This is a genomic window from Streptomyces sp. NPDC002564 (assembly GCF_042889645.1).
Lineage (GTDB): Bacteria > Actinomycetota > Actinomycetes > Streptomycetales > Streptomycetaceae > Streptomyces.
The window spans coordinates 139,001-195,291 of the sequence record NZ_JBIARE010000008.1 but is presented as its reverse complement, the minus strand read 5'-3'; the positions used below and the strand labels follow the sequence as shown (position 1 = coordinate 195,291).

Here is a 56,291-nt window from a genome sequence, read left to right as displayed (position 1 = left end):
CATTCGCCGTCGCCATGACAGGAGTTGCCCGAAGTGATTGTACGGACCGCATACGAATGAGTACGCTCCGTACCCCATGGGACCCTCTCCGTCCGGCAACCTCCCCCTGGAGCTCAACGCCTTCATCGGGCGCGACACCGAACTGGCCGAGCTCGCCACCGCGTTGGAGGCCGGCCGGCTGGTCACGGTGACCGGGGTCGGCGGGGTCGGCAAGTCCCGGCTGGCCGTCCGGGCGGCGGCGCGCAGCAGGGCGCGGGACGGCGCCTGGCTGGTGGACCTCTCGGTGGTACGGGACCCGGAACTCCTCGAACACGCCGTCGTCGAGGCCCTGGAGCTGACCGACCACACGAAGCGGCCCCCGCGTCAGGTGCTGCTGGCCCACCTCGCCGAGCGCGAACTGCTCCTCGTACTGGACGGGTTCGAGCACCTCGTCGCCGCCTGCGCCTCGCTGGTGCGCGACCTCCTGGTGCACTCCCCCGGGCTGCGGGTGCTCGCCGTGGGGCGCAGGCCGCTGGAGACCACGGGCGAGCGGCGGCTGCCGCTGGCGCCGATGTCCGGCCCGGACGCGGCCACCCTCTTCGTCGACCGGGCGTCGGCGGGCCTGCCCGGCTTCGCCCTGGACGACGGCAACCGCGCGGACGTGATGGAGCTGTGCCACCGGCTGGACGGCATCCCGCTCGCCGTGGAGCTGGCCGCGGGACGGCTGCGGGCGCTGTCCCCCGCGCAGTTGCTCGCCCGGCTCGACGACCGGTTCCGGCTGCTCACCGGCGCCCGGCGCGACCTGCAGCCGCGGCACCAGACGCTGCGCACGGCGATCGGCTGGAGCCACGAGCTGTGCGCGCCGCGCGAGCGGCTGCTGTGGTCGCGCCTCTCGGTGTTCGCCGGGCAGTTCGACCTGGAGGCCGCCGAGTACATCTGCGCCGGGGACGGACTGCCCGCCGACGACGTGCTCGACGTCCTGGACGAACTCCTCGCCCAGTCCGTGCTGACCCGCGAGGAGGGGCCGGCCGGGGTGCGCTACCGCATGCTGGACACGGTCCGGGCGTACGGCGCCGACTGGCTGGAGGCGGCGGGCGAGGGCGCGACGCTGCGCCGCAGGCACCGCGACTGGTACATGGGCCTGGCCACCTGGTGCGAGCTGGACTGGTTCTCGCCCCGCCAGCCGGAGATCGCCGCCCTGGTCGACGCCGAACTGCCCAATCTGCGCGCGGCCCTGGAGTTCTGTCTGACCGAGCGGGACGAGGCCCACCTCGGGCAGTACCTGGCCGGCACCCTCTGGTTCTACTGGGCGGGCTGCGGGCGTCTCGCGGAGGGCAGGCACTGGCTCGACCGGGCCCTGGACCTCGACGGCGGGCACGACGACTCGCGGCTCAAGGCGCTGTGGGTGCTCGGCTATGTCGCGGTGCTGCAGGGCGACACGGTCGCTGCCCTCGCCGCGCTGCACGAGTGCCGGGACGGCGCGGAGCGCACCGGCAGCGCGGTGGCCGCGGCCTACGCGGAGCACCGCATCGGCTGTCTCGCCCTGGTCACGGACGACCTGCCGCGCGCGGAGACGATCCTGCGCTCGGCCCTGGCGCGCTACCGGGAGATCGGCGAGCTCAACAGCAACGTCCTGATGGGGCAGGCCGAGCTCGCCATGGCGCTGGCCTTCCGCGGCGATCTCGCCCTCGCGGTGGAGCTCTGCGAGGACGTGCGCCGGGTCTGTGAGGACCACGGCGAGCGCTGGGCCCTCGCCTATGCGCTCTACGTCCTCGGCTACGCGGCCTGGACCCGGGGCGAGGCGGACGCGGCGCGGGAACTGCTCACCGAGTCGCTGGCGCTCGACCACCGCTTCCACGATCTGCTGGGCACGGTCCTGTCCATCGAGCTGCTCGCGCTGTTCACGGCGACGGAGGGCGATCCCGAGGAGGCGGCGGTGCTGCAGGGCGCCGCATCCGGCATCTGGGGCTCGGTGGGGCTGCCGCTGTTCGGCTCGGTCCACTTCGGCGGACCGCACGCGGTCTGCGAGGAGCAGGCCCGGCGGGCGCTCGGCGACGAGCGGTACGAGGCGTGCGTGCGCACGGGCGCGGGGCTCGGGCTGGACGCGGCGGTGTCCCGGGCGCTGCGCACCGACCCCGGGAACGAGCGAACCCGCCGCCTGCCCCGCCCACAGGGGCGGGGAGGCGACGGGCTGAAGCAGGGAGAGCTGCGTCCGGGTCAGCGGGCGTAGTACTCGACGACGAGCTGCTCGTCGCAGATCACGGGGATCTCCTTGCGGTTCGGGTCGCGGTCCAGGCGGAAGGCCAGGGCCTTCAGGTTCACCTGGAGGTAGCGCGGGGTCTCGCCGTCGGGGGCGAAGCCGCCCTCACGCGCGACCTGGAACAGCGGCTTCTCGCGGCTGCGCTCGCGGACCATCACGACGTCGTCGGGACGGACGCGGAACGACGGCTTGTCGACCTTGCCGCCGTTGACCTCGATGTGGCCGTGCACGACCATCTGGCGGGCCTGGTAGATCGTGCGGGCGATGCCCGAACGCAGGACCAGGGCGTCGAGACGACGCTCCAGCTCGATGACCAGGGCCTCACCGGTCTTGAGCTGCGTCTTGGACGCACGCTCGTAGGCACGGACGAGCTGGCGCTCGGACAGGTCGTACTGCGCGCGCAGACGCTGCTTCTCGAGCAGACGGACCTTGTAGTCCGAGTTCTGCTTGCGCCCACGGCCGTGCTCGCCCGGCGGGTAGGGGCGGGCCTCGAAGTACTTGACGGCCTTCGGGGTCAGCGCGATGCCGAGGGCACGCGACTTCTTGACCTTGGGGCGGGACTGGTTCGGCATGAACCAACCTCTCTGTTCTCTGTGAAATCGGCTTCACCAGGGTTATGGGAGGTCGCATCCGCAGCCTGGGAAACCTCATGGGCCATGGGCTCGTGAGGCAGCCGCTCCCTGGTCTGGGCACAATGTGCAGCACGCGAGTGGCCCACCGACCGATTCCCGGGACTCCGGGGTGGTGGTGGGCTGCCCGCGACACCTTCGACGGTGCGCGACGCTCCTGGAGATCCCTGGCCCGGGGGCCGGGGCTCCGGCTGGATGTCCCGTTCTGGTGGTGCCGGTACGAGACCGGACACGGGACGCAGCACTCCGTGCAAGTGTACCGGGTGCGGCGAGGTGCCTCGGCCGCGGCCCCGGCCGGGCCCCCGGCGGCGGTCGACGGCGGTCGGCGGCGGCCTCAGCGGCAGGTCGCGAGCAGGTCCTGGAGGGCCAGCTTCTCGGGGGCGGTGACGGTCAGCCCGTACTTGGCCTTGATCCCGGTCCAGCGACGCCCGTACTCGCACCAGTATTCCTTGCGGGGCGGCTTCCACTTGTCGGGGGTCAGGCTGCTCTTGGCGTAGTTGGTGTCCTTGTCCGCGGCGAGCAGGACGTCCAGGTCGTTGGCGTAGGTCAGGCGCCGCTGCGGGGTCCAGGCCCAGGCACCGGCCCGCCAGGCGGCGCCGAGCGCGACGACGTGGTCGGTCTGGATCTGCGAGGCGCGGCGGTAGGAGTAGGGCAGCTCCTTGCCGGTGTACGGGTCGAGCAGGGTGCCGGACAGTACGACGCAGGGGTTGCGGTCGCCCTCGCGCAGGTTCCTCAGGTCGCGGCGCAGCACGTCGTCGCGGGTGTCGCAGCCGTTGCGCCCACCGGGGGCGTCGACGTCGTCGGACCAGCCGATGCCGAACTCGGAGCGTTGGTACGTCTGCCAGTTCTTGCCCCGGGCGACGGTGAGGCGGGCCAGCTGTTCGCGGGCGCGTGCCGCGTCCGGCGGGAAGCCGGTGCTCGCGAGCGGGACCTTCGAGGGAGCGGGCGGCCTGGGGGGCGTCGCGGATGTCGGGGGCGGGCTCGCCGGGGCGGTGGCGTCGGACGGCCGCGGTTCGGTGGACGTCTCCGGGGGCGCCGAGCGGCGGCTGTCGCCGCGCTCCAGCTGCGGCGGGGTGCAGGCGCCGGCCAGCGCGGTCAGCGCGAGGAGCGCTCCCGTCGCTGCTCCGGCCGCCGCTGTGCGCATGCCGCCGAGCGTAGGCGGGCGGGGCGGGGCCCGCCTGTCGGCGGCCGGGCGGCCCCGGGGCGCTCAGCTCTCGGGCTGCTCGCCCTTGAGGCGGGCGCGGACCCGCTCGACCACGTCGGCGTACCGCGCCTCGGCGCCGTAGCGCGTGGGCTGGTAGTACTGCTTGCCCTCGACCGTGTCCGGCGCGTACTGCTGGGCGGCGATGCCGCCGGGGACGTCGTGCGGGTAGACGTATCCCTGGGCGTGGCCGAGCTTGGCGGCGCCCTTGTAGTGGCCGTCGCGCAGGTGGGGCGGGACGGGTCCGGCGAGGCCCGCGCGGACGTCGGCCTGGGCCTGCTGGATGGCGATCGTCGCGGCGTTCGACTTCGGGGCCAGGGCGAGGGCGATCGTGGCGTGGCTGAGGGTGAGGGCGGCCTCCGGGAAGCCGATCATGGCGACGGCCTGGGCCGCGGCGACCGCGGTGGGCAGGGCGGTGGGGTCGGCGAGGCCGATGTCCTCGCTCGCGGAGATCATCAGGCGCCGGGCGATGAAGCGGGGGTCCTCGCCCGCCTCGATCATGCGGGCCAGATAGTGCAGGGCCGCGTCCACGTCCGAGCCGCGGATGGACTTGATGAGGGCGCTGGCCACGTCGTAGTGCTGGTCGCCCGCGCGGTCGTACTTCACGGCGGCCCGGTCGACCGACTCCTCCAGGGTCTGGAGGGTGATCTCCTTCTCGCCCTTGGCGAGGGCCGAGCCCGCGCCCGCCTCCAGGGCGGTCAGCGCGCGCCGGGCGTCGCCGCCCGCGATGCGCAGCAGGTGCGCCTCGGTCTCCTCGGGCAGCTCGACCGCGCCGCCCAGACCCCGCTCGTCGGTGAGCGCCCGGCGCAGCAGGCCGCGCAGGTCGTCGTCGGTGAGCGGCTCCAGGGTGAGCAGCAGGGAGCGGGACAGGAGCGGGGAGATGATCGAGAAGTAGGGGTTCTCGGTGGTCGCCGCGATCAGCGTGACCCAGCGGTTCTCCACGGCGGGCAGCAGGGAGTCCTGCTGGGCCTTGCTGAAGCGGTGGATCTCGTCGAGGAAGAGGACGGTCTCCTTGCCGTGGCCGCCCATCGCCCGGCGGGCGCCGTCGATCACCGCGCGCACTTCCTTGACGCCGGCGGTGATCGCGGAGAGCTCGACGAAGCGCTTGTTCGTGGCCTTGGAGACGACGTACGCCAGGGTGGTCTTGCCGATGCCCGGCGGGCCCCACAGGAACACCGAGGACGGTCCGGCGGGGCCGCCCCCGCCCTCGCCGACCAGGCGGCGCAGGGGGGATCCCGGCTTCAGCAGATGCTGCTGGCCGACGACTTCGTCGAGGGTGCGCGGGCGCATCCGGACGGCCAGGGGGCTGCTGGACGGATCCTTCTCCTGGCGGTCTTCGGCTGCGGCGGTGAACAGATCGGGCTCCACGTCAAGAACCCTATGTCACCCCACTGACAATCCGTTCCGGGCCTGGTCAGGCCCAGAGGTCGGCGCCCCAGCGGGTGAGGATCAGCATCGCGACGACGCCGAGGTGCATCACCGGCAGCGCCCAGGTGAAGTCCGCCAGGAAGCTCCTGGCCCAGGCGGGCGCGGGCAGGAAACCGGCGCGGATGTTGAAGGACGTCACGTACCAGAACATGATGATGGTGGCGGCCCAGGCAAGGCAGCACCAGAGGCAGAGCGCGTTGATGTGGTACAGCGACTGGATCATCAGCCAGGTGCAGAATCCGACGCCGAAGAGCGTGCCCGCGTTGAAGGTGAGCCAGTACCAGCGGGGGAAGCGCGCCCGGGCGAGCAGGCTCATGCCGACGCAGATCACGATGGCGTAGGTGACCAGGCCCAGCATGGGGTTCGGGAAGCCGAACGCCTCGGCCTGCTCGCTCTTCATGATGCTGCCGCAGGCGACGACGGGGTTGATGCTGCAGCCCGGCTGGAAGTTCGGGTCCTTCAGGAGCTCGAACTTGTCGAGGGTGATCACCCAGGCGGCGAGGAGACCGGCCGCACCCGTGATCACCAGAAGCAGGGCGAGCGCGCGGCTGCCGCCGACGGCACCGGAAGCACCCGCGGGCTCCTGGCCGTCCAGGGTGCCGTCCTTCGCTGACATCGTTTTGCTCATCACGCCGTTCCGTCGCTTGTGGTGGCCGGGGCACGCATATTGTGCCGCACCCACGCGGGTGTCCACCGTTCGATGGACATAAGGAGGTACGCGCGGGGGCCGCCGTGTGTTCGCCCCACCTTGACGGCATGCGGCCGACCGGCACAGCCGTCCGAACGGGCAGGACGGGTACGGGAGCTGGACGGACGGGAGCGGGGCACCCGGGTGCCCCGCTCCGCACCGGACCGAAAGCAGCGACGGACCGAAAGCAACGCCCGGCCGAAAGCCGCGCCCGGCGCTACTTCCCGAGCTTGTCCTTCAGCACCGTCACGACCTCGGCGACCGCGACCGCCTCCTGCTCGCCGGACTCCATGTCCTTGAGCTGGACGACGCCTTCGGCGAGGTCGCGCTCGCCGGCCACGAGGGTGAAGCGCGCGCCGCTGCGGTTGGCGTTCTTCATGGCGCCCTTGAGGCCCTTCCCGCCGAACGAGAAGTCCGCCGCGACCCCGGCCTTGCGCAGCTCGGTCACCGCGGCGAACAGCACGCGCCGCGCCTCCTCGCCGAGCGGCACCGCGAACACGCTGGTGGACGCGGGCAGTTCGAGGTCGACGCCCTCCGCCTCCAGGGCGAGCACCGTGCGGTCCACGCCGAGCGCCCAGCCGACCGAGGGCAGCGCGGGGCCGCCGATCATCTCGGACAGGCCGTCGTAGCGGCCGCCGCCGCCCACCGCGGACTGCGAGCCGAGGCCGTCGTGGACGAACTCGAAGGTCGTGCGGGTGTAGTAGTCCAGGCCGCGGACGAGCTTCTCGTCGTCCTCGAAGGCGACGCCCGCCGCCGTGATCAGGTCGCGGACCTCCTCGTGGTACGCCTTGCAGGCGTCGCACAGGTAGTCGCGCAGCGAGGGCGCGCCCACCAGCTGCGCCTGGACGTCGGCCCGCTTGTCGTCCAGGACCCGCAGCGGGTTGATGTCGATGCGCCGGCGCGTCTCCTCGTCCAGGTCCAGGCCGCGCAGGAAGTCCTGCAGCGCGGCGCGGTAGACCGGGCGGCACTCCTTGTCACCCAGGGAGTTGAGCAGGATGCGGAAGTTCCGCAGGCCCAGGGTGCGGTAGGCCTGGTCGGCCAGGATGATCAGCTCGGCGTCGATCGCCGGGTCCTCGCCGCCGATCGCCTCGGCGCCGACCTGCGAGAAGTGCCGGTAGCGGCCCTTCTGGGGGCGCTCGTAGCGGTAGTAGGAGCCCGAGTACCAGAGCTTGACGGGGAGGTTGCCCGCCTTGTGGAGGTTGCCCTCCAGGGCGGCGCGCAGCACGGAGGCGGTGCCTTCGGGGCGCAGCGCGAGCTCGTCGCCGCCCTTCGTGGTGAAGGCGTACATCTCCTTGGTGACGATGTCGGTGGACTCACCGACACCGCGCGCGAACAGCTCGACGTTCTCGAAGCCGGGCGTCTCGATGTAGCCGTAGCCGGAGTTGCGCAGCGGCGCGGCGATCGCCTCGCGCACCGCGAGGAACGTCGCGGAGTCGGGCGGCAGCAGGTCGTACGTGCCCTTGGGGGCCTTGAAGGTGCTCACGGAAATCTCTCGTCACATTCCTCGTCGCGGGGCGGACGTCTCGTCCGCGCCCAGGCCGGCGGCCACCTGTCGCAGGTAGGGATTGGTGGCGCGTTCCTGGCCGATGGATGTCTGGGGGCCGTGGCCGGACAGCACCACGGTCGAGTCGTCGAGCGGCAGGCACACCCGGGCCAGCGAGTCGAGGATCTCGGGGTGGCTGCCGCCGGGCAGGTCGGTGCGTCCGATGGAGCCGGCGAAGAGCAGGTCGCCCGAGAAGAACACCGAGGGGATCTCCTCGGTCTCGGGCAGCCGGAACGTCACCGACCCCTTCGTATGGCCCGGCGCGTGCGCGACGGAGAAGTCGAGGCCCGCCAGCTTCAGGTCGGCGCCGTCGGACAGCTCCCGCAGGTCGTCGGGCTCCCCCACGGTCAGCTCGCCCATCAGCGGCATCCCGATGGAGCGGCCGAGCGCCTTCTCGGGGTCGCTCATCATGTACCGGTCCCCGGGGTGGATCCACGCGGGTACGTCGTGCGCTCCGCACACCGGGACGACCGAGGCGACATGGTCGATGTGGCCGTGCGTGAGGATGACCGCGACGGGCTTGAGCCGATGCTTGGCGAGTGCGTCCTCGACTCCCTGGGCGGCCTGGTGGCCCGGGTCGATGATCACGCACTCCTCGCCTGCGGCGGGGGCGACCAGATAGCAGTTGGTGCCCCAGGCCCCGGCGGGAAACCCGGCAATGAGCACGATCGTCCTTCGTTCGTCGTCCGGCGGGAGGGACCGCGGCCCCCGGCGGGGAGAACGCGGCAGATCAGAGCCTACCGGCGCTGCCGATTCCACAGGTAACCCATATACGGTACGGGGCACACTCAGGCGGGTCCCACACAGGTCCCAGGACAAGGGGAGAGAACCCGGTGGTCAGCAACGAGCAGCGGCGGCGGCAGCTCGCCCGGGAGAAGTTCGCGCGCCAGCAGGAGCGGCGGGAGACCGCGCGGCGCAGGGCGAGGATGCGCAACGCGGTGATCGCGGGGGCGCTCGCGGTGGTCGTGGCGGGCGGCGCGGTGTCGTACGCGGCGGGCGCCTTCGACGGCGACGACACGGACGACGCCGCGAACGCGCAGCCGTCGGCCACACCGAAGGAACAGAAGGATCCGTGCAAGAAGGCGGCGCCCGGCAAGGTGAAGCCGCTGAGCTTCGAGAAGGAGCCGGCCCTCACCGTCGACACGTCGGCCGACTACACGATGAACCTGAGCACGACGTGCGGCGACATCGGCCTCGACCTGGACGCGGCGAAGGCTCCGCACACGGTCAACTCCTTCGACTTCCTGGTCGGCAAGGGGTACCTCGACCACACGAAGTGCCACCGCCTCACCACCGGCGGCATCTACGTCCTGCAGTGCGGCGACCCCAAGGGCACCGGCAAGGGCGGCCCCGGTTACTCGATCCCGGACGAGAACCTGAAGGACAAGCGCCTGAAGGGCAAGGTGTATCCGGCGGGCACGGTGGCCATGGCCAACCAGTACAACGCCCAGACGAAGAAGGGCCGCGACACCGGCGGCAGCCAGTTCTTCCTCGTGTACCAGGACAGTCAGCTGCCGCCCGACTACACACCGTTCGGGACCATTTCCGATTCGGGGATGAAGGTCCTGAAGAAGATCGCCGCGGCCGGTGAGAGCAGCGGGCAGGGCGACGGCGCCCCGAACGCGACGGTCGTCGTGGACAAGGCGACGGTCACGAAATCCTGAGTGCCGGCGGGCAAACTTCGGTCGCGCGGGATGCGGACAGCCGCCCCGCCGGTCGCCTATGTTGGCGGGGACGAAACTGTGGACGATGCCGGGGGCCCCGAGGCCCTGCGCAGGCATCATGTGGAGGAGGCGCTGTGAGCAGCGACCCGTGGGGCCGCGTCGACGAGACGGGGACCGTGTATGTGCGCAACGCCGACGGCAGTGAGCGCGAAGTCGGTTCGTGGAAGGCCGGGTCTCCTGACGAGGCCCTCGCCTACTTCGAGCGCAAGTACGACGGTCTGGTCGTCGAGATCGGACTTCTCGAGCGCCGGGTGAAGACGACCGACCTGTCCGCCAAGGACGCCATGACGGCCATCGACCACCTGCGCGCGCAGGTGGTCGAGGCGCATGCCGTCGGCGATCTGGACGCCCTGGGCAAGCGGCTCGACAAGCTCGTGGAGAGCGTCGAGGCGCGCCGCGAGGAGCGCAAGGTCCAGAAGGCCAAGCAGTCCGACGAGGCGCGGCACGCCAAGGAGGCGCTGGTCACCGAGGCCGAGGAGCTGGCCCAGAGCGAGCAGTGGCGGGCGGCCGGGGAGCGGCTGCGGGCGCTGGTGGACACCTGGAAGGGTCTGCCGCGGCTGGACCGCAAGTCGGACGACGAGCTGTGGCACCGCTTCTCGCACGCCCGCTCGGCGTTCTCCAAGCGCCGCAAGGCGCACTTCGCCTCGCTGGACGCGCAACGCGAGGACGCCCGCAAGGCCAAGGAGAAGCTGGTCGGCGAGGCGGAGGCGCTGTCGGGCTCGACGGACTGGGGTCCCACGGCCGCGCGGTACCGCGAGCTGATGGCCGACTGGAAGGCGGCGGGCCGCGCCCAGCGCGAGCACGAGGACGACCTGTGGAACCGCTTCCGCGGCGCCCAGGACGTGTTCTTCGCCGCGCGCAGCTCGGTCTTCGCGGAGCGTGACGCCGAGCAGGGCGAGAACCTGAAGCTGAAGGAGGAGCTGGCCGCCGAGGCGGAGAAGCTCGTCCCGGTGACGGATCTGAAGACGGCCCGCGCCGCGTTCCGCGGCATCAACGAACGCTGGGAGGCCATCGGTCACGTCCCGCGGGACGCCCGTCCGAAGGTCGAGGGCCGGATGCACGCGGTGGAGCGCGCGCTGCAGGAGTCCGAGGAGGCCGAGTGGCGCCGGACGAACCCGGAGGCACGCGCGCGTGCCGCGGGTCTCACCGGTCAGCTGCAGGCCGCCGTGGACAAGCTGCAGGGCCAGATCGAGGCCGCGCGCGCCGCGGGCAACACCTCGAAGGCGGACAAGCTCCAGCGTGAGCTGGACGGCCGCCAGGCGCTGCTCGACCAGGCCCTGAAGGGTCTGCACGAGTTCGGCGGCTGACACCCGCGGAGGTGAGCCGGGCCCGGGAGCCCGCGCGGTACACGGTCTAGGTCGTGCCGCGCGGGCTTCCGTGTTCCGCGATGTCCAGGGCGTGCTTGAGGACCTCGCAGGCCTGGATGTGGTTGCCGGACTCCTGGAGGAGGTCGGCGAGCCTGCGGCAGACCAGGACGGCCTCGGGCCCGTACAGCTTGTGCGTCTGCTGGAACGCCAGCTCCAGGACCTCGATGGCCTCGCGGACCTGGTCGGCCTCGGCGAGCAGTTCGGACAGCTCCAGCTGGACGGCGAGCAGTTCGCCCCGGCCGTCGCTGACCTGCTCCTGCAGGGCGAGGCGTAGTACGGGCAGGGCGTCGCGGGTGTTGCCCTCGGCGCGCAGCAGCCGGGCGACGTTGAGCCCGGTGGCGACCACGGCGGCGCGCACGTCGCTGGCGAGGACCGGGCCCGCGGGGGCGCGCCGGGCGGCCCTGGCCTTGTTGCGGGCGAAGGGCAGGCGCCCGACCGCGTTCTCCTGGGAGCGCTGGGGCAGCGGCCGGTTCTTGGCGCGCAGCCGCTCCTCCAGGACGCGGTAGAGGGTCTCCAGGTCGATGAGTTCGGGCCCGTCGGGGACGCCGCCCCGCAGCACGGTCAGCAGCTCCCCGGTGAACGCGGTGTAGCGCTCGCCGTCCGGCGCGAGGGCCACCCGGTCGCGGGGCGAGGCGGTGAGGACGTAGGCCCCGTCGACGGCGGCCTGGGCGGCGAGCACGTCGCCGCCGGCCAGGGTGCGGGCGGCACGGCCGCTGAAGCAGCAGTCGAGGACGACGATCTTGCGGCGGGCGCGGGAGCCGCGCAGGGCGGTGCGCAGGTGCTGGTAGGCGACGGCGGTGTAGCCCATGGTGTCGCGGGAGTCGCCGAGGGCGAGGTACAGGTCGGTGGACTCGGCGTCCCGCATGCCGTGTCCGGCGTAGTAGACGACCAGGGTGTCCGTGGCCTCGTCGGCCGCCCGGTGGACGGGGTCGAGCATCGCGGGCACGTTCTGCGGGTCGGTGACCACGGTGCAGTGCTGGACGGGCAGTCCCCACACGGTGGCGTCGCACAGCTCCGCCGCCAGGTCGACCACGTTGGCCTCGACGGCCGGGAGTTGGGGCAGGTGGCGGTAGGACGCGGTGCCGATGAGGACGGCGCGGGAGCGGGCCGGGTCAGGAAGCGCTGCCGTCGCCATCGCGGGCGCCTTCCCCGTCGGGTTCCAGGACGGCCAGGACGCGCCGCAGGGCCGCCTCGTCGCGGGCCGCCTCGGCGGAGAGCTCCACGCGGACGTCGCCGCGGCTGAGGACGACGGCCGGGGCCCGGCGGCGGGAGAGCTGCCACTGGAGCACGGAGACGACGAGGGCGGCGGTGGACAGGGAGCTGCCGAGGGCGAGTTCGAGCACGTCGAAGCCGGTGCCCATGTGGTCGGCGGGGGCGGGCGTGGTCGCCGTGATCCTGGTCCCGAGCCGTCCGGCCAGGGTTTCGTCGGCGCGCAGCCAGCCGTCCAGGGAGCGCAGCGCGTCCTCTTGGTCGGCCTGGTCGGCGCCTTCGCGCCGTACCTCCACCGCGAGATCGGTCACCTGCTGTTTCCTCTCCTGACGTCGGTATGGCGGTTCACCCGGGCGAGCAGTTCCACGGCCTGGTCGCCCGCGCCCAGCCGCGCCAGGCAGACGGCCTGCCAGTACTGGCTGGTGAGCGTGGTCGGATGGTCGGGGCCGAGCGAGGAGAGGCAGACCGGAACCACCGCGGCCAGCATCTGCGCGGCCTCCTGCAGTTCGCCGCGGAGCACGAGGTTGACCGCCTCGCGCTGGCGGGACAGGGCGTTCTGCGGGGTCATGCTGCTGAGCACGATGCGGCGGGTGGCGTCGCTGAGGGTGGGCGGGTGCAGCGGGCCCGGGTGCTCGGCCCTGGGGTGCGGCACGGCCTCGTCCCAGTCGTACTCCGGTTCGTCGTCGGCGTCGGCGGGCTCGGTCAGCGAGCGCACCGCCTCGTCGCGGAGCTGGCCGGCCAGGAGGGCGGCGAGGGCCTCCCTGCCGTCCACCGCCTGCCGCTCCAGGAGCGCCTCCGTCCCCTCCGTGCGCGCCGGGCGCAGGGCGGGGTCCTGCGCGCAGAGCCGGTCGACCAGGTCGAGCAGTTCGGCGGGCGGCGACAGGAGGCGGCCGCTGAGGCGGGGGATGCCCGCGCCGAGCGCGCGCTCCACGATGGCGCCGTAGTCCACCGTGGCGTCGCCGAACGGCAGCTCGCCGGTGATCATGAGGTACATGCAGGCGCCGAGGCCGTACAGGTCGGCGGCGGGTGACGGGGCGGCGCCCCGGATCGCCTCGGGCGCCATGAACTGGGGGGTGCCGACGAGTTCCCCGGTCCGGGTGATCGCCCGCTCCCCCGCGAGCCGGGCGAGGCCGAAGTCGTGCAGGACGGCGTGGCCGTCGCGGTTGACGCCGATGTTCGAGGGCTTCACGTCGCGGTGCAGGACGCCCGACTCGTGGGCGGCGGCCAGTCCGCGCACGACGTCGAGGGCGACCTGGGCGACGGCGGCCGTCGGCAGCGGGCCGGTGCGCGTCACGAGGTCGGCGAGGCTCAGGCCGTCCAGGACCTGCATCACGAGGTACGGGGTGCCGTCGGCGACGCCCGCGTCGTACAGCGTGACCACGGCCGGGTGCTCGATGCGGGCCAGCGCCCGCGCCTCGCGCAGGAACCGGTCGCGGGCCTCGTCGTCCTCGTCGAGACCGGCGACGGCGGTGAGCATCTTGACGGCCACCCGGCGCGCGAGGCGGGTGTCCTCGGCCTCGTGGACCACGCCCATGCCGCCGTGGCCCAGCGGTCCGAGGAGGCGGTAGCGTCCGGCGACGACCGGTCCCCCGCCCGGCCGCCCGGCTAAGTCGGTCCTGCCGTCCATCGCCTTCTCCCCCTGTCCGTCGTGGCCGGCGCTCGCGGTGCCCTCAGGGCCTGCGCGCCGACGTCACCCGGTACACGTCGTAGACGCCCTCGACTCCCCTGACCGCCTTGAGCACGTGTCCCAGGTGCTTGGGGTCGCCCATCTCGAAGGTGAAGCGGGAGGTGGCGACGCGGTCGCGGGAGGTCTGGACGGCCGCCGACAGGATGTTCACGTGCTGGTCCGACAGGATGCGCGTGACGTCCGACAGGAGACGGGAGCGGTCCAGGGCCTCGACCTGGATGGCGACCAGGAACACCGAGGACTGGGTGGGCGCCCACTCGACCTCGAGGATCCGCTCGGGTTCGCGGGAGAGCGAGTCCACGTTCACGCAGTCGCTGCGGTGAACCGATACGCCACTGCCGCGGGTGACGAACCCGATGATCGGGTCGCCGGGGACGGGCGTGCAGCAGCGGGCGAGCTTCACCCAGACGTCGTCGACGCCCTTGACCACGACGCCCGGGTCGGCGTTGGACCGGCGCTTGGAGCGGCCGCGCGAGGGCGGTGCGCTCTCGGCGATGTCCTCGTTGGCGGCCTCCTCGCCGCCGAGCGCCTGGACGAGCTTCTGCACCACGGACTGCGCGGTGACGTGGCCCTCGCCGATCGCCGCGTAGAGCGAGGAGATGTCGGGGTAGCGCATCTCGTGCGCGAGGGTGACCAGGGAGTCGCCGGTGAGGATCCGCTGGATCGGCAGGTTCTGCTTGCGCATGGCGCGCGCGATGGCGTCCTTGCCCTGCTCGATGGCCTCGTCGCGGCGCTCCTTGGAGAACCACGCGCGGATCTTGTTGCGCGCCCGGGGCGACTTGACGAAGCCGAGCCAGTCGCGGGAGGGCCCCGCGCCCGCCGCCTTGGAGGTGAAGACCTCCACCAGGTCGCCGTTGTCCAGGGTCGACTCGAGCGGTACGAGCCGTCCGTTGACCCGGGCCCCTATGGTCCGGTGGCCGACCTCGGTGTGCACCGCGTACGAGAAGTCGACGGGGGTGGCGCCCGCGGGGAGCGCTATGACGTCGCCCTTGGGCGTGAAGACGAAGACCTCGTTGCGCGACAGGTCGAAGCGCAGCGACTCCAGGAACTCGCTGGGGTCCTCGGTCTCCTTCTGCCAGTCGAGGAGCTGGCGCAGCCACGCCATGTCGTTGAGGTGGTCGTCCTTGCCGCCGGCCTTCTTCGGCACGTCGGTGCGCACCTTGGAGGCACCGGCGACGGCTTCCTGCTTGTACTTCCAGTGCGCGGCGATGCCGTACTCGGCGCGGCGGTGCATGTCGAACGTGCGGATCTGCAGCTCGACGGGCTTGCCGTTGGGTCCGATCACCGTGGTGTGCAGCGACTGGTACATGTTGAACTTCGGCATCGCGATGTAGTCCTTGAACCGGCCGGGGACCGGGTTCCATCGCGCGTGGACGGTGCCGAGGGCCGCGTAGCAGTCGCGGACCGTGTCGACCAGGACGCGGATGCCCACCAGGTCGTAGATCTCCGCGAAGTCACGGCCGCGGACGATCATCTTCTGGTAGACGCTGTAGTAGTGCTTGGGGCGTCCGGTGACGGTGGCCTTGATGCGGGCGGCCCGCAGGTCGGCCTGGACCTCGTCGGTCACTATGGCCAGGTATTCGTCGCGCTTGGGGGCGCGCTCGGCGACCAGCCGCACGATCTCGTCGTACATCTTGGGGTAGAGGATCGCGAAGGCGAGGTCCTCCAGCTCCCACTTGATGGTGTTCATGCCCAGGCGGTGCGCCAGCGGAGCGTAGATCTCCAGCGTCTCGCGGGCCTTCTTCTCCTGCTTCTCGCGCTTGAGGTAGCGCATGGTGCGCATGTTGTGCAGGCGGTCGGCGAGCTTGATGACCAGGACGCGGGGGTCCTTGGCCATGGCGACGACCATCTTGCGCACGGTCTCGGCCTGGGCGGCCTCGCCGAACTTGACCTTGTCCAGCTTGGTGACGCCGTCGACGAGCAGGGCGACCTGGTCGCCGAAGTCGCGCTTGAGGGTGTCCAGGCCGTACTCGGTGTCCTCCACCGTGTCGTGCAGGAGGCCCGCCATCAGGGTGGCCGGGTCCATGCCGAGCTCGGCGAGGATCGTCGTCACGGCGAGCGGGTGCGTGATGTACGGGTCGCCGCTCTTGCGCTTCTGGCCGCGGTGCCAGCGCTCGGCGACCTGGTAGGCCCGCTCGATCTGGCGGAGCGTGGCCGTCTCGATCTTGGGGTCGTTGCTGCGGACGATGCGCAGCAGGGGCTCCAGGACCGGGTTGTACGGGTTGGAGCGCTGGACGCCGAGCCGGGCGAGCCGGGCGCGCACCCGGTTGGAGGAGCCGGAGCGCGCGGGCTGGCCCGTGGCGGGCCGGATCGCGGGGGCCGTCGGGTGGTGGTCCGCGGGCGGCTTGGGGCGGGGCTGCTCGGCCGGTTTGTCGCCCCGGGAGACCTCCGTCCGGTCGCGCTGCGCGGACGTGCCGCCCTGCGCGCCGTCAGCCTTCTTCGCGGGCGCGGCGGAGCCTGCCGAGGCCTCCTTGCCCTGCTGGGCGGCCTTGGCGGCGGTGAGTGGCTGGGACTCGTCTGGCAAGAGCGCTCCCTGTGCGCGATCGGGGTCCCCCGGACAGGCCCCGAAGTGCCCATGGTATCGATCCTGGGCCGTCCGCTCGCCTCCGGCCGGTGAGACAGCCCTGTACTGGAGAAACGCGGGAGGCGGTCTTCGGATTCCCCGGGATCGGCCGGCCATGCCTCCGGCCCGGCCCTCCCCGGCCCGGACGGCGTCCGGAAGGGCCGCCCCGGCCACCGTCCAGAGCGGGAACCGGCCGAAACGACGACGGGCGCCCCGGTGGATACCGGGACGCCCGTCGTACGGTCCTGCGCGGTGCCTCAGACGGTGATCAGGGCCTCCAGCGGGGCCCCTGCCAGCACCGGCTCCAGCTTCTGCCGGCCGTCCAGGAAGCCGAGCTCCATGAGGACGGCGACGCCGGCCACCTCGGCGCCGGTGCGGCGCACCAGCTGCAGCGAGGCCGCGGCGGTGCCACCGGTGGCGAGGACGTCGTCGATGACCATGACGCGGTCGCCCGCCGTCAGGTCCTCGGCGTGCACCTCGATCTCGGCGCTGCCGTACTCCAGGTCGTAGCTCTGCTTGAGCGTCGCCCCGGGGAGCTTGCCCGCCTTGCGCACGGGGATGAAGCCGAGCCCGGCGCGCAGCGCCACGGGGGCGCCGAGGATGAAGCCGCGGGCCTCCAGGCCGACGATCTTCGTGGCGCCGTGCCGCACGCTGAGGCCGGCCAGGGTGTCCGTGAGCGCGGCGAACGCCTCCGGGTCCGCCAGCAGCGGGGTGATGTCCTTGAACAGCACGCCCGGCTTCGGGTAGTCCGGGACGTCACGGATGCGGCTGAGCAGCAGCTCCGTGACGTCCTTGACCTCGGTCACCGGCGCTTCCCCGAGGGACGGCCCTTGCCGCGGTTGCGGGACGCGGGCTGGGTGCGGGGGCCGACGACCGCGGGAGCGGCGTCACCGACCTCCGCGTCCTGCAGTTCCTCGTCGCCCGCGGGCTCCGGCGCCTCCGCCGACTCGCCCTTGGCCGCGGCCGCCCTGCGCTTGGCGAGCACCCGCTTCTTGAGGGCCTTCATCTGCGGCTCGCGCTCCTTGAAGTCGGCGACGAGCGGCGTGGCGATGAAGATCGAGGAGTACGCACCGGCCGCGAGGCCGACGAACAGCGACAGCGAGATGTCGTTGAGCATGCCCGCGCCCAGGACACCGCCACCGATGAACAGCAGGCCCGCCACCGGGAGCAGTGCGACGACCGTGGTGTTGATGGACCGCACCAGGGTGCCGTTGATGCTGCGGTTGGCCAGCTCGCTGTAGGTGTAGCGGGTCTGCTTGGTGATGTCCTTCGACTGTTCCTTCAAGCTGTCGAAGACCACGACCGTGTCGTAGAGCGAGTAACCGAGGATGGTCAGCAGACCGATCACCGTGCCCGGGGTGACCTCGAAGCCGACCAGGGCGTACACACCCACGGTGATGGTGATGTCGTGGATGAGCGCGATCAGGGCCGCGAGGGCCATGCGCCACTCGAAGGCGATGGCCAGATAGACCACCACCAGGACCATGAAGATCGCGAGGCCCTGCCAGGCCTTGTTCGCGATCTGCTCGCCCCAGCTGGGGCCGACCAGGTCGGCGTCGATCTCGCCGGCCTTCACGTCCAGGTCCTCGGCCAGCGACTTCTTGATCTGGTCGGACTTGTTGATGTCCACGCCCGCGATCTGGATGCGGAGCTTGTCGTCGCCCAGCTTCTGGACGATCGCGTCGTGGCCGGACGCCTTCTCCGCGGACTCCTCGGCCTGGGAGACCGAGGCACTGGTCCTCGGGGTGTTGAAGACCGCGCCGCCCTCGAACTCGATGCCCATGTTCAGGCCGCGCACCGCAAGGCCGACGATGGCCGTGATGGTGATCAGTATCGAGATGCCGTACCAGATCTTGCGCTTGCCGACGAAGTCGTAGCCGACCTCACCGCGGTAGAGCCTGGCGCCGAGATTGCCGAGCTTCGACATCTCACGCCTCCTTCGGGTCGACAGGGCCAGCGGCGGGAGGAGTGGTGCGGCGGGACCGGCGCAGCGGGGGCTTGGCGCCCAGCCGCTGGGGGTCGAGACCGGACCACTTGTGGCCGCTCGCGAAGAACTTCTTGCGGGCCATGAGCGTCATCAGCGGCTTGGTGAAGAAGAAGACCACCACGACGTCGAGCAGGGTGGTGAGGCCGAGGGTGAACGCGAAGCCCTGCACCTTGCCGACCGTGACGACGAAGAGCACCGCCGCGGCGAGGAACGACACGAAGTCGGAGACCAGGATGGTGCGCCGGGCGCGCGGCCAGCCCCGCTCGACGGCCGGGCGCAGGGTGCGGCCCTCGCGGATCTCGTCCCGTACGCGTTCGAAGAACACGATGAACGAGTCCGCCGTGATGCCGATCGCGACGATGGCACCACAGACCGCGGGCAGGTTCAGCGCGAACTTGATGGTCGGTCCGAGCAGCGTCATGATCGTGTAGGTCAGCGCCGCCGAGACCAGGAGGCTCGCGATGGCGATGAGCGACAGGCCGCGGTAGTAGGCCACCAGGTAGATGATGACCAGCGCGAGGCCGATGGCGCCCGCGATCAGACCCGCCTTGAGCTGCTCGCCGCCGAGGGCCGGGCTCACGGTGGTGACGCTCTGCTCGTGGAAGGTGAGCGGCAGGGCGCCGTACGACAGCACGTTGGCCAGGTCCTTGGCGGACTCCTGGGTGAAGCTGCCGGAGATCTCGGCGTTGGCGCTCAGGGTCGTGTTGACGCTGGGGGCCGAGACGACGTCACCGTCGAGGACGATGGCGAACTGGTTCTGCGGCGGCTGCTGCTGCGAGAGCTTGCCGGTGACCTTCGAGAACTTCTTCGAGCCGTCCTTGGTGAAGTCCATGTTGACGACCCAGGCACCGGAGTTCTGGTTGATGGTCGCCTGCGCCTTGTCGACGTCCTTGCCGTTGACCTCGGCCGGAGCCAGGATGAACTTGTCCCAGGACTTGCCGTCGGGGCTCTTGCCACAGGCGACGGTGGGGTCGGACGGCTTGACGCCGAGACCGGCCTCGACCCGGGCCTTCTTGTCGGTGCAGTCGAGCTTGGTGAACTTCTCCTGCAGCTTCGCCGTGGCCGGGTCGGTGGACGGCTTGGGCGTCTCGTCCTTCTTCTTGCCGTCCTTGTCCGTGGCGCCGGCCGACGGGGTCGGGTCGGCCTTCAGGGCCTCGCTGACCGGGCGGCCCTGCGTCGACGGGGAGGCGGTGGGGGAGGTCGCCTTGTCGGTGGCCTTGCCCTGGTCGGTGGCCTTGTCCTTGTCGGTGGCCTTGCCCTTCTCCTTGTCCGTGCCGGAGGAGGAGCTGGCGGACGGCTCGGGCGTGGGCGCACCGCTGGTCTGCGTGATCACCGGACGGAAGTAGAGCTGCGCGGTCGTGCCGACCTGGTCGCGCGCCTGCTTCTCGTTCGTCCCCTTGGGGATGTTGACGATGATGTTCTTGTCGCCCTGGGTCTGAACCTCGGCCTCGGAGACGCCCAGACCGTTGACGCGGTTGTTGATGATGTCGACCGCGGTGTTCATGTTGGTCGGGTTGATCGCGTTCTTCTGGCCGGGCTCGTTCTTGGCCTCGAGCGTGATGCTCGTGCCGCCGGCGAGGTCGATGCCCAGGCGCGGCGTGGTGTGCCCGGAAAGGAACATTCCCCCGGTCAGCGCCACGAGGGCGATCAGGATGAAGACCAGCGAGCGTCCCGGCTTACCCGGAGCGCTCTGCCTTCGGCCCTTCTTCGGTGCTGCCACCTTCTCGTTCTCCCTGTCCAACCGCCCGGCCCGCGGTCACGCCCCTGCGGTAGGGCGAACCGGGCGGACGGCCATGAAGTGGTGTCGAGATTCGGCGCGAAATGCACGTGATCCGGGGCCCGTGGTGCGCGAGCGGCGCACCCCACGGGCCCCGGTCGTGACTACTTCGCGTCGGACTCGCCGTCGGTCTTCTTCGGCTCCGCGTCGTCGGCCCCGGCGGGCGCATCCTTCTTGCCGAGGTCGATGGGCGAGTCGTCGGAAGCGCCGGCGGGCTCGTCACTCTCGGTCAGGGAGGACGCGTCGTCCGGAACGACGGGGGTGTCCTCCTTCAGGTCGTCCTCGGTGCCGTGCACGATGCGGTTGTACTCGTCGTCGTCGAGGACGGCGCCGATCGAGTTCTTCGCGTACACCGCGTGGACACCGGGAGCCACCTCAAGGAGGACGGCTTCGTCGTGAACCTCCTTGACGGTGGCGTACATGCCCCCGATCGTGCGGATGCCGGTGCCGGGCTGCATCTCGTTGCGCATCTGTGCGGCGGCCTGCTGCTTCTTCTTGGCCGACCGGGTCATCAGGAACATGGCCCCGATGAGCACGATGAACGGGAGGAGGGTCACGATATTCACGGGACGGAGTTTCCTTCGCACGACCGCGCAGGTAAGCGGCCATTGGGATGGGGGTGGGCACGCCACCGATAAGGGCGGCATCGGCGGAGTCTAAGCGAGTCCGCACCTAACGAACAACGCTCAGCATGGCACCGCAGTTCCTGGGAGGGCGACTATCCGCGCCGTTCCGCTTCGCGGGCGGGGCGCTCTCGCCGCCGTCACGTCCCGAACAGGTCCTGTTGTCCCTTTCCGCCCGGCTGACGCGGCGGTACCAGGCCGAGGTGGGCCCACGCGGCGGGCGTCCCGACCCGGCCGCGCGGGGTGCGGGCGAGCAGTCCCTCCCGTACCAGGAAGGGTTCCGCCACCTCCTCGACCGTCTCGCGCTCCTCCCCCACCGCGACCGCGAGCGTCGACAGGCCCACGGGCCCGCCGCCGAACAGCTTGAGCAGGGCTTCGAGGACGGCGCGGTCCAGCCGGTCCAGGCCGCGTCCGTCCACCTCGTAGACGGCGAGGGCGGCGGACGCGATGTCCCGGGTGATCGAGCCGTCGGCCTTGACCTGCGCATAGTCGCGGACGCGGCGCAGCAGGCGGTTGGCGATACGGGGCGTGCCGCGCGAGCGCCCGGCGATCTCGGCGGCGCCCGCCGGGTCGATCTCCACGTCCAGGAGCTGGGCGGAGCGGTGCACGACGCGCTCCAGCTCGGCGGGTTCGTAGAACTCCATGTGCGCGGTGAAGCCGAAGCGGTCGCGCAGCGGCGGGGGCAGCAGGCCCGCGCGCGTGGTGGCGCCGACGAGGGTGAAGGGCGGCAGTTCGAGCGGGATGGCGGTGGCGCCGGGGCCCTTGCCGACGATGACGTCGACGCGGAAGTCCTCCATCGCCATGTAGAGCATCTCCTCGGCGGGGCGCGACATCCGGTGGATCTCGTCGAGGAAGAGGACCTCGCCCTCCTGGAGGGAGGAGAGGATCGCGGCGAGGTCGCCCGCGTGCTGGATGGCGGGGCCGCTGGTGATGCGGATGGGGGCGCCCATCTCCGCGGCGATGATCATCGAGAGGGTCGTCTTGCCGAGGCCGGGGGCGCCGGAGAGCAGCACGTGGTCGGCGGTGGCCCCGCGCGCGCGGGCGGCGCGCAGCACCAGGTCGAGCTGCTCGCGGACCTTCTCCTGGCCGATGAACTCGCCCAGGTCCTTGGGGCGCAGGGCGGCCTCGACGGCCTGGTCCTCGCCGTCGGCGGAGGCCCCGACGAGCCGCTCGGCCGCGGCGGCAGCGTCGTCGGTCGTGTCGTCCCAGTTCATGCGGTGTGCCTCGCGATGCGGTTCAAGGGGTGGCCGGCGGGTGCGTGCGGAAGGGGCTAGCGGGTGCGGTTCAGGGTCTGCAGGGCGGCCTTGAGGAGCTGGCCGACCTGCGGGGTGCCCTCGGCGGCCTCGGCCTGCGGGGTGACGGCGACGACGGCCTCGTCGGCCTCGCGGGTGGCGTATCCGAGGCCGATCAGGGCCGCGTGCAGTTGGTCGCGCCAGCCTGCGGTGACGGCCGTGCCGATCGCGGGGCCGCCGGTGCCCAGGGGCTCGCCGAGACGGTCCTTGTACTCCAGGAGGAGCTTCTGGGCGCCCTTCTTGCCGATGCCGGGGACGGCGGTGAGTGCCTTCTCGTCGCCGGTGGAGACCGCGCGGCGCAGGGCGTCGGGGGTGTGCACGGCGAGCATGGCCTGGGCCAGGCGCGGGCCGACACCGCTCGCGGTCTGCAGCAGCTCGAAGGTCTGGCGCTCGTCGTCGTCCGCGAAGCCGTAGAGCGTCAGCGAGTCCTCCCGGACGACCAGGGAGGTGGCGAGCTTGGCCTGCTGGCCGACGCGGAGCGTGGAGAGGGTGTTCGGCGTGCACTGGACGGCCATGCCGATCCCGCCGACCTCGACCACCGCGGTATCGGGCGCGAGGGCGGCGACGGGGCCGCTGACGAAGGCGATCATGCGGTACGGCCTTTCTGTGCTGCGGAGGTCCTGGCCGGGGAGGCCTGGGGGGTGGGTGTGTCGGCCGGGGGCGTGTCGGACGGGGGTGTCCTGGTCGCTGTGGTCGCGGCCGGGGTGCGCCTGGCGGTGCGGGTCCCGGCCGACGCGGCGTGCGCGGCCGCGGCCTGCTGGAGGCGGTTCTGGGCGACGGCCTGCTGCAGCCGGTTCTGCGCGGGGGCGCGCCAGATGTGGCAGATGGCGAGGGCCAGGGCGTCCGCGGCGTCGGCGGGCCTGGGGGGCGCGTCGAGCCGCAGGAGGCGGGTGACCATCGCGCCGACCTGCGCCTTGTCGGCGCGACCGCTGCCGGTGACGGCGGCCTTGACCTCGCTGGGGGTGTGCAGGGCGACGGGGATGCCGCGCCTCGACGCGCAGAGCATGGCGACGGCGCTGGCCTGGGCGGTGCCCATGACCGTCCGCACGTTGTGCTGGCTGAAGACGCGCTCCACGGCGAGGACTTCGGGCTCGTGCTCGTCGAGCCACTGCTCGATGCCCTGCTCGATGGCGACGAGGCGGTGGCCGAGCTCGGCGTCCGGCGGGGTGCGCACGACACCGACCCCGCGCATCGTCAGCGGGCGTCCCGCGACGCCGTCGACGACGCCCACACCGCACCGGGTCAGTCCCGGGTCGACCCCCAACACGCGCACGTAAGCCCCTCCCATCGCCTGTCCGTGCAGGTTATCGGGTCCCTCCGACAACGCGACGGGCCGACGGGGGTGTGTCCCGTCGGCCCGTTCGTGCCCCGAGGGGGCGTGGGTTCCGCGTGCGCGGGCCCGGCGTCGCGCCTTACGCGTCGACCTGCGCCATGACCTCGTCGGAGACGTCGAAGTTGGCGAAGACGTTCTGCACGTCGTCGCTGTCCTCCAGGGCGTCGATCAGCTTGAAGATCTTCCGGGCGCCCTCCTCGTCCAGCTCGACCTGCATGGTCGGGACGAAGTTGGCGTCGGCCGAGTCGTACTCGATGCCGGCGTCCTGGAGCGCGGTGCGGACCGCGACCATGTCGGTGGCCTCGCTGAGCACCTCGAACGTGTCGCCGAGGTCGTTGACCTCTTCGGCGCCCGCGTCCAGGACGGCGCCCAGGACGTCGTCCTCGGACAGCTCGCCCTTGGGGACGATCACGACGCCCTTGCGGTTGAACAGGTACGAGACGGAGCCCGGGTCGGCCATCGAGCCGCCGTTGCGCGTCATGGCGACGCGCACGTCGGAGGCGGCGCGGTTGCGGTTGTCGGTGAGGCACTCGATGAGCACCGCGACGCCGTTCGGGCCGTAGCCCTCGTACATGATCGTCTCGTAGTCGGCGCCACCGGCTTCGAGGCCGGCACCGCGCTTGACCGCCGAGTCGATGTTCTTGTTCGGGACCGAGCTCTTCTTGGCCTTCTGGATGGCGTCGAAGAGGGTCGGGTTACCCGAGATGTCGGCGCCGCCGGTGCGCGCCGCCACCTCGATGTTCTTGATCATCTTCGCGAAGAGCTTGCCGCGCTTGGCGTCGATCACGGCCTTCTTGTGCTTCGTCGTAGCCCATTTAGAGTGGCCGGACATCTGCCTGTCTCCTTCGCGTTACCCAACAACCAGTAAGAACTCTCCCAGACCTTAAGGCCCCGGGGGGATCCCCGGAGATCCTACTAGGATCCCGCGCGCCCGTTACCCCGCGCCATCTCCACGAACAGCGCGTGGACCCGGTGGTCACCCGTCAGCTCGGGGTGGAAGGACGTGGCGAGCGCGTTGCCCTGACGCACGGCGACGATGTGGCCCTCGTGCTCGGCGAGCACCTCGACCTCGGCGCCGACCGACTCGACCCACGGCGCCCGGATGAAGACGCCCTCCACGGGGGTGCCCGGGACGCCCTTGACGTCGACGGCCGCCTCGAAGGACTCGTTCTGCCGGCCGAAGGCGTTGCGCCGCACGATCATGTCGATGCCGCCCAGCGTCTCCTGGCCCGAGCGCGGGTCGAGGATCTTGTCGGCGAGCATGATCATGCCCGCGCAGGTGCCGTAGACGGGCAGGCCGTCGCGCACCCGGTCTCGCAGGGGGTCGAGCAGGCCGAAGAGCGCGGCCAGCTTGGAGATGGTGGTGGACTCGCCGCCGGGGATGACGAGCCCGTCGACCTCGGCGAGCTCCTCGGGCCGCCGGACCGGCCTGGCCACGGCGTCCGCCGCGGCCAGGGCGATCAGGTGCTCCCGTACGTCCCCCTGCAGGGCGAGCACGCCCACGACGGGAGTGGTCATCACCAGCCCCGGTTCGCGTAGCGCTCGGTCTCCGGCAGGGTGTCGCAGTTGATGCCGACCATGGCCTCGCCCAGATTGCGGGAGGCGTCCGCGATGATCTTCGGGTCGTCGTAGAAGGTGGTGGCCTTCACGATGGCGGCGGCACGCGCGGCCGGGTCGCCGGACTTGAAGATGCCGGAGCCGACGAAGACGCCCTCGGCGCCGAGCTGACGCATCAGGGCGGCGTCGGCCGGGGTGGCGACGCCACCGGCGGAGAAGAGCACCACGGGGAGCTTGCCGAGCTCGGCGGTCTCCTTGACGAGCTCGTAGGGGGCGCGGAGGTCCTTGGCCGCGGCGTACAGCTCGTTGTTGTCGAAGCCGCGCAGCCTGGCGATCTCGTTCTTGATCTGGCGCAGGTGGCGGACGGCCTCGACGACGTTGCCGGTGCCGGCCTCGCCCTTGGAGCGGATCATGGCCGCGCCCTCGGCGATGCGGCGCAGGGCCTCGCCCAGGTTGGTGGCGCCGCAGACGAACGGGGTCGTGAACGCGAACTTGTCGCTGTGGTTGACCTCGTCGGCCGGGGTGAGGACCTCGGACTCGTCGATGTAGTCGACGCCGAGCGACTGCAGGACCTGGGCCTCGACGAAGTGGCCGATGCGGGACTTGGCCATGACCGGGATGGAGACGGCCTCGATGATCTCTTCGATCATGTTCGGGTCGGACATCCGCGCCACGCCGCCGTCCTTGCGGATGTCGGCGGGCACCCGCTCCAGCGCCATGACGGCGACGGCGCCGGCGTCCTCGGCTATCTTCGCCTGCTCGGCGTTGACGACGTCCATGATCACGCCGCCCTTGAGCTGCTCGGCCATGCCGCGCTTCACGCGCGCGGTGCCGGTCTCGGGCGACGGGTTGCTGCCGGCGGGGGTGTTCGACTGGGACACGGACACGGAGTTGACCTCACTCGCTGAAGAGAATTCCTGCGTCTCCGAGGAAACTCCCGGGCACCAGGCCACAGCAAGGGCCAATGACCGACCGGTGGCTCATTTTCCCGGGACGTGCCTGGTCAGCGCCGTTTCGGTCCGGTTGGGCGATCCGGTTACCGGTCCGGTTACGCGGTTCGGTTATGCGGTCCGGTTACGCGCCCGCCCGGTCGGCCAGTGCCGTCGGCGGCTCGTCGTCCATCTCGAAGGCCATCGGGAACGGCGCGTGGCCGGCGAGGCGGAACCAGCGGACCTTGCGGTGGCGGCGCAGCGCCCGTGCGGCACGCACCGCGTCGTTGTGGAAGCGCCGGGCCATCGGCACCCGGCGGACGGCCGCGGCCAGCTCGGTGGCCGCCTCGTCGCCGCCCGGGGCCTCGCGTACCGCCTCGACCTGCTGGACCTCTCCGAAGATCGCCCGCAGCGCCTGGCTGAGCTCGCTCTCGGCGACCTCGCGCTGTTCCTCCTCCGCCTGGCGGGCCGCGTGCGCCGCTTCGTAGAGCACGATCGAGGCGGCGGGGTCGAGCACTCCGGAGGTGGCCAGTTCCTGGGCGACCGAGGCGCGGCGCAGCAGTTGGGCGTCGAGGGCGGCCCGCGCGGCGTCGATGCGGGCGTGCAGCCGGTCGAGGCGGCCCGCGGTCCAGCTCAGGTAGAGGCCGATCGCGAAGAGGGCGGCGGCGATCCAGATCAGTGTGGAGGTCACGGGCCGCAAGGCTACCTTCGGGCGGGGCCGCCCCGGACCGGGTCCTCGGCGTGGCCCACCCGTTCGTTTTCGGGGGCTTCGCCCCCGGGCCCGCGGTCCTCAGTCGCCCGGCGGGCCGATCCCCGGAGCCCTCAGGTCCGCTGGCTCAGGCCGAATCTCGCGCGCAGGCCCGTCCGTTCGTCCGTCGCCACCGACGCCGCGCCGTCCGTGACCGTCTCGTAGACCGCCAGGATGTCCGCGCCGACCGTCGACCAGTCGAAGCGGCGCACGTGGGCGCTGCCGCGCTCGCGCAGGCCCGCGCGGCGCTCCGGGTCGGCCAGGAGGCGTACCGCGGACTTGGCCAGGGAGTCCGCGTCCTCGTTGGCGAACAGGTCGCCCGCCGCGCCCTGGTCCAGGACCTGCGCGAAGGCGTCCAGGTCGCTGGCGAGGACGGGCGCGCCCGCGGACATCGCCTCGACGAGGATGATCCCGAAGCTCTCGCCGCCGGTGTTCGGCGCCACGTACAGGTCGACGCTGCGCAGCAGCCGCGCCTTGTCCTCGTCGCTGACCATGCCGAGGAACTCCACCCGGGAGCGCAGCTCGGCGGGGAGCGAGGCGACCGCCTCCTCCTCGTCGCCGCGGCCCGCGACGAGCAGCCGGGCCCCGGGCCGCTCGGCGAAGATCTGCGGGAGCGCCTTCATCAGCACCGGAAGGCCCTTGCGGGGCTCGTCGATGCGTCCGATGAAGCCGATGGTCTCGCCCGCTCCTCCCCCGTCGCCCCCGGCCGGGCCGCGCGTCCCGCCGCCCTGCCACTCGGGCTTCGGCTCGGCCTCGGCGAAGAAGTCGACGTCGACGCCGTTGGGGATGACGACCGCGTCGCCGCCGAGGTGCTCGACGAGGGTGCGGCGCGCGTACTCGCTCACCGCGATGCGGGCGCTGATCTTCTCCAGGGCGGGCTGCAGGATCGGGTAGGCGGCGATCATCGCCCGCGAGCGCGGGTTGGACGTGTGGAACGTCGCGACGATCGGGCCCTGCGCGGCCCAGCAGGTCAGCAGGCCCAGGGAGGGCGAGGCCGGCTCGTGGATGTGGATGACGTCGAAGGTGCCCTCGTGCAGCCAGCGGCGGACCCGCGCGGCCGACAGGAAGCCGAAGTTGAGCCGGGCCACCGAGCCGTTGTACGGCACCGGTACGGCACGGCCCGCCGAGACGACGTACTCCGGCAGGGGGGTCTCGTCGTCGGCCGGGGCGAGGACGGAGACCTCGTGCCCGAGGCGGATGAGGTGCTCCGCCAGATCGCGGATGTGGAACTGGACGCCGCCCGGCACGTCCCAGGAGTACGGGCAGACGATGCCGATCCTCACGAGGTCCCCTCGGCGGACGTCCGGCCCTCGGCGGGCTCGGCCGCGGGGCGGGGCTCCAGGTCGGCGAGCCACAGACGCTGCAGCATGTGCCAGTCCTCCGGGTGGTCGGCGATACCGGTGGCGAAGGCGTCGGCCAGCGCCTGTGTCATGACAGACGTCTTCTCGGCCCGGGTGCCTGTCTCGGGGACGTCGACCGGCGGGTGGACGCGGCCCTTCATGACGGCGGAGTCGTCGTACCAGAGAGTGACGGGGAGCAGCAGCGCGCCGGTCTGCTGGGCGAGCAGCGCGGGGCCCGCGGGCATCCGGGCGGTGTCCCCGAAGAACGTGACCTCGACCCCGGAGGACGACAGGTCGCGGTCCGAGACGAGGCAGACGAGGCCGCCCGCGCGCAGGCGGCGGGCCAGGGTGCCGAAGGCGGCGCCGCCCTCGTGCGGCAGCACCTCCATGCCGAGGCTCTCGCGGTAGGCGACGAAGCGGTCGTACAGCGTCTCGGGCTTGAGGCGCTCGGCGACAGTGGTGAAGGGGGTCTCAAGGCTGGTGGTGACCCAGGCGCCCGCGAGGTCCCAGTTGCCGAGGTGGGGCAGGGCGAGGACCACGCCGTTGCCTGCGGCGAGCCCGTCGGTGAGGTGGTGGACGTCCTTGACGTCGAAGCCGTCCCTGATGCGCTCCCGGCTCCAGGACGGCAGCCGGAAGGACTCCATCCAGTAGCGCAGGTAGGAGCGCATGCCCGCCCGGGAGAGCTCGGCGAGCCGCTGCGGGCTCGCGTCGGGCACCACGCGCGCGAGGTTGGACTCCAGCCGCAGCACGCCCTTGCCGCGCCGCTTCCAGACCGTGTCGGCGATGGTCCTGCCGAGGCGGTCGGCGACCGGCTCGGGGAGCTTCTTGACGGTGCTCCAGCCGAGGCCGTACAGCGCGTCGGTGAGTCGGTCCTTCACTGCGCGGCCTCACTCTCCTGCGCCCCCGCCGCCGCGGCGGCGTCGGCCTCCTCGGACTCCCGGCGCACCGTCACCACGCGCTGGACGAGGGTGACCATGCTGCCCGCGGCGACGATCCACAGCGCGATGGGCAGCAGCACCTGGATGCCGGGCACGCCGAATTTGTGCAGACCCGCGAAGCCCGCGGCGACCAGCGAGATCACCAGCCGCTCGGCGCGCTCCACCAGGCCGTTGACGGCGACGGGCAGGCCGATGGCCTCGCCGCGCGCCTTGGTGTACGAGACCACCTGGCCGCTCGCCAGACAGAAGATCGAGACGGCGCAGAGGATGTTGTCGTCACCCGATCCGGCGTACCAGAGCGCGAGGCCGCCGAAGATGGCGCTGTCGGCCACCCGGTCGAGCGTCGAGTCCAGGAAGGCGCCCCAGCGGCTGGAGCGGCCGAGCTGGCGGGCCATGTTGCCGTCGACCAGGTCCGAGAAGACGAACAGGGTGATGACGATGGTTCCCCAGAAGAACTCTCCCCGGGGGAAGAAGACCAGCGCTCCCGCCACCACACCGGCGGTGCCGATGAAGGTGACCGCGTCGGGGCTGACCCCACGGCGGATGAGAAACGCGGCGAACGGCGTGAGGACACGCGTGAAGAATGCACGCGCGTACTTGTTCAGCATGGCCTTCCCGAGGGTTCGGTGCGCCGCGCGGCCCCGTTGGCCACCGGCTGGCCCATCGTAGTCACGCCCTTGACGGACCGGCTCGCCCCCTCACGATCGCGTACGACGTATGGACGCAGAGTGACCCGAGTGGAAAGCTCGAAAGCATGACGGGCGCCGTCGGAGCCGCCCCGCACCCGGCCCCGCGTGTCCGCGAGCAGCCAGCATCCCCGAGGGGGCTGAGCCTCCTCATCGTGTGCACGTGACCGGGAGGCCATGGCATGGGCGACAAGGCGAACGCACACCCCGGAGCCGCCGGCAGGGCAGCAGCGGCCGACCACCCCGCGTCCGTACGGAATGTGGTGCTGGTCGGCCACAGCGGATCGGGCAAGACCACCCTGGTGGAGGCCCTCGCGCTGACCGCGGGGGCGGTGAACCGGGCGGGCCGCGTGGAGGACGGCGGCACCGTCTCCGACTACGACGAGATCGAGCACCGCAGGCAGCGCTCGGTGCAGCTGTCGCTGGTCCCCGTCGAATGGGGCGGCTTCAAGATCAATCTGTTGGACACACCCGGATACGCCGATTTCGTCGGCGAACTGAGGGCCGGTCTGCGCGCCGCGGACGCGGCCCTTTTCGTCGTCTCGGCGGCGGAGGGCGTGGAGGGCATCAACGGCGCGACCCGCATGGTCTGGGAGGAGTGCGCGGCCGTCGGCATGCCGCGGGCCATCGTGATCACGCACCTGGAGTCGGCCCGCGCCGACTTCACGGCCATGACCCGCACCTGCGCCGAGGCGTTCGGCGCCGACGACCCCGACGCCGTCCTGCCGCTGTACTTACCGCTGCACGGCGAGCAGGGCCCGGACGGACACGCGCCGGTGACCGGCCTGGTCGGGCTGCTGTCCCAGCGGGTCTTCGACTACGCGTCCGGCGAGCGCAAGGAGTCCGAGCCCGGCGAGGACCAGCTCCCGCAGATCGAGCAGGCGCGCAATACCCTGATCGAGGGAATCATCGCCGAGAGCGAGGACGAGTCCCTCATGGACCGCTATCTGGGCGGCGAGGAGATCGACTTCAAGACACTCGTGGACGACCTGGAGCGGGCCGTGGCGCGCGGCATCTTCCACCCGGTGCTCGCCGCGGCCCCCGCCGCGGAGGGCGCCCGCCAGGGCATCGGCACCGTCGAGCTCCTCGAACTGATCACCGGCGGTTTCCCCACCCCGCTCGAACACCCGGCGCCCGCGGTGACCACGCCGGACGGCGCGGCGCGGCCCGCGCTCACCTGCGACCCCGAGGGACCCCTGGCCGCCGAGGTCGTGAAGACCGCGTCCGACCCGTACGTCGGCCGGATCTCGCTCGTCCGGGTCTTCTCCGGCACCCTGCGCCCCGACGACACCGTGCACGTCTCGGGGCACGGCCTGGCCGACCGCGGTCCGCAGGGCCGCGACCTGCACGAGGCGGACGAGCGGATCGGCGCGCTCTCCTCGCCCTTCGGCAAGCAGCAGCGCACCCTGACCCGGTGCATCGCGGGCGATCTGGCGTGCGTGGCGAAGCTGACCCGCGCGGAGACCGGCGACACCCTCTCCGCCAAGGACGACCCGCTCCTGATGGAGCCCTGGGACATGCCCGACCCGCTGCTGCCGCTGGCCATCGAGGCGCACAGCAAGGCCGACGAGGACAAGCTGTCGCAGGGCCTGTCGCGGCTGGTCGCCGAGGACCCGACGATGCGCCTCGAACAGAACCAGGACACCCACCAGGTGGTGCTGTGGTGCCTGGGCGAGACCCATGCCGACGTGGCCCTGGAACGGCTGCGCAGCCGGTACGGCGTGCAGGTCGACGTGGTGCCGTACAAGGTGTCCCTCCGGGAGACGTTCGCGGCCAGGTCGGGCGGCCGGGGGCGGCATGTGAAGCAGTCCGGCGGGCACGGCCAGTACGCGATCTGCGAGATCGCGGTCGAGCCGCTGCCCGGTGGCAGCGGCATCGAGTTCGTCGACAAGGTGGTCGGCGGCGCGGTCCCGCGGCAGTTCATCCCGTCCGTCGAGAAGGGCGTGCGGGCCCAGGCGGCGAAGGGCGTCGCCGCCGGGTACGCGCTCATCGACGTGCGCATCACGCTGCTGGACGGCAAGGCGCACTCGGTGGACTCCTCCGACGCCGCGTTCCAGACGGCGGGCGCGCTCGCCCTGCGCGAGGCCGCGTCCGGGGCCCGCATCCACCTGCTCGAACCGGTCGCGGAGGTGCGGGTGCTGGTCGACGACGACCACGTCGGGGCGGTGATGAGCGATCTGTCGGGCCGGCGCGGCCGGGTGGTCGGCACCGAACAGGCCCCGGGCGGGCGCACCCTGGTGCGGGCGGAGGTCCCCGAGATCGAGATCGGCCGGTACGCGGTGGATCTGCGCTCCCTCTCGCAGGGCACCGCACGCTTCAACCGTGCGTACGCGCGCCACGAGCCGATGCCGCCGCAGCTGTCCGACCGGATCCGCGAACAGGCGGAGGGCTCGGTGTAGTTGGGGTAGCCGGAGCAGCTGGGGCAGCTGGGGCAGCTGGGGCAGTCGGGCAGGAGAAGCCCAGCGGCCGGACCCACCGGCGCGATTCCGCCCGCCCGTCGACTTCCGGGCGGGCGGCATTGCGCCGTCCCCTGACGGATGCCGGTGCGCACGGATACGCTGATGACCTGATCAACGGAGGTCCCGGGCGGCAACAGGTGTGCCGGGCAGGGAAGTCGGGAAGAGCCGCAGCAGCGAAGGCGTCGCGGCGATGGGGGCGGCAGTGGCGGACGATGTATTCGACTTCAGGCCCGGGGCCCAGGTCCCGCTCTCCGGAGCCGCGGGCCAGACGGCGGCGACGCATGCCCTGGCCTCGGCGGCGTATCGCGACGGCGATGTCGACGGCATCCTCAAGGCCAACACCGAGTGGCACAAGTCCGAGGTGAAGCCCGGCCTCTGGTCGCTGTTCAAGCCGAATCTGGGCGAGGCGTTCGCGCGGACCGTGCAGGTGCGGATGCTCGGCGGCGGCCGCGCGCCGCTCATCCAGTCCTTCGGGACCGAGCCGCAGGCGGTCGTCGAGCACTGCCTCGCGGCGAACCGCATCCGCAAGGAGCGCGACAGCTGGCTGACCGCGGTGATGGCGCTGTGCGGCTTCCTCTTCCTGCCCGGCCTGCTGATCTGGCTCGTCGTCTTCACCATCCGGCGCCAAGTGGCCAAGAGCGAGGACAAGCGCGCGGGCGCGCTGGCCACGGCGGTGCTGGTCGCCGTGGGCGTGCTGGCCGTCATCTTCCTGGTCAAGCTGCCGTTCGGCGGCTTCTGGGCCTGGTATCTGCGTGCGGCGATCGTGCTGCCGGTGGTCGGCTGGTTCTGGGCCAAGCAGATCGCCGAGCGCACCGCGCGGGACCTGCGCGAGCGCTGGTCGAGCCTGCTCGCGGGCGGCGGCATCGGCGCCAAGATCCCCGAGGCGGTGCCCGGCAGCCCCGGCGAGACGGCCGCCGAGCGGCTCCGCCAGGGCCTGGCCAGGCTCTCCGCCGAGCAGCAGAGCAACTCCGTGTTCTACGCGGGCCCCAAGGGCATATTGGGCATGGGCACGCGCTGGGGCAGCTGGCAGCTCGCCGAGGAACTGGTGCCCGCCGACGCGGACAAGGAGATCCACCCCTTCCGCAGCTGGGATGTCATACGCGCGGTGCACGACCAGCTCCGCATGCTGGAGCGTGGCCCGCTGCACACCGGCGGCTTCCCCACGCCGGACATAAAGCACTGGATCGTCTCCCCCATCGGGGAGAACGCGGGCTCGGTGTCCCGCCCCTCCGGCACGGACGTCGAGGCCTTCCAGATCCGCGGCCACGAGATACAGCGCATCTGCAACGAGCAGCAGTTCGGCAGCGGGAACCGCCACTACCTGGGCGTGCAGTTCACGCTCTGGGACGGGCAGTTGGTCATCACGATGCTGATCACGGTCACCGTGCTGCACGAGACGCTGCGCATCGAGGTCACCGGCCACGCGCTGGGCCCGGTGAACCCGCTGTTCACCAGCAAGCCCTCCCCCAAGACGAAGACGGTCGCCAAGCCCATCAAGTTCTGGGAGACCACCCAGCGCAACCTGCCGCTGATAGACGCCGACGAGGTCGTCCGCCTCGCCCTCCGCGCCCCCTTCACCTGGTACCCGCCGCTCCTGGACTACCTCGGCGGCAAACTGGTGCTGCCCGAGCCCTTCGGCCTGCGGCACGCGTGGGCGGACAAGCCCTGGCGCCACCGCTTCATGGCCGACGACGCGCTGCGCGCGGCCACCCCGGTGCTGCGCGTGGTGCACTCGGCCGCGATCAAGGTCCTCGACGAGAACGGCGTCAACACCGAGAAGTTCGGCGCCCGCTCCGGCTTCCTCAGCGGGGCGATCCAGGACCCGATGCCGCGCAAGGCGGACGTGTACGACGCGTGAGGACCTGCCCCGCGTCAGGACGTGAGACGGGTGGGGCGGTGGGGTGCGTCCACCCCACCGCCCCGGTTCGTCCGCCGTCGGCCCGCGGGCCGGCGGCGGAGTCCGACGCTCAGACGGCCTGCCACAGGGCGGGCACGTTCGGCGGCTCCCAGCCCGGGTAGGCCGTGTGGCCCTGGATGCAGCGGTAGCGGACGCCGTTGTAGGTCACCACGTCCCCGGCCGCGTAGGTGGCGCCGAGCCGCCAGGTGGTGTCGCCCCCGCCGCCCGGCACGGTGAGGGTGTACGTGGTGGTGTGGCTGACCTGGCCGTTGCCCGTGAAGGTCAGCGTGTAGGTGCCGGGCGCCGTGCCCGCCGCGACCTCGACGGTGGCCGTCGCCGACTCGCCCGAGAGCACCGCGTCCGGGCTGATGGAGACGCTCACCGAAGCCGGCGCCCCGGAGGCCGTGAGCGCGACCTTCTGCGCCGACCCGCTGGTCGTCGCGGTGGCGAGGGTGACCTTCGCGGACGACCCGGGCTCGACGGTCCCCGAGGCCGGACTGGCGGCCAGGGAGAAGTCGTCCGTCGGGGCGGGCCGGTCGCTCACCGACGTCTTCCAGACCGCGTACGCGAGCCCGTCCGCGCTGCGGTCCAGCGCGGTGGCGCTGACGTTGGCGGGGGTGTCACAGGCGGAGTGGTAGCACGGGTCGTACGAACGGCCCGCCGTGCCGCCCCACTTCGCGGCCTCGGCAGCGGACTTCGTGGCCGAGGCACCGGTGGCGTAGCCGGACGTCGGGATGCCGACACGCTGGAAGGAGGCGTCGTCCGACCGCCCCTGCCCCTCGACGTTCTCCTGGGGTGCGAGGTTCAGGGAGGTCCAGTAGTCCCGCAGCGGGACCGAGGCGCTGGAGGTCAGGTTGTTGATGAAGTACCCGGCGTTCGACGAACCCACCATGTCGAAGTTGTAGTACGCCTTGATCCTGGCGCGTTCGGCGGCCGGGAGCGAACCGGCGTAGTACTCCGACCCGTTCAGGCCCTGCTCCTCGTCGGTCCACCAGGCGAAGCGGACGCGGTTCTTCATGGTGGGGTTGTTCTGCGCGAGGGCGAGCGCGGCCTCCAGGATCGCGGCGGAGCCGGAGCCGTTGTCGTTGATGCCGGGACCGGCGGCCACGCCGTCGAGGTGCGCGCCGAACATGTAGACGTTGTCCGCGTCGCCCTGCGGCCACTCGGCGACCAGGTTGTTGCCGGCGCCCGCCGAGCAGCCGGAGGCGCAGCCCTGCTCGGTCACCTTGTATCCGGCGGCCTCCAGCTTGCCCTTCACGTACGCGAGGGAGGCGCGGTAGCCGGTGCCGGTGGCGCGGCGGTTGCCGCCGTTCTGCCCGGCGATGGTGTTGAGCTGCGCGAGGTGGGCGCGCACCTTCTCCACGTCGATGTCCGGCGGCGGCGTCGGGTTGCCGCCACCGCCCACGGTCAGCGTGTACTGGACGGTGTGGGTCCTGGTGCCCGCGGTGCCGGTGACCGTGATCGGGTAGGTGCCCGGCGTCGTGGCGGACGAGGTGGTGACCTTGAGGGTGGCGTTGGAGCCGGACGTGACGGTCCCGGGGTCGAACGAGACGTTCACGCCGGTCGGGGCGCCCGCGGCGCTCAGCGCGATCTGCTGGGCGCTGCCCGTGACGGTCGTGGTGGTGACCGTGGCGGTCGTCGAGCCGCCCGGGTCGACCTTCCCGGAGGCCGGGCTCAGTCCGAGGGAGAAGTCGTTCTGCTGCCCGGAGCAGGTCGGGTCACCGCTCTGCGCCGGGACGCTGATGGCGTCCCAGGCCGCCTTGGTGGCGTTGAACAGACCGCAGCTCGCGTCCAGGTTCTTCGCCGAGGTGAGCGTGGCGGTGCGGTAGCGCTTGTACGTCATGCCGCTGGTCTTGAGCAGCATGGCGCCGTAGAAGACCTGGCCGGCGTTCTTGATGCCCACGCCGGTCACGGACTGCTGGTTGCAGGTGGGGCTGGAGGGCTTGCCGCCGCCGGGGCTCGAGCCCTCGGCCAGCAGGTAGAACCAGTGGTTCATGGGGCCGGCCGCCTTGTGCTCCTCCATGCCGGGGATCGAGGCGGAGTAGCAGTTGGGGTCGTTGTTGACCCGGCTCGGCTCGTACATGTTCCGGATCGGGCCGCGCCCCTGGAGGTTGATCATTTCCCCGACGGTGTAGTCGGGGGTGTCGTAGGGGGCGGGTTCGTTGATGTACGCCTCGGTCAGGGCGCCCATGATGTCGCCGGTCGCCTCGCCCAGGCCGCTCTCGTGGTTCGCGCCGCCGGGGGTGTTGGAGTCCAGGCCGTGGCCGAACTCGTGGGCGACGACGTCCACTCCGGCGATCCACTGGTTGGCGCTGTTGTGGCCGATGGTGACGGAGGAGCCGTTCCAGTAGGCGTTGAGCTCGTTCAGGCCCACGCTCACCGGCCAGCTGCCGCCGTTGCCGTTGTGCCCGTTGCGGCCGAACCACTCCTTGAACATGTTCCACTGCTTCTGCGCGGCGAACATCACGTCGACGCAGCCCGTCTCGCGGCTGGTGGGATCGCCGGTGCCCCAGTCGTCGGTCGCCTTGGTGAAGACCGAGCCCTGGTAGCTGGAGCACTGCAGACCGGGGCGGGTGGTGTCGCGCAGCACGTAGTTGGTGCCGGACCGGGAGGTGTCGATGGTCAGCGGGTCGGGGCCGTTCCACTTGCTGTGGCCGCTGCCCGCGCGCACGTCGTCGTAGGTGTCGATGACCTTGCCGGTGAGCGCGTCGACGAAGACGTGCAGCCTGCTGGGGTCACCGGCCCCGGTCCTGCCGGTCAGCGTGGTCTCCCAGGCGAGGGCGGGCGTGTCCTTCCTGACCCGGACCACCAGACGTCCGGCGTCGGCCTTCTTGACCGTGGCCAGCTCGGCGCGGCTCACCTTGACCGCCCGGGCCCGCGGCACCTTCGCCTCGGTGGTGACGGAGATCCTCGCGTCGGTCGCGGCCCTGACGGACCTGACCTTCCCCTCGCCGTCGGCGAGCACCACCGCGTCCGCGCCGACCACCGGCAAGCCGCGGTAGGTGCGTTCGTACGCGACCGAGTAGAGGCCCTTGACCCAGGGGGTGACCTGGTGCCGGTCGTACTGCTCCTCGGGCCCCTTGGCCAGCGAGTCGAGGCCGCTGCGCACCGCCTTGTCGGCGGCGGCGACGGCTCTCGCGAGGGGGTCCGGCTTGGCGGCGGCGGGTGCGGGCTGCGCCGCCGAGGCGAGGGACACCGGTACCGTCACCACCCCGAGTGCCAGGGCCAGGGTTATCCCGGCCGCTGCGGATCGTCTGAGCATCACGGCTCCTTGTGAGAGGTGTTGAGGCTCGATCGGGCCAGGAGGAGCGTGTGCGCGCCGGGGCGTGCGGGCGGACCCGCAGCTCCGCGTCCGAACTGACGGTGGCATGACACTCTCGTGGCTGGCGGAACCCTCACACCGGCCCGGTCCGCGGTCAATGGATTCCAGGCGCCCGGCACGCGTTGTCAAGAACTGGCAAGCGCGCGCGGGGGCGGGCGCCTCACTCCGACACGCTCCGCAGCCGCTCCCGGTACTCCCGGACCTCCGGCAGCTCGCCCCCGTACCGGGCCAGCCGTTCGTGCAGCCCGCGCAGCTCCGCGGTGATCAGCGACTCGCGCGCGCCCACCGCCTCGGCCAGGACGGGCTGCGCCAGCGTGACCGCCGCGACCGGATCACCGGCGCACGCCCAGCTGTCCGCGAGGCGCAGGGTGAGCAGCAGCCGCGCGGAGTGCATCACGGGCGGCAGCAGCGCGTACGACCGGGCGGTCGCCTCGATCGCCCGCCGGGCCACCGCCCGGTCCTGGGTCACCACCGCGAGGTCGCGCAGCGCCCCGCCGATCGCCGACTCGAGGCGCAGCACGCCCTCGGCGCCGCAGAGCCAGGGCGCTTCGAGGCGGTCCCGGTCGTCGAGCCGGGCGAACCTGCGCCGCGCCGTGGAGATGTGCCGTCGGCACGCGGCGGCGTCGTGGCCGAGCGCGTGGGCGCGCGCCTGGTACAGGTCGGCCAGCGTCGTCATCCAGCGCCGTCTGGCGTCCACCGCCCCGATGGCCTGCGCGTATCCGAGCATCGACGCGGCGTCCCCGTCTAGCCTGACGAGGGTGGCCATGTCGCTGAGGAGGGTCGCGCGGGCCTCGGCGTCCTGGGCGGCGTCCGCCCAGCGCAGGCCGTGCCCGAACCAGGCCATGGCGACACCGCTCTGCCCGCGCTCCATCCGCAGACGTCCGGCGACCTGGGCGTACTGAGCGGCGAGCCGCAGCTGGCCGTGCGGCAGCCGGCCCGTGGCGTTGACCGCGTCGGCCCAGCGGGCCACACCGCGCAGCAGCCGTTCCACCGTGGTCGCGCACGCGCCGGCGGCACGGACGAACGCCGCACGGATCAGGCAGGCGAGGACGGCGGTCAGGGCGTGCAGCAGCTCCGCCTCGGCGCCGCCCGGCTCACCGGTGCGGCCGAACGGCCCGGTGAGGGCGTTCAGCAGGTCCGGCACCGCGCCCCGGTCGGGTGTCGCGCAGCCCACCCTGCCGTGCAGCGGGCAGGCCAGGCCCTCGGCGGGCAGCCGCGCGGGCCAGGGCTGCGCGGACCACGGCCCCGCGGCCAGGAGGGCCGTTTCACCGGGCGGGCCCGCGCCCGGGACCGGAGCTCCCGCGATCGGAGGCCCCGGGACCGGAGCCCCCGGGATCGGGGCGAAGAGGGTGGGCGCGGTCAGCCGCGGGCCGGGTCCGCTCGGGGACGGGGGCCGCGCGACGAGGGCGGCGGCGAGCTGGCCGCCGGTCTCCAGGACCGCGTCGAGCCGGTCCACCAGGTCGAAGGGCGGTTCGCGCAGCCCGCCCTCCAGCCTGCTGATGAAGCTGTGGTGGTAGCCCACCCGCCTGCCGAGCTGGAGCTGGGTGAGCCCGGCCCGCCTGCGGTGGAAGCGCAGCCGCCGCCCGAACTCCGCCCACCCCCGGACCACCGACTGCGACGTGCCGACGGACATGACCCCTCCCTGACCCGGGCGCCTCCTGAAAGGAGGGTGGCAGGTGGGGTCGCCGCTTCCCACCCTCCTCCTGCGCAGGGGGGTCGATGCAATACGACGCCGTCGCCGCTAGTCGGCGGTGGTGGTGGGCCAGACGTCCGCGAGCATCTTGCGGGTGTCGCCGAGCAGCTGCGGCAGCACCTTGGTGTGGCCGACGACCGGCATGAAGTTGGTGTCGCCGCCCCAGCGCGGGACGATGTGCTGGTGCAGGTGCGCGGCGATGCCCGCGCCCGCCACGGCCCCCTGGTTCATGCCGATGTTGAAGCCGTGCGCGCCGGAGGCGGCGCGCAGGGCCGTCATCGCCTGCTTGGTGAGTTCGCCGAGCTCGGCCGTCTCGGCGGCCGTGAGGTCCGTGTAGTCGGCGACGTGGCGGTAGGGCACGACCATCAGGTGGCCGCCGTTGTACGGGTAGAGGTTCAGGACCGCGTACACCTGCTCGCCACGCGCGATGACGAGCCCGTCCTCGTCCGACTTCGCCGGGATCGAGCAGAACGGACAGCCGTCGTCGGCCCCCGGGCCCGTGGGCTTGTTCTCGCCCTGGATGTACGCCATCCGGTGGGGCGTCCACAGGCGCTGGAACGCGTCCTGCGTGCCGACTCCGATCTGCTGCTCCGGCTCACTCGTCATGACAGGCAGCATATGACTTCGCCCGTGGTGAGCGTGTCGGCGGGGCGGATCCCGGAGGCTTCGCGGCCGACCTTGGCCGATGATCGACTGCGCCGCCACGGGCAGGGCCCCCGGGGACATGTCCCCGGGGGCCCTGCCGGACGGCGTGCGCCGTGCGCCGGTCGATGCGTGCTCGGACCCGGGCGCGGTCCGCGCTCAGACCTGGGCGCGGTCCGCGCTCAGACCTGGGCGCGGTCCGCGACGGCCTTGGTGATCTTGGCGATGGCCTCGTCGGCCGGGATGCCGTTCTCCTGCGAACCGTCGCGGTAGCGGAAGGAGACGGCGCCGTTGGCCATGTCCTCGTCACCGGCGATGATCATGAAGGGCACCTTGGCCTTCTGGGCGTTCCTGATCTTCTTCTGCATGCGGTCCGACGAGGCGTCCACCTCGACGCGCAGCCCCTGCTCCTTCGCCTTGGCGGCGAACTCCTGGAGGTAGGGCACGTGCGCGTCGCCGATCGGGATGCCGGTCGCCTGCACCGGGGCGAGCCACACCGGGAAGGCGCCCGCGTAGTGCTCCAGGAGCACCGCGAAGAACCGCTCGATGGAGCCGAAGAGCGCCCGGTGGATCATGACGGGCTGCTGCTTGCTGCCGTCCGACGCGGTGTACTCCAGGCCGAAGCGCTTGGGCTGCTGGAAGTCGACCTGGATGGTCGACATCTGCCAGGACCGGCCGATGGCGTCCTTGGCCTGCACGGAGATCTTCGGGCCGTAGTACGCGGCGCCGCCCGGGTCCGGGACCAGCGGCAGGTCCTGCTTGGCGGCCGCCTGGCGCAGCGCCTCGGTGGCCTCCTCCCACTCCGCGTCCTCGCCGATGAACTTGTCGGACTCGGGGTCGCGGGTGGAGAGCTCCAGCTCGAACTCGTTCAGGCCGTAGTCGCGCAGCAGGTCGAGGACGAAGGTGAGGAGCGAGTCGAGCTCGCCCGCCATCTGCTCCTTGGTGCAGTAGATGTGCGAGTCGTCCTGGGTGAAGCCGCGCGAGCGGGTCAGGCCGTGCACGACGCCGGACTTCTCGTAGCGGTAGACCGTGCCGAACTCGAAGAGCCGCAGCGGCAGTTCGCGGTAGGAGCGGCCGCGCGCCTTGAAGATGAGGTTGTGCATCGGGCAGTTCATCGCCTTGAGGCGGTAGTTCTGCTCGTCGAACTCGATGGCCGGGAACATGCCGTCCGAGTAGTTCGGCAGGTGGCCCGAGATCTCGAAGAGGCGCTCCTTGGAGATGTGCGGGGTGTTCACGAACTCGTAGCCCGTGTCCTCGTGCCGCTTGCGGGAGTAGGTCTCCATCTCCTTGCGGATCACGCCGCCCTTGGGGTGGAAGACCGCGAGGCCCGGGCCGAGCTCCTCGGGGAAGGAGAAGAGGTCGAGCTCGGAGCCGAGCTTGCGGTGGTCGCGCTTCTCGGCCTCGGCGAGGAACTCCAGGTGCGCCTTCAGCTCGTCCTTGGACGGCCATGCGGTGCCGTAGATGCGCTGCAGCTGCGGGTTCTTCTCGCTGCCGCGCCAGTAGGCGGCGGCCGAGCGCATCAGCTTGAAGGCGGGGATGGCGCGCGTGGTGGGCAGGTGCGGGCCGCGGCAGAGGTCCTTCCAGCACAGCTCGCCGGTCTTGGCGTCGAGGTTGTCGTAGATGGTCAGCTCGCCGCCGCCCACCTCGGCGTCCGCGCCCTCAGCGGCGTTCGCCGCGTTGCCCTTGAGGCCGATGAGCTCCAGCTTGTACGGCTCGCCGGACAGCTCCTCGCGGGCGTCGTCGTCCGTGGTGACCCGGCGGGAGAACTTCTGGCCCCGCTTCTGGATCTCCTGCATCTTCTTCTCGACGCGCTTGAGGTCCTCGGGGGTGAAGGGCTCCGCGACGTCGAAGTCGTAGTAGAAGCCGTCCCGGATGGGCGGGCCGATGCCCAGCTTGGCCTCGGGGAAGAGCTCCTGCACGGCCTGCGCCATGACGTGCGCGGTCGAGTGGCGCAGGATGTTCAGGCCGTCCTCGGAGGAGATCTCCACCGGCTCGACCTCGTCGCCCTCGGCCACGGCGTACGCCAGGTCCTTCAGCTCGCCGGCCACGCGCGCGGCGACGACGGTGCGCTCACCGGCGAAGAGCTCGGCCGCCGTAGTGCCCGTCGTCACCACGCGCTCTTCCCGCTCGGAATCGCGTTGGATGATCACACGGACGTCTGACACCGGTCTCTCCTAGCTGAAGGGGGGTGCGCCGCTTTCTCTGTCGCGTACGCAGGAGGAGATGGTACCGAGCCACGGGGTCCCGCCGCGAAACGGCCGTCCGCTCAGTCCCCGCCGCACGCCTCCTCGAAGAAGTCGAGGTTCTCCTGGAGCGACTTCATGAGCCGGTCCCGCTCCGCCTCGTCGACCTGCACGGGCACCACCCCGGTCGCCCCGGTCAGCCTGCGGAAACCGCCCCGGCTCTCCAGCCGCCCGTGCACCCGGACCGGCAGCCCGACCAGATGCGCGTGCCCCGCGATGCGGTACGACTCCTCGTCCAGGGTCATCCGCACGTGCGGCACCTCCGCCCCCGCGATGACCCGGATCCGCACGGCGCCCTCGCCGCCAGGACCCGACCGGCGCATCCGCACCACGGCCCCGGTGATCCGTACCGGCACCGACGGCTCGTCGCGCAGGTACCGGGCGCCCGCCTCGCGCAGCGCCGCCAGGTCGCCGGGCGAGAACTCGACGGGCTCGGCGCGGGCCGCGCAGCCCTCGGGAACCCCGGCGCCGGGCGCCCACGCCACGGCGACGCGAGCGCCCTCCGTGCCCCGTACGAGCGCCACGATCGCCTCGGTCAGCTCGTGGCTGGCGCCCGCCTCGACCGCGCCGTCGAAGGCGTCCATGCCACCGGTGGCCCGCTGGTAGTCGACGGCCTCCCGGACCGCGTACAGCGCCTGGTGCAGCCGGACGGCGAGCGGCCGCCCGGCGCCGACGGGCACGAAGGCGGTGAGGCGGCGGCCGCCCGTCGCGGGCCCCACCAGGACGTGTTCCAGGGACGCGGCGGCGGGCCCGCGGTGGCGCGCCCCGTAGTACCCGGCGCGCCCGCGGGCGGCGAGTGCCCCGGCGAGCAGCATCTGCCGCGCGGCGGAGCGCAGCTGCTCCTCGGCCGGCCAGGTCGCGGCGCCCGCGGGCCCCACCGGCACGTCCCGCCACCAGTGGATCTCGTCGCTGGGCACGGCCAGGCCGACCAGCACGTCGCGGGCGGCGGGCGAGGAACTGCGGGACAGCGCGAGCAGCGCCTCGCCGATCAGGTCCTCGCAGTCCGGGAAGGCCCGGCTCTCCGGCACGAGCAGGCTGGTGCCCGCGCCGTCGGGGCCCGGCGGCGTCCACCGGGCGTAGCGCCCCGGGGCGCCGCCCCTGCGCTGCCAGCCGTGCCGGGCCAGGAGCGCGCCGAGCACGGCGGGGTCGACCCGGGAGGGTTCGGGCGGCCGGGACCAGCGGCCGCCGGCCGGCGCGGGGTGCGGGCGCACCGCGGGCACTGACGCGTCGTGCTCGAAGGGGCGGTGCATCAGGGTCTCCCTCCCGTCCCCACGCGGGTCATGATCTCGCAGAGCGCACGGTCGTCGAAGATCCGCGAGGTCGGGACGCGCACGGTGGTCCTGCGCCGGCCGGTCACCGGGTGCCCGGCGAGGTTGGTCCAGTAGCAGCAGTGCCGCAGGTCGAGCCGGTCGTGCCCGGCCCGCAGCCAGTCGTCCCTGGCCCGCGGCACGAGCATCACGACGAGGATCTTGTGCACCGAGACCGGGGTGCGGGCGAGCTTCTCCAGGTGCGGGTTGTCGAGCGTGAAGGAGAACGCGGGGCCCGGCGGGTTCGGTGCGATCTGGTAGGTCGCCTTGAGCTGCACCTTGATGGTCACCTCGTCGTCGACCGTGTGTCCGGGGGCGCTGTGACTGACGTGCCAGTCGATGCCGTTGTCCGGAAAGGGCTGGGAGAGCGAGCACCCCGCGGCGGCCGCGACGGCGTGCAGATATCCCACCTGAAGGGTCTCCATGCAGGCGGTGGTGGCGAGTGTGCCGCGCGGCGGTGCGATCCGCTCGGGCAGCAGCCCACCCTGTTCGGGCTGCGCGAGCGCCATGTCCAACTGACCTTCCGAACCGGGTACTTACCCACTCGGGCCGTCATCTCCAAAGCCCGGTACCTCTGTTGTCTCCGGCCCGCGTACAGCGCAAACGGCCCGGGTATCACCAGCGTGGGCAGGGGACCGAACGTCATCTGCCGGAACTGATCGAGGAGTTGCGTCACCATGACGTGCTGGTACGAGGGCCCCTTGGCCGCATTCGACACGGAGACCACGGGCGTCGACGTCGAGACCGACCGGATCGTGTCGGCCTCCGTCGTCGTCCAGCAGGGCGCGGGCACCCGCCCGCGCATCACCCGATGGCTGGTGAATCCGGGCGTACCCGTGCCCGAGTCCGCCACCGCCATCCACGGACTGACGGAGGATCATCTGCAGCGCACCGGCCGCTGGCCCGCGCCGGTGATGGAGGAGATAGCCCGCGATCTGGCCGAGCAGGGCGCGGCGGGCCGGCCGATCGTGGTGATGAACGCGCCCTTCGACCTGACCATCCTGGACCGGGAGTTGCGCAGGCACCGCGCCTCTTCGCTGAGCCGCTACACGGAGGGCTCGTCGTTGTGCGTGATCGACCCGCGGGTCCTGGACAAACAGCTGGACCGCTACCGCAAGGGCCGCCGCACGCTCACCGACCTCTGCGCGCACTACGAGGTGGAGCTCGCCGAGGCGCACGACGCGGCGGCGGACGCACAGGCCGCGATGGACGTCGTGCGGGCGGTGGGCCGGCGGTTCGCCGCGCGCCTGGAGCGCCTGACACCGGCCGAGCTGCACGCGCTGCAGGCCGTCTGGCACGCGGCGCAGGCCCGCGGTCTGCAGGCGTGGTTCGCCAAGAGCGGCACGCCGGAGATCGTGGACCCGGCGTGGCCGCTGCGTCCCGAACTCCGGGCGGCGGCCTGAGCGTCGGCACCCGGTACGGCGGGGCCGGTGCGCCGTGCGCCGGACGAGGGCAAGAAAAAAACCGGTCCGCCTGCTGACGGACCGGCATTCTCGGGGTGGGCGATACTGGGTTCGAACCAGTGACCTCTTCGGTGTGAACGAAGCGCTCTCCCACTGAGCTAATCGCCCGGGAACGGACTGAACCATACAGGTCCGGGCGCCTTTCCTTCAAACCGCTTTCAGCCGGGCCGCGAGGCCGCGCCGTCCGGCCCGCATCATCAGGGCGTGGTTGAGCAGGAACAGCGGGCGCCCGGGGACGGCGAGGCGCCTCATCAGGGGGCTGCGCACGTCGACCTCCTGGTCGTAGAGGGCGCGCGTACCGGCCGCCGCGGGCGTCACGGTCCAGCGCGCCCAGCCCTCCAGATCCCCGGTCATGGCGATCTCCAGGACCCCGGCCACGGGGTCGCGGCGGCGCTCGCGGGCGGTGACGAGGAGGTCGTACGGGAGCAGGGAGCGGAAGCGGGCGGTGCCGCTGTGCTCGTCGAGGGGTGTCATCTCGCGGACCTGCGGCCACCACAGCGGATAGTCCTCGGCCCGTTCCAGGGCGGCGAAGACGTCGGCGGGCGGCGCGGGCAGTTCCCAGACGCTGTGGAAGCGGTAGTGGCACCAGTCCATGGGCGGCAGTCTGCCCGAACACCGGCGCGCCGGGCGGAACTGAGTACGTCCTGAGTATCCGCACCGATGCCGCCCGGTGTGCCGCGCACCACACTCCACGGCATGACGAACATTCCACCCCCGGCCGAGGAGCTCCGCGCCCTCGACTGGGAGTTGCGCCACCTGGAGGCGCGCAGGACGCAGCTGCTGCAGCGCCGGGCCTGGCTGCTCGGTGTCCTGCGTGCGGCGGGCCCGGCCGGGCAGCCCCCTCGCCCGGCCGGCCCGCCCCCGGCCGGGGCCGGAGCGGCGCCGGCGAGCGCGCAGAACGTCCTGCTCACGCTGGGCGGGGTGCTCCTGACCGTCGCGGCGATCGCGTTCACGGTGGTGAGCTGGGGCCACTTGGGCATCGGTGGCCGCGCCGCGGTGCTCGGTGCGGTGACCCTCGCGGCGCTGGGCGCGCCCGCCCTGCTGCTGCGCCGCGGGCTGCGTTCGACGGCGGAGGCGGTGGCGGGCCTGGCGCTCGCGCTGACCGTCCTCGACGCGTACGCGGTGCGCCACCTCGTCCTCGCGGACGTGGACGCGCTGGGCTTCGCGGCAGGGGCCGCCACGCTCCTCGCCGCGCTCTGGGCGGGGTACGGGCTGCTCCTGGGCGAGCTGCGGCTGCCGCTGCCGTTGGCGGTGGCGACGGCGCAGCTGCCCCTCCTGCTGGGGGCGGGGGCCGCGCAGGCGGGTGCGCACACGACGACGGCGGCGCTGCTCGTGACGGCCGCCCTCGACGTCGCGCTGGCGCTCCGGGCGGGCGGCACGCAGGTCAAGCTCGCCGCCGCCGCGGGTGCCGTGCTGCTGGGCCTGGGCGGTGCGGCGAGCGCCGCTCGGCTGTCCGTGCTGGCCGCGGAACCGGCGGGGGCGGCGCGTGCGGGGGTGCTGCTGCTGTGCGCCGCCGCGATCGCGCTGGCGGCCGCGTGGTGGGCGCGGAGCCCGGAGGTCACGACGGGCACGGCGGTGGCCGGTGGCCTGCTCGCGGTGGCGGCGGCCGGCGGGGTGCTGCGCACCGCGCTGCCCGCGGCCTGGACGGTGCCGGCCCATCTGGCGTGCGGCATCGCACTGTTGGCCGCGGTGCGCCCGGCGCTGCCCGGGCCGCTGCGGCGCGGGATCCTGGCGGCCTCGGCCGCGGTGCAGGGTGTCGCGGCGCTGTGGGCGCTGACGGTGACCGCGGTCGCGCTGCTCGGGCCGTTCGCGTGGGTCGGCCGGGCCTGGTCGGGGGCGCCGTCGGACGCCCGGGAGGCCCTGCTGGTCGAACTGCCCGTGGCGCACCCGCTCCTGGCCCCGCTGGTGTCGGCGGCCGTCGCCGCCGTCCTGTTCCGCTCGGCCGGCCTGCTGCCCGTGGCGGCGCGCCGCCCGGCCCGGTACGCGGCGCCCGTGCTCGTCTGGTCGGCGGCCGTCGCGCTGCCGCCCGCGCTCCAGCTTCCCTACGCCGCCGGCCTGTCGGCGCAGGTCCTGCTGGCCGTCGTCCCGCTCGCCGTCGCAGCACGCGTCGGGTCCGCCCCGGCCGTCCTGACCGCCGCGGCCCTCGCGTCGGCGGCCTCCGTGAGTGCCGCGTTCCTCTCGCTGGCCACCGCCACCGCCACCCTCGGCACGCTCGGCGCCCTGACGGCGCTCTGCCTGGTGGTCTGCGCACTGCTGGCCCGCGCCGCCGCGCCCGCACCGGTGGCGGCGGCGCTCGCGGGCGGCGCGTCCGTGGCGTACGCGACCGCGCTGATCTGTGCTGCGGGCGCCGCGCAGGATCTGCGCCCGGCCACCGTGGGGCTGCTCGTCCTCGTGGTCCCCGCCCTCGCCGCGCTCGCCGCGGCCCGCCTGGGACGGCATCCCCTGGGACCGCCCGTCGAGATCGCGGCGGCCGTCTCCGCGGCCGTCGCGGTGGCCCTCACGGCCGGCGACGCGACCGCGCTCGCGACCGCCCTGGCGCTCGCCGGGCTCATCGCGTCGGGCACGGCGCTGCGGGCGGACCGGCGCGCCGCCGGGTACGCGGCCGCGGCCCTGTTCGTCCTGGCGAGCTGGGTCCGCCTCGGCGCCTGGGAGGTGTCGGCCCCGGAGGCGTACACCCTGCCGGTGACCGTGCCGGCCCTGGTCATCGGCATCCTGCGGCGGCGCCGTGATCCGGGGGCCTCGTCCTGGACGGCGTACGGGCCGGGCCTCGCGGCGACGCTGGTGCCGAGCCTCGCCACCGCCTGGGGCGACCCGCACTGGCAGCGGCCGCTGCTGCTGGGCACCGCGGCCCTCGCCCTGACGCTGGCGGGCGCCCACCGGCGGCTGCGTGCCCCGCTGGTCCTGGGCGGGGCGGTGCTCGCCCTGGTCGCGCTGCACGAACTGGCCCCGTACCTCGTGCAGGTCGCGGGGGCGCTGCCGCGCTGGCTGCCGCCCGCGCTCGCGGGCCTGCTGCTGCTCGCCGTCGGCGCCACGTACGAGCAACGCCTGCGCGATGCGCGCCGGTTCCGGAATGTTCTGGACCGAATGCGCTGATTCCGGTGCGCGGCCACGATCTGTGGGCCCGTCAATTCCTGTGAAAGGAACAGAAATACGAGAACGGCCCGGAGGCTTGATAAGCCTCCGGGCCGTAATCCGGGGTGGGCGATACTGGGTTCGAACCAGTGACCTCTTCGGTGTGAACGAAGCGCTCTCCCACTGAGCTAATCGCCCCGGGCGCACGGAGAACATTACCGCATGTCAGCGGGTGCTCCCGACCGCCTCGGAGTCACCCGTGGGTCACTCCTCGATCTTCCACGGCATCGTGATGCCGAACTTCCACACGTAGATGCCGACGAGCACCGCCACGATCACGAGGCCGATGGTCGTCAGGATGATGTTCCGGCGGCGCACCTTGGGGTCGAGCGCACGCTGCGCGGCCTCGGCGACCTTGCGCTTCGTCCAGCGCAGCACCAGCTGGGCCCAGACGAACTCGGTCGCCCAGATCGCCATGCCACCGAAGATCACCAGCCAGCCCGGACCCGGCAGGGGCAGCATGATGATGCCCGCGACGACCACCGCGAGACCCACGACGAAGACGCCGACCTGCCAGCTCAGGTGGAGGGCCCTGCGGGCCTGGACGAACTCCGGCGCACGCGAGCCGAGCGGCTGTTCGGGCTTGGCTCCGGCGGCCGGTTCCGTGACCCCCGCCGGCTCGTTACTCCCCGTATTCATGCGGCCAGACCTTACCGGACGGAAACCCGTCACCGGAATGGGTGCACGAACGGACGGGACAACCCGCCATACGGGGCACCTAAAGACACCCAAAACCCTCAGAGGGGTTTACAACGGCACCGTAGGTGGCATGTCGATTTCGCCGACGTGCGAATCCCCGAGCGCACACTGAGCGAAAGGCCCTGGCGCTTATGAACACCACGGTCAGCTGCGAGCTGCACCTGCGCCTCGTTGTGTCGAGCGAGTCCTCACTGCCTGTACCCGCAGGACTGCGGTATGACACGGCCGATCCCTATGCCGTGCACGCCACCTTCCACACCGGAGCCGAGGAAACCGTCGAGTGGGTGTTCGCCCGCGACCTCCTCGCCGAGGGCCTGCACCGGCCCACCGGTACCGGCGACGTCCGAGTCTGGCCGTCCCGGAGCCACGGTCAGGGCGTTGTCTGCATCGCCCTGAGCTCGCCGGAGGGCGAGGCTCTGCTCGAGGCCCCGGCGCGGGCCCTGGAGTCCTTCTTGAAGCGAACGGACGCAGCCGTGCCACCCGGCACGGAACACCGCCATTTCGATCTCGACACGGAGCTCTCACACATCCTGGCCGAGAGCTAGGACGCCATCCAGGCGCGTCGAGAACCACACACGCCGTCCGACTCGGGGCGACGGCGCGGGCAGTGACGACACAACGACACAAGGCGAACAGATGCAGACACCGGCGCCGTCGCCGCGGGACCCCCGCGGCGACGGCGCCGGTGCGTCCCCGGGCGGAGCCGCTAGCATCGGCCAGCATCGGCGGGCACCGGCCCGACCTCCAGGCCAGGGAGCGCATCGTGCTGATCACCCACGACACCCGGTGTTCCCTCGACGCCGTGGTCGATCTGGTGAACACCGCACCGGAGACGAACGGCACGGACGGCCTCGCGGACGTGGTGGCGCTCGCCGAGTTCGTCCGCACGCACGACGTGAGCGACGTCGGGACCCTCACGGACGGCGACCTGGCCGACGTGCTCCGCATCCGCGGGCGCTTCGGAGAGGTTTTCGCCAATCCCGAGCCGCGGGCCGCGTCCGCGATCATCAACGAGCTGATCGCGGCGGCGGGCACCACCCCACGGCTCACCGACCACGACGGCTACGACTGGCACATCCACTACTTCGCGCCCGGCGCCTCCGTCGCGGACCACCTGGCGGCCGACTGCGGGATGGCGCTGGCCTTCTTCGTGGTCGCCGGCGAGCAGGAACGGCTGCGCCGCTGCGAGGCCCCCGACTGCCGGCACGCCTTCGTCGACCTCTCGCGGAACCGCTCGCGCCGCTACTGCGACAGCCGCACCTGCGGCAACCGCCTGCACGTCGCCGCCTACCGCGCCCGCCGCCGGGAGGCCGCGGGCTGATCCGGCACCGGAAGCCCGCCCACAGGCTCCTAGAGCAGCAGGAGATCGTGCAGCGACGCCAGCAGGATCAGCGTGCCGATCACCGTCAGGAAGATCATCAGGGGTGGCTGGGAGAGGGCGAAGAGACAGCCCTGCCGTTCCTCGTGTCCGGCGGGCAGCTCCGCTTCGCCGTCGGGGCCGTGCCGCTCTGCGTCGGCAGGTCGTCGCTCATGGGCCGGTGCCTCGGGTCCGCCGTCGTCCGGCGGGGCGGCATCGCCCTGTGGGGTCGTGTCCAGCATCTCGTCGTGATGATGACGCAGCCATCGGACCCCCGCGTACCAACGCGGGCGGTCGCAGCGGGAGTTCGCCGGATTCCGTGAACCGCAAAAGTCCAGCGTCCGGCACGTTCCGGCCATGGCCCACCGGCGTGTCCCGTCACCGGACGCGACGGCATCGTCCGCACTCGAACGAGTGAGCCCCCGGCCGGGGAAGACAGACGGATGTTGACGACCGCGCTCGGCCCGGCGGGTCGACGGGGTGACGGGGTGACGGGGTGACGGGGTGAACGTACTGGCGGAGCTCCGGTCGGGCCGCCGACCGCCGCGGGGGCGGTCCGGCCGCTGTCAGATGCCGTGCTTCTTCAGGATCGCCTCGATGTCGCTGAAGTCCTCGGCGGGCGCGGTCGCCTGCGGTTTCGCCGCGGGGCGGCCCGCGGCGGGCCGGGCGCCCGCTCCGAGCGAGGGCGCCGAGGCGGCGGGGGCGACCGCCTCGCGCTGGGCGGCCTTCGCGGCCCTGCGCTCCTTGCGGGTGCCGCCCGAGCGCCGCTCGACGGCGCGGGTGCCCAGGAACATGAGCCAGGCCACGCCCAGCACGCCGAAGCCGACCCACGCCTTGAGGCTGAACGCCGTGTCGGCCGCCCAGCCGACGACGCCCGTCAGCACCAGACCTATCGGGACCAGGGAGTACGCGGCGAGGCGGGCCGCGGACAAGAAGCGCTTGCGGTAGGCCGTGACCGCGGCGATGCCCAGCCCGGCCGCGGATACGGCGGAACAGACGGTCTCGGCAATCATCCGGTCCTCCAGGCATGCAGGCGTACGTCGCAGAAACGACGGTGTCGTCCCTTCCATCCTGCACCGGGTGGGCGCCGCGGAGCCATGTCCGGTGCGGACCTCAGGGACATTTCCGGGTCATCTCGGGGTCCGGCCTCCTCCGCAGGTGCCGGTCGGCGGCCGTCCGGGCCGGTTGGGAGGCGGGTGCGCGGGCTGGGAGACTGTGCGCATGAGCGACTCCCCCTCCGACCGCCCCGCCCGCCCCGTCGTCCTCGACGTCTGGTGCGAGCTGCAGTGCCCCGACTGCCGTACCGCCCTCGACGACGTCCGCGCCCTGCGCGCCCGCTACGGCGACCGCGTCGAGCTGCGCCTGCGGCACTTCCCCCTGGAGAAGCACAAGCACTCCTTCGCCGCCGCCCAGGCCGCCGAGGAGGCCTTCGAGCAGGGCAAGGGGTGGCCCTACGTGGAGGCGGTGCTCGCCGGGGTCGAGGACCTCGACCGCGAGGGCGAGCGCCACCTGGTGGACACCGCCCGCGAACTGGGCCTGGACGCGGAGGAGTTCGACACCGCCCTGATCGACGGACGGCACATCCTGATCGTCGACGCCGACCAGGCCGAGGGCAAGGCGATCGGCGTCACCGGCACCCCCACGTACGTCATCGACGGGGAGCGCCTGGACGGCGGCCAGAGCCAGGAGGGGCTGCGCGGGCGCATCGAGGAGATCGCCGACCGGCTCCTCGCGGCGGACGCCGGCTGAGCACGGCCCCGGCGGCTAGAGCAGCGCCTTGTAGAGGGAGTACGAGGTCGGTTCGTAGCCGAGCGACTCGTACAGCCGCAGGGCCGGGGTGTTGCCCGCGAAGACGTTGAGGCCGATCCGCTGCCGTCCCGCCGCGTGGGCCTGGGCCTGCGCGGCGAGCATCAGGGAGCGGCCGTGGCCCTGCCCGCGCTGCTCGGCGTCGACCTCGACGTCGAACACGAACGCGTCGCCGTCGAGCACCGAGAGCCACAGCGTGCCCACCCGGACGCCGTGGTGAGTGAGGACGCTCAGCCAGGTGTCCGGGGTCGCCAGGCCCCGGGGGAGGTTGCGGGCGTGGTCGGCCTCGGACTTGGCGCGCGCCTCGGCCTCGGGCACGCCCCTGTCCCTCCAGGTGCGCGCGTAGAGCTCCTTCGCGCGCACCGCCCACGCCTCGAACTCGTCGCCGGTCATCGGCCGCGCCGCGGTGCCCTCGGGCAGCGCGGGCGCGGCGCCGAGCGGCTTGGCCATCCGGCGGTTGCGCTCGACGTACCCGAGCGCCGTGACCAGCCGCAGGGCCGCCGTGGCGGCGGCCGGGACCGTCACCTCGATGCGTACGCAGCCCCAGCCGCGCGCGACCTCCTCGGCGGCCAGCGCCGCCACCGTGCCGCGGCCGCGCCTGCGGTCGGGCGGCGCGATCCGCAGATCCCGCAGACCGCAGACCGTGGGGCCGAACACCTCGTCCGTGGCGAGACCCACCGACCCCACGGGACGGCTGTTCACGCAGACCTCGTACGTGCGCGACTTGGCGCCGTCGGCGCCCTGCTGGAGCGGCCCGGTCGGCCGCAGGGTGGTGGTCATCCCTCACGTTCTACCCGCCCCGGGGCCGCGCCGTCACCGGGGTTTCCCCGGGGCTACGGATCCAGGTCGCCGGCGGCCCGCTCGGCGAACACCCGCATCGCCTTGGCGGTCACCGGGCCGGGGGCGCCCGGCAGTTCGCGTCCGTCGACGCGGTGCACGGCCTGCACGTCGCGCAGCGTCGACGTCAGGAAGACCTCGTCGGCCCGCGCCAGGACGTCCAGCGGCAGGTCGGTCTCGTGGGCGCCCGTCCACTCGGCGGCCAGTTCGCGGGTGATGCCCGCCAGGCATCCGGAGGCGACCGGCGGGGTGTGGACCTCGCCGCCGAGCACCACGAAGACATTGGATCCCGTGCCCTCGCAGAGCTGCCCGACGGTGTTGGCGAACAGGGCCTCCGAGGCGCCCTGCTCGTGCGCGCGGGCCAGGGCGACCACGTTCTCCGCGTACGAGGTGGTCTTCAGGCCGGTCAGCGCGCCGCGTTCGTTGCGCGTCCAGGGCACCGTGATCACGGCGGTGGTGTCGGGGCGGCGGCCCGCCTCGCCGAGCGCCACGACCAGCGTGGGCCCGTCGTCGCCGCGGTCCGAGCCGAGCGGCGAGAGCCCGCCGGTGAAGGTGATCCGCAGCCGGCCGAGCGGCAGCGGGTTGGCGTCGAGGACGGCGGCGCAGGCGCGGCGGACCTCGTCGAGGTCCGGCTCCGGCAGCCCGAGGCCGTGCGCGGACCGCGCGAGGCGGGCCAGGTGGCGGGTCAGGGCGAAGGGCCTGCCCTCGACCGTCTTCACCGTCTCGAAGATGCCGTCGCCGACGGTCAGCCCGTGGTCGAGCACGGAGACGCGGGCGGATTCGACGTCCTGCAGCCCGCCGTTGAGCCAGATCTTCACGTTGGGGTTCCTCCACTCGCTGCGTACGTCCCCGACGCTACCGCCAGCAGGCGCGCCGCCTTCAGCTCGGTCTCCCGCCACTCCCCCTCGGGGTCCGAGCCCCAGGTGATGCCGGCCCCGGTGCCGAAGCGCAGCATGCCCTCGGCCCGGTCGATCCAGAAGGTGCGGATGCCGACGGCGAGCTCCCCGGTGCCCCGGTCGGCGTCGACCCAGCCGATGCCGCCGCAGTAGGGGCCGCGCGGCGCGGTCTCCAGCGCGTCGATGATCCGCAGCGCGCTGGACTTGGGGGCGCCGGTGACGGAGCCGGGCGGGAAGGTGGCCTCGAACAGCTCGGGCCAGCCCGCGCCGGGGCGCAGCTCGCCGCTGACGGTGGACACGAGGTGGACCAGGCCGGGGTGCTTCTCGACCACGCAGAGGTCGGGGACGGTCACCGAGCCGGTGGCGCAGACCCGCCCGAGGTCGTTGCGGACGAGGTCCACGATCATGACGTTCTCGGCGTAGTCCTTCTCCAGGAGGTCCGCCTCGGTGCGCCCGGTCCCCTTGATGGGGCCGGACTCCACCGTGCGCCCGGCGCGGCGCAGGAAGAGCTCGGGGGACGCGGTGGCGATCTCCACGCCGTGCCCGGGAAGCCGGATCGTCCCGGCGTAGGGGGCGGGGTTCCCGCGCGCGAGGAGGGCGGTCAGGGCGTCCACGTCGGCGTCGGCGGGGACGGGCGCGGACAGCACGCGGCAGAGGTTGGCCTGGTAGACCTCGCCGGCGGCTATGTGGGCACGCACCTGCCGGACGCCCGCCAGGTACGCGGCGCGGTCGAGGGACGACGTCCAGTCACCGGCGGCCGGGCCGCGCCACCGGCCGGGCACGGGCGCGGGCACCGCCTCGTGGCGCACGTCGTCGAAGCGGGCGCACACCAGACCCCCCTCGAAGTCCGCGGACACCGCCCAGAAGCCGGTGGAGTCCAGGGCCGCGGGGTCGCTGGTCACCTCGCGCAGCCCGGTGGCCACGCGGCCGCCGAAGCGCGCCAGGGGAGGAAGCGCGGAAGGGGATGTCAGAGGGGGGTTGTGCACGGCTGTGAGTCTATGACCGGTGTCCCGGCGGCGCCCGGGGCGACGACAGCGCAGCACGCTGCGCAAACGCGTTTTTGTACTGGCCCAGGAATCCGCTAGAGTTCAACACGTCGCCGGGACGCGCAAGCGGACCGGGAAAGACAAGCGGACGTAGCTCAGTTGGTAGAGCGCAACCTTGCCAAGGTTGAGGTCGCCAGTTCGAACCTGGTCGTCCGCTCGCAGGAAAGTGGGGGATCTTCCCGAACCCCTACGCTCCTGGTGGAGTGGCCGAGAGGCGAGGCAACGGCCTGCAAAGCCGTCTACACGGGTTCAAATCCCGTCTCCACCTCCAAGGACGATTAGCTCAGCGGGAGAGCGCTTCCCTGACACGGAAGAGGTCACTGGTTCAATCCCAGTATCGTCCACTGGATCTTCGCGAGGGCTCGCCCTCGAAGGTCCGATCCCGCGCGATTAGCTCAGCGGGAGAGCGCTTCCCTGACACGGAAGAGGTCACTGGTTCAATCCCAGTATCGCGCACGCAGTACGCAGCACACGCAGGTTCACCTGCGCGATTAGCTCAGCGGGAGAGCGCTTCCCTGACACGGAAGAGGTCACTGGTTCAATCCCAGTATCGCGCACCATCCCTACGAAGCCCCCGGCCGTCTCCTCGGCCGGGGGCTTCGTCGTTCCTCCGGTCAGGAGGAGAAGAGCATGTGCCCGAAGCTCTTGTGGCGCTTGTCGTGGTGGCCGTGGTGGCCGTAATGCCCGCCGTGGCCGCCGTGGCTGCCGGGCGGGACGCCCCAGGCGGGTGCCTGGGCCGGCGGGTAGCCCTGCGGGGCGGGCGGCGCGGGCGGCGGCGGGACCTGCTGACCGCCCCACTGCGCCTCCAGGCGGGTCAGGGACTCCAGCTCGCCGTAGTCCAGGAATATCCCGCGGCAGTTGTTGCACTGCTCGATCTGGACGCCGTTGCGGTTGTACGTGTGCATCGGTGCATGACACTTGGGGCACTGCATGGGCGGCTCAACTCCTCGCCGGTGGTGACAGCTTCGCCGGAACACTGCCCGGCTTCGGTGCGTCGCACCCTACTTCGTCCCGTCCGGGGCCAACTCGGGCGGGCGAGCCGTGACGTGGCCCATCCGGTCGCAGGCGTCGACCACCGCCTGCTCGACCTCGTCCAGGGGGCGGGCGGCGGCCGTCGCCCTGGCGATCGCGAGGGCGGCGGTCTGCACGGTCAGGGCGCGGGCCGGGACGTCCAGGGCGGGCCAGGGGTCGGCGCCGTCCGCCGGGACCGCGGGGCCGCCCGCCGCGCGGTAGGCGTCGAGGAAGCGGGTCCACTCGGTGGCGTCGAGCAGCCCGCAGGCGAACCAGGCGGCGGGGCGGGCCAGGTCCCACGCGGGGTGTCCCGCGCCGAGGTCGTCGACGTCGATGAGCAGCCAGTGGCCCTCGGGGGTGCGGACGAGCTGGCCCAGGTGCAGGTCCCCGTGGCACGGCCGCCCGGGACCGCCGGGTGCGGGCGCCTCGCCCCTGACCCAGGGCGGCAGGCCCGCCCAGGCACGCAGGACCGGGGCGGCGGCGGGGTGCGGTCCCGCCTGCCGGAGCCGGTCGACGGCGCGGGCCGCCTTGAGGGGGCCGCGCATGGGCGGGAGCGGGTGCGGAAGCACGGCCGGGGGTGTGGCGTGCAGCCGGGCGAGGAGGGTGGCGGCGGCCTCCCAGGGGGCGGCGTCGGGGTCGTCGCGGTCGACCGGGGTGCCGTACGGCCAGAGGGTGACCGGCCGGCCGTGCAGGGCGGCGGCGGCCGGGTGGAGCGGGGCGAGCAGGATGCCCGGCAGGCGGGCGGCCACGGACAGGCGTACGGCCAGCTCGGCGGGGTCCGTCCCGGGGGCGTGGGCCTTGGCCACGACGTCCGCGTGCCGTACGACCGTGGCGTCCGCCCGCTCGGCGAGCACCGCGTCCTGTGCCGCGCAGGCGCAGGGGCCGGGGCCGGGGGCCAGAGGGTGGGCGGCGGCGCGGGCCTTGGCGGTCAGGGCGGGGAGGATCGCGGAGGTCACGGTGCTTTCCGTACGGGAGGCGGGCAGGGGTGTGCGG

The 56,291-nt window shown here is 72.5% G+C and carries 49 protein-coding genes and 7 tRNA genes; 15 read left to right on the top strand and 41 right to left on the bottom strand.

Annotation, left to right across the window (positions count from 1 at the left end):
- Nucleotides 1-76: 76 nt before the first annotated feature.
- The gene (locus tag ACFYXE_RS27485) at nt 77-2,209 is read left to right on the top strand and encodes an ATP-binding protein (protein ID WP_389316528.1); all 2,133 of its coding nucleotides are present in this window, start codon (nt 77-79) and stop codon (nt 2,207-2,209) included.
- Here the strand turns inward: ACFYXE_RS27485 and rpsD are convergent.
- The 6 genes from rpsD to ACFYXE_RS27455 form a co-directional block, all read right to left on the bottom strand.
- The gene (gene rpsD, locus ACFYXE_RS27480; RefSeq protein ID WP_055543665.1) at nt 2,197-2,811 is read right to left on the bottom strand and encodes a 30S ribosomal protein S4; all 615 of its coding nucleotides are present in this window, start codon (nt 2,809-2,811) and stop codon (nt 2,197-2,199) included. The genes ACFYXE_RS27485 and rpsD overlap by 13 nt on opposite strands.
- Nucleotides 2,812-3,202: 391 nt before the next feature.
- Nucleotides 3,203-4,012, bottom strand: coding sequence for an HNH endonuclease family protein (locus ACFYXE_RS27475; protein WP_389316526.1), 810 nt, complete (start codon nt 4,010-4,012; stop codon nt 3,203-3,205).
- A gap of 63 nt (nt 4,013-4,075) precedes the next feature.
- Complete coding sequence (locus tag ACFYXE_RS27470) at nt 4,076-5,437, bottom strand: replication-associated recombination protein A (protein ID WP_361168955.1); 1,362 nt, start codon at nt 5,435-5,437, stop codon at nt 4,076-4,078.
- A 46-nt stretch (nt 5,438-5,483) separates the two neighbouring features.
- Nucleotides 5,484-6,113, bottom strand: coding sequence for a vitamin K epoxide reductase family protein (locus ACFYXE_RS27465; protein ID WP_361168958.1), 630 nt, complete (start codon nt 6,111-6,113; stop codon nt 5,484-5,486).
- Nucleotides 6,114-6,402: 289 nt separating this feature from the next.
- Nucleotides 6,403-7,668: a histidine--tRNA ligase gene (gene hisS, locus ACFYXE_RS27460; RefSeq protein ID WP_389316523.1), complete on the bottom strand. Its 1,266-nt coding sequence runs from the start codon at nt 7,666-7,668 to the stop codon at nt 6,403-6,405.
- A 12-nt stretch (nt 7,669-7,680) separates the two neighbouring features.
- Nucleotides 7,681-8,394, bottom strand: a complete 714-nt coding sequence (locus tag ACFYXE_RS27455; RefSeq protein WP_361168964.1) for an MBL fold metallo-hydrolase — start codon at nt 8,392-8,394, stop codon at nt 7,681-7,683.
- 167 nt (nt 8,395-8,561) lie between these two features.
- On the opposite strand from ACFYXE_RS27455, the gene ACFYXE_RS27450 reads away from it, so the two are divergent.
- Nucleotides 8,562-9,392: a peptidylprolyl isomerase gene (locus ACFYXE_RS27450; protein WP_361168966.1), complete on the top strand. Its 831-nt coding sequence runs from the start codon at nt 8,562-8,564 to the stop codon at nt 9,390-9,392.
- Between the two features lie 134 nt (nt 9,393-9,526).
- Nucleotides 9,527-10,759 carry a DUF349 domain-containing protein gene (locus tag ACFYXE_RS27445; protein WP_361168969.1) on the top strand — a complete coding sequence of 411 codons (1,233 nt, stop codon included), beginning with the start codon at nt 9,527-9,529 and terminating at the stop codon, nt 10,757-10,759.
- Between the two features lie 46 nt (nt 10,760-10,805).
- Here the strand turns inward: ACFYXE_RS27445 and ACFYXE_RS27440 are convergent, their stop codons facing one another.
- The 18 genes from ACFYXE_RS27440 to pgsA all read right to left on the bottom strand — a co-directional run bounded on the left by ACFYXE_RS27440 (nt 10,806) and on the right by pgsA (nt 29,410).
- Complete coding sequence (locus tag ACFYXE_RS27440; protein ID WP_389316520.1) at nt 10,806-11,954, bottom strand: caspase family protein; 1,149 nt, start codon at nt 11,952-11,954, stop codon at nt 10,806-10,808.
- Complete coding sequence (locus tag ACFYXE_RS27435; RefSeq protein ID WP_389316518.1) at nt 11,932-12,339, bottom strand: hypothetical protein; 408 nt, start codon at nt 12,337-12,339, stop codon at nt 11,932-11,934. The genes ACFYXE_RS27440 and ACFYXE_RS27435 overlap by 23 nt, the downstream gene beginning before the upstream one ends.
- A complete protein-coding gene (locus ACFYXE_RS27430) occupies nt 12,336-13,655 on the bottom strand; it encodes a protein kinase (protein WP_389316516.1) in 1,320 nt (439 codons plus the stop codon). Before ACFYXE_RS27430 ends, ACFYXE_RS27435 begins: the two co-directional genes overlap by 4 nt.
- 43 nt (nt 13,656-13,698) lie before the next feature.
- The gene (locus tag ACFYXE_RS27425; protein ID WP_389316514.1) at nt 13,699-16,239 is read right to left on the bottom strand and encodes a RelA/SpoT family protein; all 2,541 of its coding nucleotides are present in this window, start codon (nt 16,237-16,239) and stop codon (nt 13,699-13,701) included.
- Nucleotides 16,240-16,535: 296 nt separating this feature from the next.
- Nucleotides 16,536-17,084 (bottom strand): adenine phosphoribosyltransferase, encoded by a 549-nt coding sequence (locus ACFYXE_RS27420; RefSeq protein WP_389316512.1) that lies wholly within the window; start codon nt 17,082-17,084, stop codon nt 16,536-16,538.
- Nucleotides 17,081-18,205 carry a protein translocase subunit SecF gene (gene secF, locus ACFYXE_RS27415; protein ID WP_361168987.1) on the bottom strand — a complete coding sequence of 375 codons (1,125 nt, stop codon included), beginning with the start codon at nt 18,203-18,205 and terminating at the stop codon, nt 17,081-17,083. The genes ACFYXE_RS27420 and secF overlap by 4 nt, the downstream gene beginning before the upstream one ends.
- A gap of 1 nt (nt 18,206) precedes the next feature.
- Complete coding sequence (gene secD / locus ACFYXE_RS27410; protein ID WP_389316509.1) at nt 18,207-19,985, bottom strand: protein translocase subunit SecD; 1,779 nt, start codon at nt 19,983-19,985, stop codon at nt 18,207-18,209.
- Between the two features lie 161 nt (nt 19,986-20,146).
- Nucleotides 20,147-20,608: a preprotein translocase subunit YajC gene (gene yajC, locus ACFYXE_RS27405; RefSeq protein ID WP_361168993.1), complete on the bottom strand. Its 462-nt coding sequence runs from the start codon at nt 20,606-20,608 to the stop codon at nt 20,147-20,149.
- 197 nt (nt 20,609-20,805) lie between these two features.
- Nucleotides 20,806-21,879, bottom strand: coding sequence for a Holliday junction branch migration DNA helicase RuvB (ruvB, locus tag ACFYXE_RS27400; protein WP_361168996.1), 1,074 nt, complete (start codon nt 21,877-21,879; stop codon nt 20,806-20,808).
- A 56-nt stretch (nt 21,880-21,935) separates the two neighbouring features.
- Nucleotides 21,936-22,547 carry a Holliday junction branch migration protein RuvA gene (gene ruvA, locus ACFYXE_RS27395; protein ID WP_361168999.1) on the bottom strand — a complete coding sequence of 204 codons (612 nt, stop codon included), beginning with the start codon at nt 22,545-22,547 and terminating at the stop codon, nt 21,936-21,938.
- Nucleotides 22,544-23,230, bottom strand: a complete 687-nt coding sequence (gene ruvC, locus ACFYXE_RS27390) for a crossover junction endodeoxyribonuclease RuvC (protein ID WP_389316506.1) — start codon at nt 23,228-23,230, stop codon at nt 22,544-22,546. The genes ruvA and ruvC overlap by 4 nt, the downstream gene beginning before the upstream one ends.
- A 139-nt stretch (nt 23,231-23,369) precedes the next feature.
- Nucleotides 23,370-24,122 (bottom strand): YebC/PmpR family DNA-binding transcriptional regulator, encoded by a 753-nt coding sequence (locus ACFYXE_RS27385; protein WP_361169005.1) that lies wholly within the window; start codon nt 24,120-24,122, stop codon nt 23,370-23,372.
- Between the two features lie 83 nt (nt 24,123-24,205).
- Nucleotides 24,206-24,808 carry a pyridoxal 5'-phosphate synthase glutaminase subunit PdxT gene (gene pdxT, locus ACFYXE_RS27380; RefSeq protein ID WP_389316503.1) on the bottom strand — a complete coding sequence of 201 codons (603 nt, stop codon included), beginning with the start codon at nt 24,806-24,808 and terminating at the stop codon, nt 24,206-24,208.
- Nucleotides 24,808-25,728 (bottom strand): pyridoxal 5'-phosphate synthase lyase subunit PdxS, encoded by a 921-nt coding sequence (gene pdxS, locus ACFYXE_RS27375; RefSeq protein WP_361169028.1) that lies wholly within the window; start codon nt 25,726-25,728, stop codon nt 24,808-24,810. The genes pdxT and pdxS overlap by 1 nt, the downstream gene beginning before the upstream one ends.
- A 193-nt stretch (nt 25,729-25,921) precedes the next feature.
- Nucleotides 25,922-26,467, bottom strand: a complete 546-nt coding sequence (locus tag ACFYXE_RS27370; RefSeq protein WP_389316501.1) for a hypothetical protein — start codon at nt 26,465-26,467, stop codon at nt 25,922-25,924.
- Between the two features lie 131 nt (nt 26,468-26,598).
- On the bottom strand, nt 26,599-27,807 hold the full coding sequence (locus ACFYXE_RS27365; protein ID WP_389316499.1) for a glycosyltransferase family 4 protein: 1,209 nt from the start codon (nt 27,805-27,807) through the stop codon (nt 26,599-26,601).
- Nucleotides 27,804-28,742, bottom strand: coding sequence for a phosphatidylinositol mannoside acyltransferase (locus ACFYXE_RS27360; protein WP_389316497.1), 939 nt, complete (start codon nt 28,740-28,742; stop codon nt 27,804-27,806). The genes ACFYXE_RS27365 and ACFYXE_RS27360 overlap by 4 nt, the downstream gene beginning before the upstream one ends.
- Nucleotides 28,739-29,410: a phosphatidylinositol phosphate synthase gene (gene pgsA / locus ACFYXE_RS27355; protein WP_389316495.1), complete on the bottom strand. Its 672-nt coding sequence runs from the start codon at nt 29,408-29,410 to the stop codon at nt 28,739-28,741. The genes ACFYXE_RS27360 and pgsA overlap by 4 nt, the downstream gene beginning before the upstream one ends.
- Before the next feature lie 260 nt (nt 29,411-29,670).
- Here pgsA and ACFYXE_RS27350 point away from each other — a divergent pair, with 260 nt between their 5' ends.
- Complete coding sequence (locus tag ACFYXE_RS27350) at nt 29,671-31,887, top strand: elongation factor G-like protein EF-G2 (protein WP_389316493.1); 2,217 nt, start codon at nt 29,671-29,673, stop codon at nt 31,885-31,887.
- A 250-nt stretch (nt 31,888-32,137) separates the two neighbouring features.
- Nucleotides 32,138-33,805, top strand: a complete 1,668-nt coding sequence (locus ACFYXE_RS27345; protein WP_389316491.1) for a hypothetical protein — start codon at nt 32,138-32,140, stop codon at nt 33,803-33,805.
- A gap of 109 nt (nt 33,806-33,914) precedes the next feature.
- Here the strand turns inward: ACFYXE_RS27345 and ACFYXE_RS27340 are convergent, their stop codons facing one another.
- The 6 genes from ACFYXE_RS27340 to ACFYXE_RS27315 form a co-directional block, all read right to left on the bottom strand.
- A complete protein-coding gene (locus ACFYXE_RS27340; RefSeq protein WP_389316489.1) occupies nt 33,915-37,106 on the bottom strand; it encodes a M20/M25/M40 family metallo-hydrolase in 3,192 nt (1,063 codons plus the stop codon).
- 220 nt (nt 37,107-37,326) lie between these two features.
- Nucleotides 37,327-38,799: a helix-turn-helix domain-containing protein gene (locus tag ACFYXE_RS27335; protein ID WP_389316487.1), complete on the bottom strand. Its 1,473-nt coding sequence runs from the start codon at nt 38,797-38,799 to the stop codon at nt 37,327-37,329.
- 108 nt (nt 38,800-38,907) lie between these two features.
- Nucleotides 38,908-39,477 carry an HIT family protein gene (locus tag ACFYXE_RS27330; protein ID WP_389316485.1) on the bottom strand — a complete coding sequence of 190 codons (570 nt, stop codon included), beginning with the start codon at nt 39,475-39,477 and terminating at the stop codon, nt 38,908-38,910.
- Nucleotides 39,478-39,683: 206 nt separating this feature from the next.
- Complete coding sequence (gene thrS / locus ACFYXE_RS27325; RefSeq protein ID WP_361179968.1) at nt 39,684-41,666, bottom strand: threonine--tRNA ligase; 1,983 nt, start codon at nt 41,664-41,666, stop codon at nt 39,684-39,686.
- Between the two features lie 101 nt (nt 41,667-41,767).
- Nucleotides 41,768-42,997, bottom strand: coding sequence for a hypothetical protein (locus ACFYXE_RS27320; protein ID WP_389316846.1), 1,230 nt, complete (start codon nt 42,995-42,997; stop codon nt 41,768-41,770).
- Complete coding sequence (locus ACFYXE_RS27315; RefSeq protein WP_389316482.1) at nt 42,994-43,560, bottom strand: DUF4365 domain-containing protein; 567 nt, start codon at nt 43,558-43,560, stop codon at nt 42,994-42,996. The genes ACFYXE_RS27320 and ACFYXE_RS27315 overlap by 4 nt, the downstream gene beginning before the upstream one ends.
- 168 nt (nt 43,561-43,728) lie before the next feature.
- On the opposite strand from ACFYXE_RS27315, the gene ACFYXE_RS27310 reads away from it, so the two are divergent.
- The gene (locus tag ACFYXE_RS27310; RefSeq protein WP_361179975.1) at nt 43,729-44,454 is read left to right on the top strand and encodes a 3'-5' exonuclease; all 726 of its coding nucleotides are present in this window, start codon (nt 43,729-43,731) and stop codon (nt 44,452-44,454) included.
- Nucleotides 44,455-44,550: 96 nt separating this feature from the next.
- Here ACFYXE_RS27310 and ACFYXE_RS27305 read toward each other — a convergent pair.
- Together ACFYXE_RS27305 and ACFYXE_RS27300 are read right to left on the bottom strand one after the other, a co-directional pair.
- Nucleotides 44,551-44,622: transfer RNA gene (locus ACFYXE_RS27305), tRNA-Val, on the bottom strand.
- A 39-nt stretch (nt 44,623-44,661) separates the two neighbouring features.
- Nucleotides 44,662-45,108 carry an SRPBCC family protein gene (locus ACFYXE_RS27300; RefSeq protein ID WP_361179977.1) on the bottom strand — a complete coding sequence of 149 codons (447 nt, stop codon included), beginning with the start codon at nt 45,106-45,108 and terminating at the stop codon, nt 44,662-44,664.
- A gap of 102 nt (nt 45,109-45,210) precedes the next feature.
- Here ACFYXE_RS27300 and ACFYXE_RS27295 point away from each other — a divergent pair, with 102 nt between their 5' ends.
- Nucleotides 45,211-47,607, top strand: coding sequence for an SCO7613 C-terminal domain-containing membrane protein (locus ACFYXE_RS27295; protein WP_389316480.1), 2,397 nt, complete (start codon nt 45,211-45,213; stop codon nt 47,605-47,607).
- Nucleotides 47,608-47,712: 105 nt separating this feature from the next.
- On the opposite strand, the gene ACFYXE_RS27290 is transcribed toward ACFYXE_RS27295, so the two are convergent.
- Nucleotides 47,713-47,784 (bottom strand) — tRNA-Val (locus tag ACFYXE_RS27290).
- A 66-nt stretch (nt 47,785-47,850) separates the two neighbouring features.
- On the bottom strand, nt 47,851-48,285 hold the full coding sequence (locus ACFYXE_RS27285) for a TIGR02611 family protein (RefSeq protein ID WP_389316478.1): 435 nt from the start codon (nt 48,283-48,285) through the stop codon (nt 47,851-47,853).
- Nucleotides 48,286-48,476: 191 nt separating this feature from the next.
- Between ACFYXE_RS27285 and ACFYXE_RS27280 the strand changes: the two genes are divergently transcribed.
- Together ACFYXE_RS27280 and ACFYXE_RS27275 are read left to right on the top strand one after the other, a co-directional pair.
- Nucleotides 48,477-48,890: an SsgA family sporulation/cell division regulator gene (locus ACFYXE_RS27280; protein ID WP_003959770.1), complete on the top strand. Its 414-nt coding sequence runs from the start codon at nt 48,477-48,479 to the stop codon at nt 48,888-48,890.
- Nucleotides 48,891-49,108: 218 nt separating this feature from the next.
- Nucleotides 49,109-49,666: a CGNR zinc finger domain-containing protein gene (locus tag ACFYXE_RS27275; protein WP_361181690.1), complete on the top strand. Its 558-nt coding sequence runs from the start codon at nt 49,109-49,111 to the stop codon at nt 49,664-49,666.
- A 29-nt stretch (nt 49,667-49,695) separates the two neighbouring features.
- Here ACFYXE_RS27275 and ACFYXE_RS27270 read toward each other — a convergent pair whose 3' ends face one another.
- Both ACFYXE_RS27270 and ACFYXE_RS27265 read right to left on the bottom strand, forming a co-directional pair.
- Entirely contained in the window at nt 49,696-49,944 is a 249-nt protein-coding gene (locus tag ACFYXE_RS27270) for a hypothetical protein (protein ID WP_361181692.1), read from the bottom strand.
- Nucleotides 49,945-50,268: 324 nt separating this feature from the next.
- Nucleotides 50,269-50,715 carry a hypothetical protein gene (locus ACFYXE_RS27265; RefSeq protein ID WP_389316476.1) on the bottom strand — a complete coding sequence of 149 codons (447 nt, stop codon included), beginning with the start codon at nt 50,713-50,715 and terminating at the stop codon, nt 50,269-50,271.
- A gap of 208 nt (nt 50,716-50,923) precedes the next feature.
- Here ACFYXE_RS27265 and ACFYXE_RS27260 point away from each other — a divergent pair, with 208 nt between their 5' ends.
- Complete coding sequence (locus ACFYXE_RS27260) at nt 50,924-51,451, top strand: DsbA family protein (protein ID WP_389316474.1); 528 nt, start codon at nt 50,924-50,926, stop codon at nt 51,449-51,451.
- 15 nt (nt 51,452-51,466) lie between these two features.
- Here ACFYXE_RS27260 and ACFYXE_RS27255 read toward each other — a convergent pair whose 3' ends face one another.
- The 3 genes from ACFYXE_RS27255 to ACFYXE_RS27245 are packed head-to-tail and all read right to left on the bottom strand — an operon-like array spanning nt 51,467 to nt 54,227.
- Complete coding sequence (locus tag ACFYXE_RS27255; protein ID WP_389316472.1) at nt 51,467-52,288, bottom strand: GNAT family N-acetyltransferase; 822 nt, start codon at nt 52,286-52,288, stop codon at nt 51,467-51,469.
- 53 nt (nt 52,289-52,341) lie between these two features.
- Nucleotides 52,342-53,163, bottom strand: a complete 822-nt coding sequence (locus ACFYXE_RS27250) for an aminotransferase class IV (protein WP_389316470.1) — start codon at nt 53,161-53,163, stop codon at nt 52,342-52,344.
- Nucleotides 53,160-54,227 (bottom strand): chorismate-binding protein, encoded by a 1,068-nt coding sequence (locus ACFYXE_RS27245; RefSeq protein ID WP_389316468.1) that lies wholly within the window; start codon nt 54,225-54,227, stop codon nt 53,160-53,162. The genes ACFYXE_RS27250 and ACFYXE_RS27245 overlap by 4 nt, the downstream gene beginning before the upstream one ends.
- 144 nt (nt 54,228-54,371) lie before the next feature.
- On the opposite strand from ACFYXE_RS27245, the gene ACFYXE_RS27240 reads away from it, so the two are divergent.
- From ACFYXE_RS27240 to ACFYXE_RS27220, 5 genes are all read left to right on the top strand, one after another.
- Nucleotides 54,372-54,444, top strand: a tRNA-Gly gene (locus ACFYXE_RS27240).
- 40 nt (nt 54,445-54,484) lie between these two features.
- A tRNA-Cys gene (locus ACFYXE_RS27235) sits at nt 54,485-54,558 on the top strand.
- 1 nt (nt 54,559) lies between these two features.
- A tRNA-Val gene (locus ACFYXE_RS27230) sits at nt 54,560-54,631 on the top strand.
- A gap of 40 nt (nt 54,632-54,671) precedes the next feature.
- Nucleotides 54,672-54,743, top strand: a tRNA-Val gene (locus tag ACFYXE_RS27225).
- Between the two features lie 29 nt (nt 54,744-54,772).
- Nucleotides 54,773-54,847: transfer RNA gene (locus ACFYXE_RS27220), tRNA-Val, on the top strand.
- 54 nt (nt 54,848-54,901) lie between these two features.
- Here ACFYXE_RS27220 and ACFYXE_RS27215 read toward each other — a convergent pair.
- Nucleotides 54,902-55,219: a zf-TFIIB domain-containing protein gene (locus ACFYXE_RS27215; RefSeq protein WP_389316466.1), complete on the bottom strand. Its 318-nt coding sequence runs from the start codon at nt 55,217-55,219 to the stop codon at nt 54,902-54,904.
- 69 nt (nt 55,220-55,288) lie between these two features.
- Entirely contained in the window at nt 55,289-56,281 is a 993-nt protein-coding gene (locus ACFYXE_RS27210) for a phosphotransferase family protein (RefSeq protein ID WP_389316843.1), read from the bottom strand.
- Between the last annotated feature and the right edge of the window lie 10 nt (nt 56,282-56,291).

Coding starts and splice junctions, on each gene's coding strand:
- ACFYXE_RS27315 (WP_389316482.1), bottom strand. CDS start 43,560: ATGGCGCTCGCGCAGCCCGAACAGGGTGGGCTGCTGCCCGAGCGGATC.
- rpsD (WP_055543665.1), bottom strand. CDS start 2,811: ATGCCGAACCAGTCCCGCCCCAAGGTCAAGAAGTCGCGTGCCCTCGGC.
- ACFYXE_RS27475 (WP_389316526.1), bottom strand. CDS start 4,012: ATGCGCACAGCGGCGGCCGGAGCAGCGACGGGAGCGCTCCTCGCGCTG.
- ACFYXE_RS27345 (WP_389316491.1), top strand. CDS start 32,138: ATGGGGGCGGCAGTGGCGGACGATGTATTCGACTTCAGGCCCGGGGCC.
- ACFYXE_RS27385 (WP_361169005.1), bottom strand. CDS start 24,122: ATGTCCGGCCACTCTAAATGGGCTACGACGAAGCACAAGAAGGCCGTG.
- ACFYXE_RS27295 (WP_389316480.1), top strand. CDS start 45,211: ATGACGAACATTCCACCCCCGGCCGAGGAGCTCCGCGCCCTCGACTGG.
- ACFYXE_RS27485 (WP_389316528.1), top strand. CDS start 77: ATGGGACCCTCTCCGTCCGGCAACCTCCCCCTGGAGCTCAACGCCTTC.
- ACFYXE_RS27440 (WP_389316520.1), bottom strand. CDS start 11,954: ATGGCGACGGCAGCGCTTCCTGACCCGGCCCGCTCCCGCGCCGTCCTC.
- ruvA (WP_361168999.1), bottom strand. CDS start 22,547: ATGATCGCCTTCGTCAGCGGCCCCGTCGCCGCCCTCGCGCCCGATACC.
- ACFYXE_RS27285 (WP_389316478.1), bottom strand. CDS start 48,285: ATGAATACGGGGAGTAACGAGCCGGCGGGGGTCACGGAACCGGCCGCC.
- ACFYXE_RS27330 (WP_389316485.1), bottom strand. CDS start 39,477: ATGCTGCCTGTCATGACGAGTGAGCCGGAGCAGCAGATCGGAGTCGGC.
- secF (WP_361168987.1), bottom strand. CDS start 18,205: ATGTCGAAGCTCGGCAATCTCGGCGCCAGGCTCTACCGCGGTGAGGTC.
- ACFYXE_RS27335 (WP_389316487.1), bottom strand. CDS start 38,799: ATGTCCGTCGGCACGTCGCAGTCGGTGGTCCGGGGGTGGGCGGAGTTC.
- ruvB (WP_361168996.1), bottom strand. CDS start 21,879: ATGAACTGGGACGACACGACCGACGACGCTGCCGCCGCGGCCGAGCGG.
- ACFYXE_RS27300 (WP_361179977.1), bottom strand. CDS start 45,108: ATGGACTGGTGCCACTACCGCTTCCACAGCGTCTGGGAACTGCCCGCG.
- pdxT (WP_389316503.1), bottom strand. CDS start 24,808: ATGACCACTCCCGTCGTGGGCGTGCTCGCCCTGCAGGGGGACGTACGG.
- ACFYXE_RS27215 (WP_389316466.1), bottom strand. CDS start 55,219: ATGCAGTGCCCCAAGTGTCATGCACCGATGCACACGTACAACCGCAAC.
- ACFYXE_RS27270 (WP_361181692.1), bottom strand. CDS start 49,944: ATGCTGGACACGACCCCACAGGGCGATGCCGCCCCGCCGGACGACGGC.
- ACFYXE_RS27465 (WP_361168958.1), bottom strand. CDS start 6,113: ATGTCAGCGAAGGACGGCACCCTGGACGGCCAGGAGCCCGCGGGTGCT.
- ACFYXE_RS27255 (WP_389316472.1), bottom strand. CDS start 52,288: ATGACCACCACCCTGCGGCCGACCGGGCCGCTCCAGCAGGGCGCCGAC.
- ACFYXE_RS27310 (WP_361179975.1), top strand. CDS start 43,729: ATGACGTGCTGGTACGAGGGCCCCTTGGCCGCATTCGACACGGAGACC.
- ACFYXE_RS27265 (WP_389316476.1), bottom strand. CDS start 50,715: ATGATTGCCGAGACCGTCTGTTCCGCCGTATCCGCGGCCGGGCTGGGC.
- ACFYXE_RS27350 (WP_389316493.1), top strand. CDS start 29,671: ATGGGCGACAAGGCGAACGCACACCCCGGAGCCGCCGGCAGGGCAGCA.
- ACFYXE_RS27340 (WP_389316489.1), bottom strand. CDS start 37,106: ATGCTCAGACGATCCGCAGCGGCCGGGATAACCCTGGCCCTGGCACTC.
- ACFYXE_RS27430 (WP_389316516.1), bottom strand. CDS start 13,655: ATGGACGGCAGGACCGACTTAGCCGGGCGGCCGGGCGGGGGACCGGTC.
- pgsA (WP_389316495.1), bottom strand. CDS start 29,410: ATGCTGAACAAGTACGCGCGTGCATTCTTCACGCGTGTCCTCACGCCG.
- ACFYXE_RS27260 (WP_389316474.1), top strand. CDS start 50,924: ATGAGCGACTCCCCCTCCGACCGCCCCGCCCGCCCCGTCGTCCTCGAC.
- ACFYXE_RS27280 (WP_003959770.1), top strand. CDS start 48,477: ATGAACACCACGGTCAGCTGCGAGCTGCACCTGCGCCTCGTTGTGTCG.